This is a genomic window from Citrobacter sp. Awk 4, from assembly GCF_028069725.1.
Classification (GTDB): Bacteria; Pseudomonadota; Gammaproteobacteria; order Enterobacterales; family Enterobacteriaceae; genus Citrobacter_D.
Map to the genome: position 1 here is coordinate 1 of NZ_JANEWG010000035.1, position 46680 is coordinate 46680.

The window sequence follows — 46680 nt, forward strand, 5'->3', positions numbered from 1 at the left end:
CAATAATATGCTGATTAAAATCACCAGAAAAACCGCTCAACTTATTTATCACCTTTGTGATAACATCTTCTAGATACCCCAGACCTAACACGCTATCATCTATAGCATTTTTAATTTGTTGGCGCAAAAAAATCCGGGATGGATCTTTTGCCAAAACATCAGCACACTGAGCAGCATTCTCAAAGAGAAAATTTAAATTATTACATCTAACGATAATTTGCTCAGGCACAATCTTTAAATCAACAGATATATCAGAAATCCAGTTTTTTATTGATTTACTTGCATTACCAAAAACTCTCAAAAAATCATCCCACTTAACATTTGAGATATTAAGTTCAGTGGGCCTATAGCTCAAAAAATTAATCGCATATTTATTAACAGCAAGATAAGAATCAACATATGACAGAGACTGACTATCGCTATTACTTAGACAAAACCTATCTGCTATAATTTCATCTCGTTGGCACGAGCGCACAAAGTCATCCATAAAAACAACATTTTTATGTGACATAAACACCTCCATTTGATTACAGTCCTGTTTAACTATAGTTAAATATAAACATGAAAGCGTGATTAACATCGCAAATAAAAATATCTAAATAAGTAATAGAACAACATGAATCATTCATTAAAATTATCTTGTAATTTCTTATTTTGATACTTGATCAGATTTTATTAATACAAAATCCCTACCATTGCTTAAGTTCTTTTTTCGCTCCATTATTAACCAATTGGATAATCAGTTGCTGCAACTGCTGTATCTGCGCCCCCTGCTGCGTAATCGTCTGCTGGGTCAGTTCCATCTGCTGCATGATCTGCCCGGTCTGTGCCATGGTTAACCCGTCAGAATACTTCTGCCCATCGGCTGAAGCCTGAGACTTGTTCGCGCTGACCTGCTTGTTCGCGGTGTCCGCGTCTTTATTCTGGATCTCGGCTATCTGCTGCTTGAACTGAAGCGCCTGAACAAACTCATTCAGTTTCGCCTGCTGCTGAGCGGCCCTTTTCTCATCATCCGTCATGTACTGCGGATCCTGCGTGCCCAGTGCACGGCTGACGCGGTCGATAAATTCATCCTTGTTCGGGATTTCCACCAGTTCCAGCACCAGATCGATAACGGCTGATTCAACGGGGAGCAGGTCACAATTACCCGCGAATAAATCAGTATATCCAGGAGGCGTGATGCTGGCATTACCGACGGGTGTCGAAATCCACAGACAAAGTGTACGAATATGGTTTCTCTATAAGGGAAAACGATGTAGGGAAGTGCTCAAAAGCTGGAATATCACCCCTTCGAATATAAAAAAAGCGGGTAACATGCGCGCTCGAATCGTTAGCGATATCCAGCTAGGGACTTTCGATTACCTGACTTACTTCCCAGAGTCGAAAACAGCCAAATCGTTTCAGAACGACAAAGAGCATAGGCACATTCAGTGAGTTAGCAAACCTTTGGCTCAACGGCCATAAGATCACCCTTTCACCAAATGCTATTCGTAGTTACGAGATATCAATCCGGACGCTGGAAAAACTTATCGGTACCTCTACCCCATTAAGTGAAATTAACAATAGTGATATTCTGATCTGGAGAAAAGAATTGCTGTGCGGGGAGACTCATTACCAGCCAGGCCGACGCAGAAATAAGCAGGGTCGCTCCGTAAGGACAGTAGAGTACTACCTGGCAATTCTTCGGCAGATTCTTGATTTCGGGTATCTGAATAAGTTCATGTCAAACCGACCTTATGAGGGCATAAAACGACTCCAGAAAAACCGGGTTAAGCCGGATCCTTTTCTTCAGAGGGAATTCGAAATCTTTCTCAATACAGCACCTTCAAAGCAAAAGCATATGTGGCAGATAGCGTTTTATACTGGCGTTCGACCCGGGGAACTCTGCGCACTTGCATGGGAAGATATCGATCTGGAAAAAGGTGAAATCCGGATCAACCGTAACCTGACCCAGCAAGGGATATTTGGTCCGCCAAAAACCAAAGCAGGCAACAGGACAATCAAGCTACTGGCTCCTGCCATCGATTCATTGAAAGCACAAAAAACACTGACCGGCCATTTCGAAAAGGTAGCCATCGAGATCCAGATGCGCGAGTATGGAAAAACAGAAAGCCAGGAACTGCACTTCGTATTCATGCCACGGCAGGAGAAAGGTGAACAGGCCAGACACTACTCTGTAAACTCAATAAGTTCACTCTGGAACGTAACCATACGACGTTCGGGTATTCGCCGCCGTCGTCCATACCAGACCCGGCATACCTATGCATGCTGGATGCTCTCTGCTGGCGCCAATCCTGCGTTTATCGCGAGTCAAATGGGCCATGAGAATGCAGAAATGGTTTATACAGTGTACTCTGCCTGGATAAGCGCGCTTGACGGTGATCAGATTGCATTTCTGAACCAGCGTATCAGTGGATACCGTACTGCCCCCCACATGCCCCCAGAGGTGAAAGCGCATTAGCTAACATATTGAACTTCCGGTAAATTATCATGAAAAAGCTGTTTGTTCAGTTTTATCTTCTGCTGTTTGTCTGCTTTCTGGTCATGACCTTGCTGGTTGGTTTGGTTTATAAATTCACTGCCGAGCGTGCGGGCAAACAGTCGCTCGACGATTTGATGAAAAGTTCGCTATACCTTATGCGCAGCGAATTGCGCGAGATCCCCCCCAGCGAATGGGGAAAAACCCTGAAAGAGATGGATCTCAATCTCTCGTTCGACCTACGCGTCGAACCGCTGAATAAATACACACTGGATAGCGTCACGACGCAGCGACTGCGGGAAGGCGACATCGTTGCGCTTGATGATCAATACACGTTTATTCAGCGTATTCCTCGCAGCCACTACGTACTGGCCGTGGGACCGGTGCCGTATCTCTATTTTCTGCATCAAATGCGTTTGCTGGATGTGGCATTGATGGCCTTTATCGCTATCTCCCTCGCCTTTCCTGTCTTTATCTGGATGCGTCCGCACTGGCAGGAAATGTTGAGACTTGAATCCGCAGCGCAACGCTTCGGCGAGGGACATCTCACCGAGCGCCTCCATTTTGACAATGGCTCCAGTTTTGAGCGCCTGGGGATCGCCTTTAACCAAATGGCGGACAACATCAACGCCCTTATTGCCAGCAAGAAACAGCTTATCGATGGCATTGCCCACGAGCTACGCACCCCGCTCGTTCGTTTACGCTATCGCCTGGCAATGAGCGACAACCTGAGCGAACAAGAGTCGCTGGCGCTGAATCGGGATATTGGGCAACTGGAAGCGTTGATTGAGGAATTGCTGACCTACGCTCGCCTCGACCGGCCGCAAAATGAATTAAAACTCACGGTCCCCGACCTCCCCGTCTGGCTGACTACCCATCTTGCCGATGTGCAAAGCGTCAATCCCGGACGTGAAGTGCACCTGAGCAACCTGGTGTCAGGAGATTACGGCGCGCTGGATATGCGATTGATGGAGCGCGTCCTGGATAACCTGCTCAACAATGCCTTGCGCTATTGCCATGCCTCCATACATGTCAGCCTGCTGTTAGCGGGCAACCACGCCACACTACTCGTTGAGGATGATGGTCCAGGTATCGCCCCAGATGCGCGTGAACGCATTTTTGAACCGTTTGTACGCCTGGATCCCAGCAGGGATCGCGCTACCGGCGGCTGCGGCCTCGGATTAGCGATTGTTCACTCAATCGCATTGGCGATGGGGGGAACGGTAAGCTGTCGCGAAAGCACGTTGGGCGGCGCACAGTTCAGTTTCAGTTGGCCAGTCTGGCATAACATCGCTGATCTTCCCCCTGCCAGACCCTAACCGCACGGTGGTCAGGCGGGGAATGATATGGTATACAATAAGTATGTTGTAACTAAAATGGTGAGCATATGGCCCGTTATGATCTCGTTGACCGCCTGAATGGTACCTTTCGCCAGATAGAGCAAGAACTGGCTGCCCTGACGGAAAATCTTGAGCAACATACCTTGCTGATTGCGCGGGTTTTTTCTCTGCCTGAAGTGACAAAAGAGGCCGAACATTCGCCACTGGAAACCATCGATGTTAAACAGCATCTGGGCAAGGAAGCCGAAGCGCTTGCGCTGCGCCATTACCGTCACCTGTTTATTCAGCAACAGTCTGAAAATCGCAGCAGTAAAGCCGCGGTACGTCTGCCGGGGGTGCTCTGTTATCAGGTTAATCATGCCACGCAGGCAATGTTCGAAAACCGGATACAACGTATCAACCAGCTAAAAACCACGTTTGAGCATCTTGTGACGGTCGAGTCCGCCCTTGCGCCAAACGCGCGTTTTGAGTGGGTACACCGGCATTTGCCTGGACTTATTACGCTGAATGCTTACCGCACACTGACGGTTATTCGGGATCCAGCTACCTTGCGATTTGGCTGGGCAAACAAACATATTATCAAGAACTTGCGCCGTGATGATGTGCTGGCGCAGCTGGAGAAGAGTCTGAATTCGCCGCGTAGCGTTTACCCGTGGACCCGCGAAGAGTGGCAGACCAAACTGGAGCGCGAATATCAGGACATCGCCGCCCTCGGGCAACACGCCAGACTGAAGATTAAGCGACCGGTGAAAGTACAGCCTATCGCCAGAGTCTGGTACAAAGGGCAACAGAAACAGGTTCAGCATGCCTGTCCGACACCGCTAATCGCGTTGATTAATACTGATAACGGCGCTGGCGTACCGGATATTGGTGAATTGTTAAACTACGATGCTGAAAATATTCAGCACCGTTTTAAACCTCAGGCACAGCCGTTACGATTGGTAATCCCACGGCTGCACCTGTATGTGGCGGATTAACGGCCCGGTTTCATACTGCCGACCATCAATTCCGGGCGAACCCAGCTGTCGAACTCGGCTTCCGTGAGATAGCCTAATGCCAGGGCTGACGCTTTCAAGGTCAGCCCTTCTTTATGCGCTTTTTTGGCGATTTCTGCGGCTTTGTCATACCCGATATGCGTGTTGAGCGCCGTCACCAGCATCAGCGACTCATTGAGCAACTGGTTAATGCGCTCGCGATTCGGCTCAATCCCCACAGCACAATGCGCGTTAAAACTCTCCATACCGTCCGCCAGCAACCGAACAGATTGCAGGAAGTTATGAATAACCATGGGACGATAGACGTTAAGCTCAAAATTCCCTGCTGCCCCGCCCATATTCACCGCCACATCATTGCCCATCACCTGGCAACATAGCATGGTCAGCGCCTCGCACTGGGTCGGGTTCACTTTACCGGGCATTATCGAACTTCCCGGTTCATTTTCCGGGATCGCTATTTCGCCAATCCCACAGCGTGGACCTGACGCCAGCCAGCGTACATCGTTGGCAATTTTCATCAACGACGCCGCCAGCCCCTTTAACGCACCGTGCGCATGGACCAGCGCATCACAGGTCGCCAGCGCTTCAAATTTGTTTGGCGCTGTGACAAACGGCGCGCCGGTACTTACCGCCAGTTCATCCGCCACGCGGCGGGCATACTCAGGATGGGTATTCAGCCCGGTGCCAACGGCTGTACCGCCCAGCGCCAGTTCCGCGACGTGCGGCAGGCTGTTCTCGATATGTTTGAGATTGTGTTCCAGCATCGCCACCCAACCCGAAATCTCCTGACCGAGCGTTAGCGGCGTCGCATCCTGCAGATGTGTACGACCGATTTTGACGATATCCGCAAAGGCGTGGGATTTTTCAGTCAGCGTTTTGGTCAACACCTTCAACTGCGGGATCAGCTGATTGCGCAACGCCAGCAGCGCAGCGACATGCATCGCCGTTGGGAAGACGTCATTCGAACTCTGACTCTTATTGACGTCATCATTCGGATGCACTTTGCGTTCCATGCCGCGAACGCCGCCCAACAGTTCGCTGGCGCGGTTTGCCAGCACCTCGTTCATGTTCATATTGCTCTGGGTTCCCGACCCGGTCTGCCAGATAGCCAGCGGGAACTCATCAGCATGTTTGTCAGACAGCACTTCATCTGCTGCCTGCCGGATAGCAGAGGCTTTCTCCGCCGATAGCAAACCTAAATCTTCGTTGACCTTTGCCGCTGCGCGCTTGGTCAGCGCCAGCGCGTGGATCAGCGAGACGGGCATTTTCTCCGTAGAAATACGAAAATGCTCCAGCGAACGCTGGGTTTGCGCGCCCCATAGCTTATTTGCCGGGACATCAATCGCCCCCATCGAATCTTTCTCGCGGCGTACCGTTACCATGACCTGCTCCTTATACAATTATTTGATTAGGTTATGTTTCGACATGGCCCACTTGCTTGCGGTCTTAATAAGTATCAACGAAATCAGCACCGCCATTTGGTGGTTTGTGCGGTAAAAAAAACCGCCCCGAAGGGCGGCTGACGTTACTTAACGCAGCGTGCGCACTGCGACGTCTGAATCTGTTGGAAGAAATCGTTGCCTTTATCATCGACAAGGATAAAGGCCGGGAAATCTTCTACTTCAATTTTCCAGATAGCTTCCATCCCCAGTTCAGGATATTCCACGCACTCCAGACTCTTGATACTGCCCTGAGCCAGTACTGCCGCCGGACCACCAATACTGCCAAGATAGAAGCCACCGTGCTTATGACACGCGTCGGTGACCTGTTGGCTGCGGTTGCCTTTCGCCAGCATGATCATACTGCCACCAGCCGACTGGAGCTGATCCACATACGAATCCATACGTCCTGCCGTGGTTGGGCCAAGCGAACCCGAGGCATATCCTTCTGGCGTTTTCGCCGGACCGGCGTAATAGATCGGATGGTCTTTCACGTACTGCGGCAAACCTTCACCGTTATCCAGACGCTCTTTCAACTTCGCGTGAGCAATATCGCGCCCTACAATAATGGTGCCGTTCAACGACAAACGCGTCGACACCGGATACTGAGACAGTTGCTCAAGGATCGCTTTCATCGGGCGGTTAAGGTCGATCCGAACCGCTTCCCCTTCGCCTGCCTGACGTAACGCTTCCGGGATATATTTCCCCGGATTGTGCTCGAGTTTCTCTATCCAAATACCTTTGCGGTTGATCTTCGCTTTGATGTTGCGATCCGCAGAACAGGAGACACCCATCCCCACCGGACATGACGCGCCGTGGCGTGGCAGACGAATCACACGGATATCGTGGGCGAAATATTTCCCGCCAAACTGCGCGCCCAGTCCAAGATTTTGCGCTTCAATCAACAGCTCTTTTTCCAGTTCGACATCACGAAACGCCTGGCCGTGCTCGTTACCTTCGGTTGGCAGTTCGTCATAATATTTTGCCGAAGCCAGTTTGACGGTCTTCAGCGTCGCTTCCGCCGAAGTGCCGCCGATCACAAAAGCAATATGGTACGGTGGGCAAGCCGCCGTCCCCAGCGTACGCATCTTATCGACCAGATAATTTTTCAATTTCCCGGGTGATAACAGCGCTTTGGTTTCCTGATACAGATAGGTTTTGTTCGCTGACCCGCCGCCTTTTGCGATACACAGGAATTTATATTCGTCGCCATCGACGCTGTAGAGATCAATCTGCGCAGGCAGGTTGGTGCCGGTATTGACCTCTTTGTACATATCCAGCGCGGCGTTTTGCGAATAGCGCAGGTTATCTTCGATGTAGGTGTTATAAACACCGCGAGCAAGCGCGGCTTCATCGCCGCCGCCCGTCCAGACACGCTGGCCTTTTTTACCGACGATAATCGCTGTGCCGGTATCCTGGCAGGTTGGCAAAATACCTTTCGCAGCGATGTCGGAGTTACGCAAGAATTGCAGTGCGACATACTTATCGTTTTCGCTGGCATCCGGGTCACGGAGAATATCAGCCACCTGTTGCTGGTGCGCGGGACGCAACATAAACGAAGCATCATGGATGGCCTGTCTGGCGACGAGGGTTAAGGCTTGTGGATCAACCTTGAGCACTTCCTGCCCGGCAAACTCAGCAACGGAAACATGCTCACTGGTCAGTAGATAATATTCGGTGTCATCCTTTTGGAGGGGAAAAGGATCCTGATAATGGAAGGGTTTGTTTGACATTGTACTCTCACTTACAGCTCGGTCTGTTTATACTCTGGGCAGATTTTCCAAAGCCCTGCTAAAAAACAATTCACCTATCCTACACATTTTTTTAACAAAAACTGAGACAAGGACGACTTTTTACGCGCGGAGGTTACTTCCACTGGGTTTCTTGCTTTAATACACGCAGTAATTTCCACATTGAAACAAGGCTTGATAATGCAAAAACTCATCAACTCAGTGCAAAACTATGCCTGGGGAAGTAAAACTGCGTTAACAGAACTCTATGGGCTCGCCAATCCGGCGCAGCAGCCGATGGCTGAGCTCTGGATGGGCGCGCACCCGAAAAGCAGCTCTAAAGTTCAGGATGCTAACGGCCAGACCGTCTCATTGCGCGACGTAATCGACCACAACAAATCTGCGCTGCTTGGCGATGCGGTCGCCGAACGCTTTGGTGAGTTGCCGTTCCTGTTTAAAGTGCTGTGCGCCGCGCAACCGCTCTCCATTCAGGTACATCCAAACAAACACAATTCTGAAGTCGGTTTTGCAAAAGAGAATGCAGCGGGTATCCCGATGGATGCCGCAGAGCGCAACTATAAAGATCCGAACCACAAACCCGAGCTGGTTTTCGCCCTGACGCCATTCCTGGCGATGAATGCGTTTCGTGAGTTTTCCGAGATTGTTTCTTTGCTACAGCCGGTTTCCGGCGCGCACCCCGCCATTGCGCACTTCCTGCAAGATCCTAACGCGGAACGTCTGAGTCAGCTCTTTGCCAGCCTGCTCAATATGCAGGGTGAAGAGAAATCCCGCGCGCTGGCGGTGTTAAAAGCCGCACTGAACAGCCAACAAGGCGAACCGTGGCAAACGATCCGCGTGATCTCTGAGTTTTACCCGGATGACAGCGGCCTCTTCTCACCGCTGCTGCTGAATGTGGTCAAACTGAACCCAGGCGATGCCATGTTCCTGTTTGCCGAAACCCCGCATGCGTACCTGCAGGGCGTGGCGTTAGAAGTCATGGCGAACTCCGACAACGTGCTGCGTGCCGGATTAACGCCCAAATACATTGATATCCCGGAGCTTGTCGCCAACGTGCAGTTTGTGGCAAAGCCCGCGTCTCAACTGCTGACCACCCCGGTTAAAAACGGTGCGGAACTGGACTTCCCTATTCCGGTGGATGATTTTGCGTTTTCCCTGCATGACCTGTCGGCGCAGGAAACAGCAATCGCCCAACCAAGCGCGGCCATTCTGTTCTGCGTTGAAGGTGAAGCGGTTCTGAGCAAAGGCGAAGAGCGACTGGTCCTTAAGCCGGGAGAATCGGCATTTATTGGCGCCCAGGAGTCTCCGGTTTCTGCCAGCGGCGTGGGCCGTTTAGCCCGGGTTTATAACAAGCTTTAGCAACATACTGAATTTTTTAACAACTCTTGCTAAGCTAGTAAGTGGCTTATAACTTATCCAGGCGGATTCTCCCGCCTGGTTTCATTTTATGGATAATCAATATGAAAAAATCGCTGGTAGCTGCGGGAGTCATCGTTGCACTTGGCATCGTCTGGACGGGTGGCGCCTGGTACACAGGGAAGAAACTGGAAACGCATCTTTCTGAGATGATTTCTGAGGCCAATACCCAACTTAAACTGAATTCACCGGAAGCGAACATAGAACTCAGTTATCAGAACTACCAGCGTGGCGTATTCAGCAGCCAGTTGCAGTTGGTGGTAAAACCCATCGCGGGCAAAGAGAGTCCATGGATGAAACCAGACCAAAGTCTGGTGGTGAATGAAGCGGTGGATCATGGCCCCTTCCCGTTCGCCCAGGTAAAGTCTCTGAATCTTGTCCCTTCAATGGCCTCCGTAAAAACCACCCTGGTGAACAATGCGTTTAGTAAGCCGTTGTTTGATTTCGCCAAAGGTGAGTCGCCGTTCGAAATTAACTCCCGTATCGCCTACAGCGGCGACACGCGCTCCAATATCGCTATCAAGCCGTTGAACTACGAAAATGAAGGCGAGAAAGTCGCATTCAGCGGGGGTGAATTCCAGCTTGATGCGGACAAAGAAGGGAGCATCATTTCTCTGACGGGTGAAGCGCAAAGCGGGCTGGTTGATGCCGTCAATGAATATAACCAGAAAGTACAAATCACCTTTAATAACCTGAAAACAGACGGTGCCAGCAGCGTCGCCAGTTTTGGCGGACGCATTGGCAACCAACAGCTGTCATTAGAAAAACTGGCAATCTCAATAGAAGGCAAAGAGATGTCGGTGCTGGAAGGGATGAACATCAGCGGAAAATCCGAACTGACACCCGATGGTAAAACCATCAACAGCCAGCTGGACTACGCCCTTAAGAGTCTTAAAGTTCAGGGGCAGGATTTGGGCAGCGGTCAGTTGACCTTGAAAGCGGGCCAGATTAATGCAGAAGCCTGGCGCCAGTTTAGTCAGCAGTATAACGCGCAAACACAAGAGCTGTTGGCGCAGCCAGACGTGGCGCAAGATCCTGACCTTTATCAGGAAAAAGTGACTGAAGCGTTTTTCACCGCCCTGCCGTTGCTGTTGAAAGGCGAACCGGTGATCACCGTCGCGCCATTGAGCTGGAAAAACGCCAAAGGTGAAACCGCGCTTAATCTGTCTCTTTTCCTGAGAGATCCGACAACCTCAACCGTTGCGCCGCAAAACCTGGCGCAGGAACTGGACCGCTCTGTCAAATCCCTCGAGGGTAAGCTGACAATCCCGGTGGATATGGCCGTTGAATTCATGACGCAGGTCGCGAAGCTGGAAGGCTATCAGCAGGAAGATGCGGCCAGTATGGCGAATCAACAGGTAAAAGGTCTCGCCGCGATGGGGCAAATGTTCCGTATCACGACGATGAAGGATAATACCATTGCCACCAGCCTGCAGTACGCGAGTGGTCAGGTCACACTTAACGGGCAAAAAATGCCGTTAGATGAGTTTATAGGGATGTTCGGTGTACCGGCGCTCTCTGTTCCGGACGCGCCTGCAGTACCTCAGCCGTAATGTTCTAAATGCGGTGTGCCCGATGAGATAATGCTCATCGGGCGATTCCCTTAGCGACGAATTCAGCCGTTGCGCCAGAACGCTTACTTCTGCGTGATAAGTCGGGCCGAAATGGTTTGACTACGTGAATAGCTCTCCTCGTGACCGATCTTCTGCAGGATACGTTCTGCCAGGGTATATCCTATCTCGCGGGCGGGTGTGCAGGCCCAGACAATGGGCAAATCATCCAGGGCATGTTCTGCTACATCGGCAAACGCCGCCAGTGATATTTGCTGATCAAAATAGCGATCCACTCCGCTTTCGCCACTTTGACGACCTGCCCGCATCAAGCCAAACCACGCGCCCATCGCGATAGTTTCGTTGTAGCAGACCACCGCGCTGATGGTCGGGTTGTGTCGCAGTAATGCGGTGATCGCTTCGGCTGCCTGCTTCTGGCTGGAAGCACATTCCAGCACCCAGTCGCTATGGAACGGCAAACCGAATTTTAAGAGGGTTGCGCAATAGCCGCCAACGCGCTCTGCCCGGGTCAGCGATGAACTTTGCCCCCCGAGCCATGCAATGCGTTGATGTCCGTGGCGAATGAGATGCTCGGTCAGCAACTGCGCCGCCTGCATGTTATCCGGGCGGACCGTATCCACTTCATCAAGGTAACTGGCGCGTGAAGCGAACACCACCGGGATCCCTTTTTCCTCTGCGCGTTGTCGCAAGGTATCGCTGCTACCCGCCGCACCGGCAATCACCACGCCATCGACGCCCTGATTGAGTAACATAGAAAAACGTTGCGTTAGCTGTTCGCCGTCCTGGCCGCCGTGGAGGAGAAAAACCATCCGCCCCTGCGACTCCAGCGCTTCCGTCAGCCCGGCGGTCAGTTCGGCATAAAAAGAGGCCGACAGATCACGCACAATCAGCCCAATGACCCCGCTCTGCCCGCCGCGCAGCGCCGAAGCCTGACGGTTGCGAACAAACCCGAGCTGCTCAATCGCCGCATTCACACGTTCGCCAGTGGCTGACGAAATACGGCCTTTGCCGCTCAGAACCAATGACACGGTACTGACAGAAACGCCTGCAGCCAACGCAACATCATGGATAGTAATTTTTTTGGCTATGGCCATGAAAACAAAAAACTCCCTCGAAAACCTGACCTGCCTAAGTCTTCACCAGACAGAGATAAAACGTTTTATCAATTACTTATATTTATACGCTTTATCATCGTTCGATAATGTGATTTATGCCGCACTAAAATTAGGTAAAACGTTTTATCTTCTCGTCCCATTAACCTAAAACAGAGCTTTCTTTTCACAAGGAATCGTTAGATGACGACGAGAACAACGCCAAAAATAACCTTATGGGAGTTTTTTCAGCAACTGGGGAAAACGTTTATGTTGCCCGTGGCCCTGCTCTCTTTCTGCGGGATCATGCTGGGCATCGGCAGCTCTCTGAGCAGCCATGATGTTGTCACCCTGATCCCGGCGTTGGGGAATCCTGTGCTACAAGCCCTGTTTACCTGGATGAGTAAAGTCGGTTCGTTTGCATTCAGTTTCCTGCCGGTGATGTTCTGTATCGCCATCCCGCTCGGACTGGCGCGTGAAAACAAAGGCGTTGCCGCCTTTGCGGGTTTCGTGGGCTATGCCGTGATGAACCTTGCGGTGAACTTCTGGTTAACCGCAAAAGGGATCCTTCCGACCACCGACGCCGCAATACTGAAAGCCAACAACGTGCAGAATATTCTGGGGATCCAGTCGATCGACACCGGGATCCTCGGTGCGGTTATCGCCGGTATTATCGTCTGGATGCTGCATGAACGTTTTCATAACATCCGTCTGCCGGATGCGCTGGCCTTCTTTGGCGGCACCCGTTTTGTCCCGATTATCTCCTCCGTGGTGATGGGACTTGTCGGTCTGGTTATCCCGCTGGTGTGGCCGGTTTTCGCGATGGGTATCAGCGGACTGGGACACATCATTAACAGTGCCGGAGATTTCGGGCCGATGATTTTTGGTACCGGTGAACGTCTGCTGTTACCGTTTGGTCTGCACCATATTCTGGTGGCGTTGATTCGCTTCACCGAAGCGGGAGGCACGCAGGACGTTTGCGGTCATAGCGTCAGTGGCGCATTGACCATTTTCCAGGCACAGCTAAGCTGTCCGACCACTCACGGTTTTTCTGAAAGCGCCACCCGCTTCCTGTCTCAGGGTAAAATGCCGGCTTTCCTCGGCGGTCTGCCAGGTGCGGCATTGGCCATGTATCACTGCGCCCGCCCGGAAAATCGCCACAAAATTAAAGGGCTGTTGATTTCAGGTCTGATCGCCTGCGTCGTTGGCGGCACGACAGAACCGCTGGAATTCCTGTTCCTGTTTGTCGCGCCTGTTTTGTATGTTATTCACGCTCTGCTGACTGGTCTGGGCTTCACCGTCATGGCGATTCTGGGCGTCACTATCGGTAACACTGACGGCAACATCATTGACTTTGTGGTGTTCGGTATTCTGCATGGTCTCTCAACAAAGTGGTATCTGGTGCCAGTGGTAGCCGCTATCTGGTTTGCGGTTTACTACGTGATTTTCCGCTTCGCCATTACCCGCTTTAATCTGAAAACACCGGGTCGCGATACTGAAATTGCCAGCAGTATTGAGAAAGTCGTCGCAGGCTCGCCTGGAAAATCCGGCTATAACGTCCCGGCGATCCTCGCCGCACTGGGGGGTAGCGACAATATCGTCAGTCTGGATAACTGTATTACACGCTTACGTTTGTCGGTTAAGGACATGTCGCTGGTGAATGTACAAGCGCTGAAAGACAATCGTGCCATCGGTGTGGTCCAACTGAACCAGCACAATTTGCAGGTGGTCATTGGCCCGCAGGTACAGTCTGTTAAAGACGAAATGGCCAGTCTGATGAATACCGTTCAGGCATAAGGATAGCGATATGTTCGATTTTTCAAAGGTCGTCGACAGACACGGAACCTGGTGTACGCAGTGGGATTATGTCGCTGACCGTTTTGGTTGCGCCGATCTGCTGCCGTTTACCATCTCTGATATGGATTTCGCCACTGCCCCCTGTATTCTCGAGGCGCTGAATCAGCGCCTGACCCACGGTGTTCTCGGGTACAGTCGTTGGAAAAATGAGGAGTTTCTGGGCGCCATCAGTCACTGGTTTTTGACCCGCCATGATACCCCGATAGCCCCCCAATCGGTGGTGTACGGTCCCTCCGTTATCTATATGGTGTCTGAATTGATCCGTCAGTGGTCCAATGTGGGCGAAGGCGTGGTCATGCATACCCCTGCTTATGATGCCTTTTATAAAGCCATTGAGGGAAACCAGCGCACCGTTCTGCCTGTAGCACTGGAAAAACGGAGTAACGACTGGTACTGCGATATGGCGAAGCTCGAGGCAGCTCTCGCTCGTCCTGAAAGCAAGATCCTGCTGTTGTGCAGTCCCCATAATCCCACCGGCAAAGTCTGGACCCGTGATGAACTGGAGACGATGGCAGCGCTGTGTCATCGTCACGGTGTGCGGGTTATTTCTGATGAGATTCATATGGATATGGTTTGGGGAGAGCAACCTCATATCCCCTGGAGCAACGTGGCGCGCGGTCACTGGGCGCTGCTGACCTCCGGGTCCAAGAGTTTCAATATCCCGGCATTAACTGGGGCGTATGGGCTTATCGAAGATGAAAACAGTCGGGAACGCTATCTGAGCGCTCTGAAAGGCCGTGATGGTTTGTCTTCACCGGCAGTACTGGCACTCACCGCGCACATTGCCGCCTACCAGGACGGCGCGGAGTGGCTGGATGCGCTACGCGACTATCTCAGAGAAAATCTGAGCTATATCGCGCAGTCGCTGAATACGGCATTTCCAGAACTGAACTGGCAGGCGCCGCAATCCACCTATCTGGCCTGGATCGATCTTCGTCCGTTAAACATTGATGATAAGGCATTACAAGATGCACTGATTCATCAGGAAAAAGTCGCCATCATGCCCGGCTACACCTATGGTCAGGAAGGCAACGGCTTCGTGCGACTGAATGCCGGTTGCCCGCGCGCCAAACTTGAAAAAGGCGTTGCCGGTTTAATCAACGCTATTCGGGCTGTGCGCTAACTCTGGTTGCGCAATGAAATTAATCATTGCGCAACATAGATTTTACCCCCCGTTTGTTTTTATAATAGCGCGCACTTTTATATTCAAAAAATGAGTGCGACCATGATTGATACTTCCCTTCCGTTAACTGATGTTCATCGCCACCTTGATGGCAACATTCGTGCCCAAACTATTCTTGATCTTGGCCGCCAGTTTAATGTGTCCCTCCCCGCTCAAACACTTGAAACCCTGATCCCGCATGTGCAGGTAACCTCGACAGAACCTGATCTAGTCAGCTTTCTGTCGAAACTGGACTGGGGCGTGAAAGTGTTAGCCTCGCTGGACGCCTGTCGTCGCGTGGCTTACGAGAACGTGGAAGATGCCGCACGTAACGGTTTGCATTATGTTGAGCTGCGTTTTTCGCCTGGCTACATGGCAATGAACCATCAACTCCCGGTAGCGGGCGTGGTCGAAGCGATCATCGCTGGGGTGCAAGAAGGCAGCCGGGCGTTCGGCGTTGAAGTGCGTCTGATCGGCATTATGAGCCGCACATTCGGTGAAGCGGCATGTTTACAAGAGCTTGAGGCATTGCTGGCCCATCGCGATCGGATCACTGCCCTCGATCTGGCAGGAGACGAACTCGGATTCCCGGGGAGCTTGTTCCTGACGCACTTTAATCGCGCACGTGACGCTGGCTGGCATATTACCGTCCACGCAGGCGAAGCCGCTGGCCCGGAGAGTATCTGGCAGGCTATCCGTGAACTGGGCGCTGAGCGTATTGGGCATGGCGTAAAAGCCGTTGAAGATCGCGCGTTAATGGATTTTCTGGCTGAGCAGCGTATCGGTATTGAATCTTGTCTGACCTCCAATATTCAGACCAGCACCGTCGCATCGCTCGCCGTACACCCACTGAAAACGTTCCTTGAGCATGGCGTGATGGCAAGCCTGAATACCGATGATCCCGCCGTGCAAGGGGTGGATATTATTCACGAATACACCGTCGCAGCGCCTGCGGCAGGTCTGACGCGCGAACAGATCCGCCAGGCACAAATCAACGGTCTGGAAATGGCCTTCCTGAGTGAAGCGGAAAAACGCGCCCTGCGCGAAAAAGTAGCTGCGGCGTAAGCGTATCGTTGCCGGATAAGCCGCACTTATCCGGCATTGCCGAAAAGAGAGAGAATCAGATCAGAGACAGCGTTGCGCGGTGTTTTGCTGACTCAATGCCCAGTTCAATCAGCTCCATAATTTGAATAGCCTGACTTGCCGGAACCGGATTTTCTCCATGACCGTTCAGCGCATCGCGAATACCGGCATAATAAGCCGGATAGTTACCCGGAACAGTCAGCCAGGTCTCTTCCACACGTTCTTCACCCTCAACACGCGTTAATACACCGTCACGCATATCGTAGCCCCAGTCCTCCTGTGGCAGACGTTCGCCATTTTTCAGGCGCTCTTCTTGCGGATCAAGCCCATATTTCACGTAGCTTCCACGCGAACCGTGCACGATGTAGCGTGCTGATTCCGCCGCCGCCAGCATCGTGCCATGCAGAACGACGCGACGCTGCGGATAGGCCAGAACGGCGTGGAAGTAATCAGTAGACTGAGCTCCCGGACGCAGTTGCGCGAGATCAACCGTCATACTGACAGGTAAACCGAACAGATTAATGGCCTGATCGAGCAAATGCGGTGCCAGATCATACCAAATACCGCTACCCGGGCCGCCCTGTTCCCGCCAGCGATCGCGCACCTGCGGCCGAAAGCGGTCAAAGTGAGATTCAAAATAAGCCACCTCGCCCAGCACGCCATCGGCCAGCAGGGCCTTCAGCGTCAGGAAGTCACTGTCCCAGCGTCGATTGTGGAAAACGGAAAGCACCCGCCCCAGGCTGCGGGCTAACGACTCCAGCTCACGCGCTTGTGACAGTGTCACAGTAAATGGCTTATCCACCACAACATGTTTTCCCGCTTCCAGCGCCGCTTTTGCCAGCGGGAAATGCGTGTCGTTCGGCGTAGGGATCACAATAAGGTCGATATTCGGATCGTTGAAAAGATGCTTAGGCTCAGAGACAACCACCGCCGAAGGCCAGTCAGCCTTCACTTTTGTTTCATCACTACTGGAAACCGCCACCAGCTCCAGCCCAGGCGTCCCCACGATCAAGGGGGCATGGAAAGTTTTGCTGGCATAACCGTAACCAATTAACCCAACACGGATGTTGTCACTCATGTCATTGCCTCTCATTACAGAACATTCACATTTCACACTATCCCATAACCGCTCACAAGAGTTTAATGGCCTTACAGCGACAAAGGCCATAAGTTAACTTAAGTCAAACAAACGCCACTTTACCTAAACTTGTTTCGAAAAAGTCAGTGAAACCGTTCCCGATGAACTTGCTGTCTTAATTGTTGATGGGTAACATTTGCATCCTGTGTTTATGGATAAATCAAAGCAAATGTCGTCAGTGATGAATCGTCTTATTGAATTAACAGGCTGGATTGTTCTTGTGGTCTCCGTCATTCTTTTGGGTGTGGCCAGTCATATCGACAATTACCAACCTCCAGAACCTACCGCCACCGTTGGGAAAAAATAAACGTCGCAGGGTTCAGACGTCGTACATAGTATGAAGCGAGGATGTTTACCGTTTGGTCATCCTGTTAATCTGCTGCAAATCTATCAAAAATGGATAAATGTACCGCGTCCAGACCCGCCGCTTATTGCCTGTTTTAATGAAGCGCGTTACCCTTCCGGCAGGTGCTTAATTGCGCCTGCCTGTTTATACGTAAGAATTATCTTATTTTGAAAATCACGTGTCGCTTAACCTTCCCTGCGCCTGGTTGTGTATTTTCATATTTACTACTCCGTTGGTGTTATTTTTTTAATATGGATCCCTATTTATGACTGTCCAGGATTATCTATTAAAATTCCGCAAAATCAGTTCACTCGAAAGTCTGGAAAAATTGTTCGATCATCTTAACTACACGCTTACCGACGATCGGGAGATTATCAATATGTACCGTGCCGCTGACCATCGCCGTGCAGAATTGATCTCCGGTGGACGCCTGTTTGATGTCGGTCAGGTACCTAAATCCGTCTGGCATTACGTGCAATAACGAAGAGAGTAGCGATCGCCGTTAAAAGATTTATAATAATCGCCCCAAAATATTTGGCATGCCTGTACGCACCAGCAAATCTGGAGAAGATATGACCACAATACCGGCACAACGAATCGGAGGCTGGTTGCTTGGCCCGTTAGCCTGGCTGTTAGTGGCGCTATTGAGCGCATCGCTGGCGCTATTGCTATACGTCACCGCGCTAGCGACTCCGCAAACGTTAAAAGCGCTGAGTGAACAAGAAACAGGCAACTTAGTGCTCTGGGGCATTTCATTTTTGACTGCGATTGCGATGTGGTATTACACGCTTTGGCTGACAATTGCGTTCTTCAAGCGCAGGCAATGTGTGCCTAAGCACTATATTCTTTGGCTGCTGGTATCGGTATTACTGGCCATCAAAGCGTTTGCATTTTCGCCAGTGCCTGATGCTTTTGCCGTTCGCCAGTTGTTGTTTCCATTACTGGCGGCTGCCCTGATGGCGCCTTATTTCAAGCGTTCAGCACGCGTAAAAGCCACGTTTGTGAACCCGTAATAACCTTACAGTTAACCTGTTGTCGCCTGCTGTAGATTGACAGATAATAGGCGGCTTTTTTATTTCAGGCCGAAAAATGACTGATTACCTGCTGCTCTTTGTCGGAACTGTACTGGTCAACAACTTTGTACTGGTTAAGTTTCTGGGCCTTTGTCCATTTATGGGTGTTTCCAAAAAACTGGAAACCGCGATGGGTATGGGGCTTGCCACCACTTTTGTGATGACACTTGCGTCTATTTGCGCCTGGTTGATCGACACCTGGATTCTTATCCCGCTCGATCTCATCTATCTGCGCACGCTGGCTTTTATTCTGGTCATTGCCGTGGTCGTGCAATTTACCGAGATGGTAGTACGTAAAACCAGTCCGGCACTGTATCGTTTGTTGGGGATCTTCCTGCCGCTTATCACCACCAACTGCGCGGTGTTAGGCGTGGCGTTGCTCAACATTAACCTCGGTCATAATTTTCTACAGTCGGCGCTGTACGGTTTTTCCGCTGCCGTCGGCTTCTCTCTGGTGATGGTGCTATTCGCCGCGATTCGTGAACGTCTCGCCGTGGCAGACGTTCCCGCCCCCTTCCGTGGCAACGCGATAGCGCTGATTACCGCAGGTTTAATGTCATTAGCCTTTATGGGCTTTAGTGGTTTGGTGAAGTTGTAATGAACGCTATCTGGATTGCCGTTGCCGCCGTGAGCCTTCTGGGTTTGGCGTTTGGCGCCATTCTGGGTTATGCCTCCCGCCGTTTCGCGGTTGAAGATGATCCGGTTGTTGAGAAAATTGACGAAATTCTGCCGCAAAGCCAGTGTGGGCAATGTGGTTATCCTGGCTGCCGCCCCTATGCAGAGGCGATTGGCGCTGAGGGTGAGAAAATAAACCGTTGCGCGCCTGGCGGCGAAGCCGTCATGCTCAAAATTGCGGAATTACTGAATGTGGATCCGCAACCCATTGACGGTGATGAACAGGACCTCACCCCGGTCCGCATGCTGGCGGTCATTGATGAAAATAACTGCATCGGCTGCACAAAATGCATTCAGGCCTGCCCGGTAGACGCGATTGTGGGTGCCACCCGAGCTATGCACACGGTCATGAGCGATCTGTGTACCGGCTGCAATCTCTGTGTCGACCCTTGCCCGACCCAGTGCATCGAATTACGTCCGGTAGCGGAAACGCCTGACAGTTGGAAGTGGGATTTGAACACCATTCCCGTTCGTATTATTCCCGTGGAACAACATGCTTAAGTTATTCTCTGCCTTCAGAAAAAATAAAATCTGGGATTTTGACGGCGGCATTCATCCGCCGGAAATGAAAACCCAGTCAAACGGTACGCCCTTGCGCCAGGTTCCGCTGGCGCCGCGTTTCGTTATGCCTTTAAAACAGCACATTGGCGCCGAAGGTGAACTGTGCGTCAGCGTGGGCGATCGCGTGTTGCGCGGACAACCATTGACCCGCGGACGCGGAAGAATGCTTCCGGTTCATGCGCCAACCTCCGGCACCGTTGTGGCCATTGCCCCCCATTCCACCGCGCATCCTTCCGCCCTGGCAGAACTCAGCGTCATTATCGATGCGGATGGCGAAGATCGCTGGATTGAACGCGAGGGCTGGGCGGATTACCGTTCTCATAGCCGTGAAGAGCTGATCACACGTATTCACCAGTACGGCGTGGCGGGACTCGGCGGCGCGGGATTTCCTACCGGCGTTAAGTTACAAGGCGGCGGCGACAAGATCGAAACGCTGATCATCAATGCGGCGGAATGCGAACCCTATATTACGGCTGATGATCGTCTGATGCAGGATTGCGCCGCCCAGGTGGTGGAAGGTATCCGCATCCTCGCGCATATTCTGCAACCGCGAGAGATTTTGATCGGCATTGAAGATAATAAACCGCAGGCCATTTCTATGTTGCGGGCGGTGCTGGCCGACGCGCACGACATTTCGCTGCGTGTCATCCCGACGAAATACCCTTCCGGCGGCGCGAAACAGCTCACACAGATTTTGACCGGGAAGCAGGTTCCACACGGTGGCCGCTCCTCCGATATCGGCGTGTTGATGCAAAACGTCGGCACCGCATATGCCATCAAACGTGCGGTGATTGATGGTGAACCGATCACCGAGCGCGTCGTGACGTTGACTGGCGAGGCGGTGAGTCGCCCTGGCAACGTCTGGGCGCGACTGGGTACCCCGGTTCGCCACCTCCTCGACGATGCTGGTTTTTGCCCTTCCGCCGATCAGATGGTGATTATGGGGGGGCCGCTCATGGGCTTCACCCTGCCGTGGCTGGATGTTCCGGTCGTGAAGATCACCAACTGTCTCCTCGCGCCTACGGCGACTGAACTGGGAGAACCGCAGGAAGAAAAAGGTTGTATTCGCTGTAGCGCCTGTGCCGATGCGTGTCCGGCCGATTTACTGCCTCAGCAGTTGTATTGGTTTAGCAAAGGCCAGCAGCACGACAAAGCAACGGCGCACAATCTGGCGGACTGCATTGAATGCGGCGCCTGCGCTTGGGTATGTCCAAGCAATATCCCATTGGTCCAGTACTTCCGACAGGAAAAAGCAGAAATATACGCCATCAGTCAGGAAGAAAAACGTGCCGCTGAAGCGAAAGCGCGTTTCGAAGCCCGACAGGCTCGACTTGAGCGTGAGAAAGCCGCACGTCTTGAGCGACATAAAAGCGCCGCTGTACAGCCTGCCGCAAAAGATCATGATGCGATTGCTGCTGCGCTGGCTCGCGTCAAAGAAAAGCAAGCCCAGGCAATGCAACCGGTGGTGATTCAGGCAGGGGCAAAACCTGACAATAGTGCCGTGATCGCGGCGCGCGAAGCGCGTAAAGCGCAGGCCAGGGCAAAACAGGCTGAAAACGGCAACATTGAAGAGAGCCGTACTGATGCCGATCCGCGCAAAGCGGCCATCGAAGCGGCCATTGCCCGCGCCAAAGCACGTAAGCAGGAACAGCAGCCAGCCAGTGAGACAGCCGAGCCCGTAGATCCGCGCAAAGCGGCCATCGACGCGGCGATTGCCCGCGCCAAAGCGCGTAAACAGGAACAACAGACCACCAGTGAGCCAGCCGAGCCCGTAGATCCGCGCAAAGCGGCCATCGAAGCGGCGATTGCCCGCGCCAAAGCGCGTAAACAGGAACAGCAGCCAGCCGGTGAGCCTGCCGAGCCCGTAGATCCGCGCAAAGCCGCCGTCGAAGCGGCGATTGCCCGCGCCAAAGCGCGTAAACAGGAACAGCAGACCATCAGTGAGCCTGCCGAGCCCGTAGATCCGCGCAAAGCGGCCATCGCCGCAGCGATTGCCCGCGCTCAGGCAAAAAAAGCCGCACAGCAGCAGGTTGTTAACGAGGAATAAATGGTATTCAGAATCGCAAGCTCCCCTTATACCCATAACCAACGCCAGACATCGCGAATCATGTTGCTGGTACTTATCGCCGCGTTGCCGGGGATTGCCGCCCAGCTGTGGTTTTTTGGTTGGGGTACGTTATTCCAGATAATCCTGGCCTCAGCCAGCGCGCTGATTGCCGAAGCCACCGTGCTCCGGTTACGCAAACAACCCGTCGTCTCGATATTAAAAGACAACTCCGCTCTGCTGACGGGCTTACTGTTGGCAGTGAGTATTCCACCGCTCGCGCCCTGGTGGATGATTGTGTTGGGGACCGTGTTTGCGGTTATTATCGCCAAACAGCTTTACGGCGGTCTTGGGCAAAACCCGTTTAACCCCGCCATGATTGGCTATGTGGTCCTGCTGATCTCGTTTCCGGTACAGATGACCAGTTGGTTGCCTCCGCACGAAATCGCTGCGTCTGCCCCAGGTGTATCTGATGCGCTACAGGTGATCTTTACCGGACATACCGCCACCGGCGGTGATATGAACACACTGCGTATGGGCATTGACGGCATCAGCCAGGCGACCCCGCTCGATACTTTTAAAACATCGATACATGCGGGTCACTCTGTTGAGCAGGTCATGCAATACCCCATTTACAGCGGGATGCTGGCAGGTGCGGGCTGGCAATGGGTGAACCTGGCCTGGCTGGCTGGCGGCATATGGCTGCTGTGGACCAGAGCTATCAAATGGCACATTCCCGTGAGCTTCTTGCTGACGCTTGCCCTTTGCGCTTCGTTAGGCTGGCTTTTTTCACCTCAGTCACTGGCATCGCCGCAGTTACATCTGCTTTCTGGCGCAACCATGCTGGGCGCGTTCTTTATATTGACCGATCCGGTGACAGCCTCAACGACGAATCGTGGTCGGTTGATATTTGGCGCGCTGGCGGGCTTGTTAGTTTGGCTTATCCGCAGCTTTGGCGGTTATCCCGACGGTGTGGCCTTTGCCGTTTTGCTGGCGAATATCACCGTTCCCCTGATCGACTATTACACCCGGCCTCGCGTGTACGGTCATCGAAAAGGATAAACCATGCTGAAAACAATTCGTAAACACGGCATCACGCTGGCGCTGTTTGCGGCGGGGTCGACAGGACTGACCGCCGCCATCAATATGATGACAAAAACAACGATTGATGAGCAGGCCGCGTTGCAGCAAAAAGTGTTGTTTGATCAGGTTATTCCGGCGGATCGCTACAATAATAACCTGCTGAATAGCTGTTTTGTCGTTAACAGCCCGGCATTAGGGAAAGGTGCACATCGTGTTTATATAGCCCGTATGGACGATACGCCAGTTGCGGCGATCCTGGAGGCTACGGCACCTGATGGCTACTCTGGCGCAATTCAGCTGTTAGTGGGTGCCGATTTCAACGGTACGGTCCTCGGCACGCGGGTGACAGAGCACCATGAAACGCCAGGCCTGGGCGACAAAATAGAATTGCGCCTCTCCGACTGGATAACCCACTTTGCGGGCAAGAGCATCGGCGGAGAACATGACGCGCACTGGGCGGTAAAAAAAGATGGCGGCGACTTTGACCAGTTCACTGGCGCGACCATTACGCCGCGAGCGGTTGTTAATGCAGTGAAACGCGCAGGTCTGTATGCGCAAACACTTCCTGCGCAACTCCCCCAACTCACCGCCTGTGGAGAATAAACCATGAGCGAAATTAAAGACGTCATTGTTCAGGGGCTCTGGAAAAATAACTCCGCCCTCGTGCAGTTACTCGGTATGTGCCCCCTGCTGGCAGTTACCTCAACCGCCACCAACGCGCTGGGTTTAGGTCTTGCCACGACGCTTGTACTGACACTCACCAACCTGACGATTTCGGCACTACGTCGCTGGACGCCAGCGGAGATCCGCATCCCTATCTACGTGATGATCATTGCTTCCGTAGTTAGCGCAGTACAAATGCTCATCAATGCTTATGCGTTTGGCTTGTACCAGTCGCTGGGGATTTTTATCCCTCTGATTGTCACGAACTGCATTGTGGTAGGACGCGCGGAGGCGTTTGCCGCCAGAAAAGGCCCGGCGCTCTCGGCGCTTGACGGTTTTTCTATCGGAATGGGGGCGACCTGCGCGATGTTCGTGCTCGGCTCGCTACGCGAGATCCTCGGTAACGGGACGTTGTTTGACGGTGCGGATAGTCTGCTCGGCAGTTGGGCAAAAGTGTTGCGGGTAGAAATTTTCCATACCGATTCACCGTTCCTGTTGGCAATGTTGCCTCCGGGAGCCTTTATCGGCCTGGGACTCATGCTGGCTGTGAAATACCTTATCGATGAGAAGATGAAAAAACGTCGTGCTGAAGCCGTTGCGACAGATGCCCCGGCAGGCGAAACAGGGAATGTCTCATGAACAAAACAAAACGGCTGGAAATTCTGACGCGTCTTCGCGACAACAATCCGCACCCCACCACAGAGCTAAATTTTACGTCGCCGTTTGAGCTACTGATCGCCGTTTTGCTCTCCGCGCAGGCCACGGACGTTAGCGTGAACAAAGCGACCGCTAAGCTCTATCCCGTCGCTAATACCCCTGCGGCGATGCTGGCGCTCGGCGTAGAAGGCGTTAAGTCCTATATCAAGACAATTGGCCTGTTCAACAGCAAAGCCGAGAATGTCATCAAAACCTGTCGGATTTTGCTGGAGCAACATAACGGTGAAGTGCCTGAAGACCGCGCCGCGCTGGAAGCGTTGCCAGGGGTAGGACGTAAAACCGCCAATGTGGTACTCAATACCGCCTTTGGCTGGCCGACTATCGCCGTCGATACGCATATTTTTCGCGTCTGCAATCGGACCCAATTTGCACCGGGCAAGAATGTTGAGCAGGTTGAAGAAAAGCTGCTCAAAGTGGTTCCGGCGGAATTTAAAGTCGATTGCCACCACTGGTTGATCCTTCACGGACGCTATACCTGCATCGCCCGCAAACCCCGTTGCGGTTCCTGCATTATTGAAGATCTCTGTGAATTTAAAGAGAAAGTCGATATTTAAGCTCAGCGGAGGAAGCCCTTCCTCCGTACATTCATAACGTTTTGTTACACCCTTAAGACACTGCGATTCACCGACAATGATACCGGGTCAACGCGCCTTTCTAATGGAATATTCTGGTCATTAAACACCCCACCAGGTTAATCGTTTTTTTAATAGCGGAAATTTCTATTTATACGTGATCCAGATCACTTTGATAACTCAATGTGAATTTTTTTGACGCTTTCCGTTAAAACCACAATCAGATGACCTGATACCTTCTTTTCACTACAAAACATTACACTGGCTAATTTTCAGATAATGGCCTATTTCACTACAAAAAAGCTTATATAGCAGAACATATCGCCAGCATGGGGATTTCAGCCCCTTTCTGTAGAGTAAAAAACTGCCATTCATCAATAGAAAAAATTTAACGCTACATAACATTTCGTGCGACCGATGATTCCACCAGATAAGTTAAATGTAACAGATCATTACAAACCCCTTGTCTGACAGGGCAAGATAGTGAACATTACTTGCCGTTTCCCCTCCCACTATAACAATCGGACGGATGAACTTGACTCATCACGTACCTGAACTCCCCCGTTAATATGGGATGTAAAAAAAGAGGTAAAAGTGTCTACTGCAAACAATAAACCAACTGAAAGCGTGAGTTTGAACGCATTCAAACAACCTAAAGCGTTCTATCTCATTTTCTCTATCGAGTTATGGGAACGTTTCGGTTATTACGGCCTGCAAGGAATTATGGCCGTCTACCTGGTAAAACAACTGGGTATGTCAGAAGCGGATTCCATCACCCTTTTCTCCTCCTTTAGCGCCCTGGTTTATGGACTGGTCGCCATTGGTGGTTGGTTAGGTGATAAAGTCCTGGGCACCAAACGCGTCATTATGTTGGGTGCTGTCGTATTGGCGATTGGTTATGCTCTGGTAGCATGGTCCGGTCACGATGCGGGTATCGTTTATATGGGTATGGCGGCCATTGCGGTCGGTAACGGCCTGTTCAAAGCGAACCCATCTTCTCTGCTTTCTACCTGCTATGCAAAAGATGACCCGCGTCTGGACGGTGCATTCACCATGTACTATATGTCCGTCAACATCGGCTCATTCTTCTCCATGCTGGCAACGCCATGGCTGGCAGCCCGTTACGGCTGGAGCACAGCATTTGCACTGAGCGTTGTCGGGATGCTGATCACCGTCGTTAACTTCGCATTCTGCCAGCGTTGGGTTAAACAGTACGGTTCCAAACCTGACTTTGAGCCGATCAACTTCCGTAATCTGCTGCTGACTATTCTGGGCGTTATCGCGCTGATCGCTGTTGCAACCTGGCTGTTGCACAACCAGCAGATCGCACGTATGGCACTGGGCGTTATTGCACTGGGCATCGTCTTTATCTTCGGTAAAGAAGCCTTTGCCATGAAAGGCGCCGCGCGTCGTAAAATGATTGTGGCCTTCATTCTGATGCTTGAAGCCATCATCTTCTTCGTGCTGTACAGCCAGATGCCAACGTCTCTGAACTTCTTTGCTATTCGTAACGTTGAACACTCCATTTTGGGTATCGCGTTTGAACCAGAGCAGTATCAGGCGCTGAACCCGTTCTGGATCATTATCGGTAGCCCGATTCTGGCCGCTATCTACAACAAGATGGGCGATACCCTGCCAATGCCAACCAAGTTTGCTATCGGTATGGTGCTGTGCTCCGGTGCGTTCCTGATCCTGCCAGTCGGCGCGAAATTCGCTAACGAAGCCGGTATCGTATCCGTTAACTGGCTGATCATGTGCTACGGCTTACAGAGTATCGGTGAGCTGATGATTTCTGGTCTGGGCCTGGCAATGGTTGCACAGCTGGTTCCACAGCGTCTGATGGGCTTCATCATGGGTAGCTGGTTCCTGACGACCGCTGGCGCAAACATCATCGGTGGCTATGTCGCTAACATGATGGCGGTGCCGGAAAACGTGACCGACCCGCTGATGTCTCTGGAAGTCTATGGTCGTGTGTTCCTGCAGATTGGTATCGCTACTGCGGTTATCGCTGTTCTGATGCTGCTGACAGCACCAAAGCTGAATCGTATGACTCAGGACGACGATGCACGCGAAAAAGCCACTAAGGCCGCAACCGCGTAATTTTCAGGGAAACTGATGTTAAGGCCGCTAACGTTAAGTTAGCGGCTTTTTTTTTAGCCGACGTAGCACTACCATTGGTTATACCTCAGCAAAAAGGAGTTACCGATGAAATTGTTCTACAAACCGGGCGCCTGCTCTCTTGCTTCCCACATCACCCTTCGCGAGAGCGGTAAAGATTTCACGCTGGATAGTGTCGATCTGATTAAAAAACGTCTGGAAAACGGCGATGATTTTCTCGCGGTGAATCCGAAAGGACAGGTTCCTGCACTCCTGCTGGACGACGGCACGCTGCTGACAGAAGGGGTCGCCATTATGCAATACCTTGCCGACACCGTCCCCGATCGTCAGCTACTGGCACCCACCAGCAGTATTTCTCGTTACAGGACGCTGGAATGGCTTAACTACATTGCGACAGAGCTGCATAAAGGCTTTACTCCGCTGTTCCGTCCGGACACTCCGGAAGAGTACAAACCGACGGTCCGCGCCCTTCTGGAGAAAAAACTGCACTACGTGAATGATGTACTCAAAGATGGCCAATGCATTTGTGGGCCGCGTTTCACCATTGCAGATGCTTATCTGTTCACCGTGTTGCGGTGGGCGCGAGCCGTTAAGCTCAATATGGAAGGGTTGACACATATTGACGCCTATATGGCGCGGGTTGCAGAACGCCCAACCGTCAAGGCGGCGCTTAAAGCGGAAGGTCTGAATTAACCATTGTTACCGCCGGGTGGCGCTACGTTTACCCGGCTGACAAGGACTGATTGCCCGATAAGCGGTAGCATCATCGGGCATTGAATCAGAGCAGCGTTGCGCTGAAGTAGTGTTCCGGCTTCGCAATACGATCCTGTGCCGCAACGACCTGCAACTCATACTCCTGCATACTCTTCGTGGCGATCATGATTTCATAGACCGCCGCCGTAACGTGTTCAAGCGCTTCCTGTAGGGGCGCGCCCTGCATCAGTTTGACTAGCAGTAAACCACTGGTCACATCGCCGACACCGACTGGCTGACGAGCGCCGAAATCCACTAATGGGCGACTGATATGCCACGCTTCATCGCGGGTCACCAGCAGCATTTCAAAGCGATCTGCGCTGTAACCTGCGCGCGCCAGATGTTTCACCAGCACGATCTCCGGCCCCATCGCAATCAACTCACGGGCGGCCTGCACGGCTTCTTCAACATTATGTACGGCATGTTCACAGAGAATTTCCAGCTCAACCAGATTTGGCGCAATAATGTCACTCGCGGGCAGCGCATGACGGACATGGAATTCCGCCACGCCAGGGGCAACGATACACCCTTTTTCAGGATGCCCCATGACCGGATCACAGAAATACTTCGCCTGCGGATTCGCCGCCTTCACCTGGCGAACAATCCCCAGAATATGCTCACCCTGTTCTGCTGAACCAAGATAGCCACTGAGTACGGCATCACACTTCTGCAACTGATCAATTTCAGCGATTCCCTGCACAATTTCAGTCAAATGGCTGGGCGGCATGACACAGCCTGTCCATTTACCGTATTGGGTGTGATTCGAAAATTGAACGGTGTTGAGTGGCCAGACATTCGCGCCAAGACGGCGCATCGGAAATTCTGCTGCACTGTTACCCGCGTGGCCAAAAACGACGTGAGACTGGATGGCGAGGATATTCTTCATTTTTTTACCTGAACATTAAAAATAAGGGAGTGATTTCTCACTCCCTGTTACTTAATGCGTTACTTCCAGCAAATCAGACAGTAGTTCTTTTTGCCACGGCGCAATAAGGTATAGCGACCAAACAGACGATCCGCATCGTTGAAGAAATATTCAGGATCAGACTGTTTTTCGCCATTGATGGTGACAGCATTCGAAGCAATCGTTTTACGCGCCTGACCGCGAGACGGTTGCAGTTCAGAATCTACCAACGCCTGCATCAGATCGGCGCCCTTCTCCATCTCGACCATCGGTACGCCATCCTGCGCCAGCTGTTCGAAGTCGGCTTCGCTCAGCGCACTCAGCGTGCCGTTGAACAGGCTTTCGGTGATGCGTTTTGCGGCCACCAGACCTTCTTCACCATGCACCAGGCGCGTCACCTGCTCGGCCAGAACATACTGAGCACGTGGCGCCTTACCGCTGTTTTTGTCTTCTTCTTCAAGGGCATTGATCTCTTCAATGTCCATAAAGGTGAAGAACTTCAGGAAGCGATACACATCAGCATCTGCGGTGTTGATCCAGAACTGGTAGAACTTGTACGGGCTGGTTTTCTTCGGATCAAGCCACACCGCGCCGCCTTCGGTTTTACCAAATTTGGTGCCGTCGGCTTTGGTGATCAGTGGAACCGTCAGACCAAAGACCTGATTCTGGTGCAGGCGACGCGTCAGATCGATACCGGAGGTGATGTTACCCCACTGGTCAGAGCCGCCAATCTGCAGCGCAACGCCATGCAGTTTGTTCAGGCAGGCAAAGTCATAACCCTGCAGCAGGTTATAGGAAAACTCGGTAAAGGAGATGCCCTGATCGTCACGGTTCAGACGCTGCTTAACCGCTTCTTTGTTGATCATCTGATTCACGGAGAAGTGCTTGCCGATATCACGCAGGAAAGTCAGCACGTTCATGCCGCCAAACCAGTCGTAGTTGTTCGCAGCAACTGCTGAGTTCTCGCCACAGTCGAAGTCGAGGAACGGCGCAACCTGTTTACGGATCTTATCCACCCACTCCTGCACGGTGTCTTCGGTGTTCAGTTTACGCTCAGCGGCTTTGAAGCTTGGGTCGCCAATCAGACCGGTCGCGCCGCCCACCAGCGCAACAGGTTTGTGACCTGCCTGCTGGAAGCGTTTCAGGCATAACAATGGAACGAGATGCCCCAAATGCAAGCTGTCAGCGGTAGGATCGAAGCCGCAATAGAGCGCGATCGGGCCTTGCGCCAGTCGCTCTGCTAACGCTTCCTCGTCCGTCACCTGGGCTACCAGCCCCCGCTCTTGCAATTGTTTAATCAAGTTACTGCTTGCCATCAAAATCTCCATGTATAAAACGACTGCACCTTTGCCGGTACACGACTTTTCGCCTGATGCGAAAGAAACATAGAATAAAGCGCCGGAATCAGGAGTACCAGCGCTTAAAACAAGAAATTTGCATCTTTAGGGAGCAAGCCTGTCGATTTTCCACCCGTTATTTTCACGCTGGTACAAAAAGCGGTCATGCAAGCGGTGTTCGCCACCCTGCCAGAATTCCATTTGCTCAATGCTGACGCGAAATCCGCCCCAGAAGCTGGGCAGCGGAACTTCACCCTGCTGGAATTTCTGTTTCAGCTCCAGAAACTTGCTTTCGAGGATGCCACGCGCGGAGATACGGCTCGATTGTTTCGAAACCCAGGCACCAATCTGGCTGTCACGCGGGCGACTGTGGAAATACTTCACCACCTCAAGCGTGGAAAGGCGTTCCGCTTTACCGATCACCATCACCTGACGTTCCAGCATGTGCCACGGGAATAACAGGCTGATGCGCGGATTGTTTTCAAGCTGATGCGCCTTTCGGCTGCCGAGGTTGGTGTAAAACACCATCCCTTTTTCATCGTAATGCTTGAGGAGCACGATACGTTGATAAGGTTGACCGTTTTCATCAACGGTCGCGACGACCATCGCCGTCGGATCGGCAAGTCTGGCATCACATGCCTGACCCAGCCAGCGCTCAAAAAGGGGTAATGGTTCGGCGGGAAGATCGTGGCGACGCAGGCCACCTTTGGTGTATTCACGGCGCAAATGCGCGATTTGCTGCAATTCGTCGTTATCAGACATGATGTTCGCTACGGATTGTCAGTGGGTGGCGCTATTGTGCGCCGCCCTGCTGAAAATCTCAACGCTTCGGGTTTTGTAACTGGCAGTTATTTAGCACAATTCTGTCACGTTTGTAGATTGTGGCACTGTCACCTTTTGACCAGAAGACATAAATGCCATCCGTGTAGCGTGCACCTGATGCAGACACGCCCTGCGTGAGAGTTTGCTGTTGATTATCGTAGATAAATCTCACCTCTTGTCGGGTTTTGTTCAATTTGACGGTGAGTGGTTTTTCATCACACTGGTATTCCAGCGTATCTGTTTGCATACGCTCAACAAATTGATTGTAGGCACTACAACCGGTGAGCAACATTGGCAGACAAACAAGTAAGAGTTTTTTCATAGACGTATCCTGACGACTTTCCTGGTCCCGGAGGGTAAAAATACCCTCCCTAACATCCTAAGTGTAACGGCAGTCGGTCGAAGAAAAATTCAGTTAACTCTGAGTTCGCGGGTTCGCAGGGAAAATAGCGCCCAGCACACTCGGTTCTGAGGCCCCCGTCACTGAAGGCAGGTTTCCAGGCAGTCCGGCGAGCGTTCTCCAGGCAAGCCAGGCAAAAGCTAGCGCTTCCATATCATCACCGCTGATCCCGGCGTCATCGGTACTGGTCACTTCCGTCCCAGGCAACAACCCGGCCAGACGCGCCATCAGCAACGGGTTACGGCTGCCGCCGCCGCAGACCATTAACCGCTCACAGCCGCCACTCAGCATGACTTGTTCTGAGATCGTTACCGCGGTCAGTTCCGCCAGCGTTGCCTGCACATCGCGAGGATGAAGAGCCGGAAATAATGCGAGGTGCCGCTCTATCCAGCCGTAGTTAAAATACTCACGTCCGGTACTCTTCGGCGCCGGCAGCGAAAAATACGGGTCGCTTAGCATATTCTGCAGCAAGGGAAGGATAACATTGCCCTCGCTCGCCCACTGCGCGTCTTTATCATAGGGTTTGCCACACTGCCGCCATATCCACGCATCCATGAGCATATTCCCCGGCCCCGTGTCATAGCCGCGAACCGGTTGTTCGGGGATCAGCAGCGACAAATTGGCAATTCCCCCAATATTCAGCACCATGCGCCTTTCTGTGGGATGCGCCAGCAGCGCCTGATGAAATGCGGGAACCAACGGCGCGCCCTGACCGCCCAGCGCAATGTCACGACGGCGAAAATCGCCTACCACCGTTATCCCGGTACGCGCCACAATCTGGTTGTTATCACCAATTTGCAAGGTATGCGGCGCAATTCCGCCTGGCTCATGCCACACCGTCTGCCCGTGGCAGCCAATGGCAATAACGTCCTGAGGCTTAAGGTTTTGCTGTACCAACATCGCATTGACTGCCTCGGCAAAGAGTTGTCCGAGTTGTGTATCCAGCTGACCAAACTGGGAAAGCGTGAGTTGCTGTCCCTGGCAAATATCCAGTATGGCCTGTTTCAGATGAACAGGGATCGGCCAGGTCAGACTCGCCTGTTGCGCCACCATATTTTCGTCAATTGCCGCCAGCACAACATCGACACCGTCAAGACTGGTCCCGGACATAACACCAATAAAACGGCCCGATTTCATATGTTTTCCTTTTTGGCATGGATTTCACTTATCACACTCAACCATAATATACCGGTCAATGCCACGCTTCACTGCCGAATTTTGACCACGCTTTCAGCGCGATGAATCTGTATATTGATAAATCTCGCGAATGATTCGTTTATACTTGGTTAACCCAATTCTGATTATGATTTTCACAATGTTCCAGCAGAACATGTGACCTTAGACTCACAAATGCCATATAATTTGACCATGAGGGATGCTTAAGTAGCGTTTCGTGGTGAACAGGAGATTTATAAATGATTAAACGTGTGCTGATCGTTTCAATGATGGGGTTGTCTTTGGCAGGCTGTACGAACACCGATAGCCTTTCCGGGGATGTTTATACCGCATCTGAAGCAAAACAAGTTCAGAATGTCACGTACGGGACTATTGTGAATGCTCGTCCGGTTCAAATTCAGGGTGGTGATGATTCGAATGTCATCGGCGCTATCGGCGGCGCGGTATTGGGTGGTTTCATCGGTAACACCGTCGGCGGCGGTACCGGGCGTTCTCTGGCAACCGCAGCGGGCGCAGTAGCCGGTGGTGTTGCCGGTCAAAGTGTGCAGGGCGCGATTAACAAAACTCAGGGTGTGGAGCTGGAAATCCGTAAAGATGACGGCAACACCATCATGGTTGTTCAGAAACAGGGTAGCACCACGTTCTCTGCAGGTCAGCGCGTTGTACTGGCCAGCAACGGCAGCCAGGTTACCGTATCCCCGCGCTAACCGAAGCGCTGATGCCACCTGACGTAAGACGAGTATGTGTGACCTGCTCTGGTCACACATACGTCTTTCTGTATTAATCCTGCGATTGCAACTCGATAATGTTGTGCTCGAGTTTGGCAACCAGCTTAATTAAAAGGTCAATTTCCTGCGGAGAAATCCCTTCCAGTATCTCCCCTCGCGTCTTATTAATCACTGCTTCCATCTCGGTGATAAGAGGCGTGGCTTTTTCCGTGAGCTTTATCCGTTTCGCGCGACGATCGCTTGCGCACGTCTGTCGCGAAATTAATCCTTTCTCTTCGAGCTGATCTAACGTGCGAACCAGTGAAGGCTGCTCAATGCCGATCGCTTTCGCCAGTTGAATTTGCGACTGTTCCGGCGGCAATTGATGAATGTTGTGCAGCGTTACCCAGTGTGTCTGCGTCAACTCCAGAGGTTTCAAGCGATGGTCAATCAGAGCACGCCAAATGCGCACCAACCGTGCCAGATCAGAACCTAGTGGCGATTCCAATTTCATCTCCTTATAATTAGCTTGCTAAGTTATTATACTGATTTTAGAATAGTGTGCAGCATTTATATTCTCAAAACAAATGTATTGCTAAATTTGCTTACGGGTAGACATTTTTTCAGACATTATGCGTGAAAGACGAGCGTTGACCCACTCTATGCTAACCCTAAGCCACGCTTTCTAACGCAAAGGATAATGGTTGTGACATTCATGCTCAACGCAACAGGACTGCCCTTACAAGATCTGGTGTTCGGCGCATCAGTCTATTTTCCTCCCCTGTTCAAAGCGTTTGCGCTGGCATTTGTCATCTGGTTGATAATCCATCGCCTGTCACGCGACTGGATTTACTCAGGTGAAATCTGGCATCCCCTGTTGATGGACCTCTCTCTCTTTGTACTTTGCGTCTGCCTGAGCCTTATCCTACTGATTATGTGGTAATTATGTCGCTGAAAACCGTTAAATACTTTTCAACAATTGGGATTGCTGTTATCGCCGTCCTGGCCGGTTGGTGGCTGTGGAATTATTACATGCAGTCGCCGTGGACCCGTGACGGCAAAGTCCGGGCAGAACAAGTCAGCGTGACGCCTCAGGTCTCCGGAAGCATTATTCAGCTCAACGTGAAAGATAACCAGTTCGTCAATGCAGGCGATCTCCTCTTTACTATCGACAAGACCCCTTTCCATATCGCTGAGCTGAATGCACAAGCACAGTTAGCAAAAGCGCAGTCCGATCTGGCTAAAGCCAATAATGAAGCAAATCGCCGTCGACATTTATCACAAAACTATATCTCCGCCGAGGATATGGACACGGCGAATCTGAACGTTAAAGCCATGCAGGCCAGTGTTGAAGTCGCCAGAGCCACCCTGAAACAGGCGCAGTGGCAGCTAACCCAGACGGAAGTCAAAGCCCCTGTCGCGGGGTGGGTCACCAATCTTTCAACCCGCACGGGAGATTATGCCGCCACCGGAAAGCCCCTGTTTGCGCTTGTCGACAGTCACTCATTTTATGTGATGGGGTATTTTGAGGAAACCAAATTGCGCCATATCCGTGAAGGTGCTCCGGCACAAATCACGCTGTACAGCGGCAATATAAAGTTACAGGGTCACGTATCCAGCATTGGCCGGGCCATCTACGATCAAAGTGTGGAAAGCGACTCCGGGCTGGTGCCGGATATCAAACCCAATGTTCCGTGGGTTCGTCTGGCGCAACGCGTCCCGGTGCGAATTGAATTTAACGCATTGCCGCATGACATCACGCTGGTGTCGGGCACCACCTGCAGCGTGGCGATTACGGATCAGCGCTAATGAAACGCCTTCATCAGGTGTTGCAAAACGCCCCCTGGTTTAAAGCAACATCCGGGCAGTGGCGATATGCCTTACGCAATACCATTGCCATGTGTCTGGCGCTGACGTTTGCCTATTATCTGAACCTGGATGAACCTTACTGGGCGATGACGTCTGCTGCCGTCGTAAGTTTTCCAACGGTGGGCGGCGTTATCAGCAAAAGCCTGGGACGTATCGCCGGGAGTTTGCTTGGTGCAACAGCAGCCCTAATCCTGGCTGGACATACCCTCAACGAGCCCTGGCTCTTTCTGCTGAGTATGTCCGTCTGGATTGGCTTTTGTACCTGGGCCTGCGCTCACTTCACCAACAACGTAGCCTATGCGTTTCAGTTGGCGGGCTATACGGCTGCAATCATCGCCTTTCCGATGGTCAATATTAGCGATATCACCCAGTTATGGGATATTGCTCAGGCTCGCGTGTGTGAAGTGATTGTAGGTATTCTGTGTGGGGCGATGATGATGATGATCTTGCCCAGTACCTCTGACGGCACCGCATTACTCACCGCGTTAAAAAACATGCACGCGCGATTGCTGGAGCATGCTAGCCAACTCTGGCGGCCCGAAACAACTGACGCCATTCGTGCCGCCCACGAAGGGGTCATCGGTCAGATACTGACGATGAATTTGTTACGCATCCAGGCCTTCTGGAGCCATTATCGTTTTCGTCGACAGAATGCCTTGCTGAATTCACTGCTGCACCAACAACTGCGCCTGACCAGCGTCATCTCGAGCCTTCGCAGGATGCTACTGAACTGGCCCCACCCACCGGCGCATCTGCAGGGCGTGCTTGAAGAGCTTCTGGTCACTCTCGCTAAGCCACAAACGGACAGCTACACCGTGGCGCGGATTATTGCCCCATTGCGCCCCCTGGACAGCCAGGATTACCGGCACGTCGCATTCTGGCAGCGGCTACGTTATTTCTGCCGGGTCTACTTACAGAGCAGCCATCGATTACATTTGCTGGAAAATGGCGCGCCGGTTGAGCAGATAAACGTGAAGCGCAGCCCTGGGCTTGCGCGTCACACCGACAACGCAGAAGCCATCTGGAGTGGCCTGCGGACGTTTTGCACTTTGATGGTGATTGGCGCATGGGGCATTGGCGCGCAATGGGAGTCAGGCTCTGGCGCATTGACGCTGGCGGCCATCAGTTGCGTACTCTACTCTGCCGTTGCGACCCCGTTCAAATCGCTCTCCCTGCTGATGCGCACGCTTATTCTGTTGTCGCTGTTCAGTTTCGTTGTCAAATTTGGGTTGATGGTACAAATCACTGATCTCTGGCAGTTCCTGCTGTTCCTGTTCCCGCTGCTCGCGACGATGCAGTTACTGAAGTTACAGATGCCAAAACTGGCGGGGCTTTGGGGACAACTCATTGTGTTTATGGGGTCGTTTATCGCCGTCACCAATCCACCGGTTTATGATCTGGCTGATTTTTTAAACGACAACGTCGCCAAGATAGTCGGTGTTGCCCTCTCCTGGCTGGCATTCGCCATTCTTCGCCCCGGCTCAGACGCCAGGAAAAGCCGGCGTCACATTCGCGCATTACGCCGGGATTTTGTGGATCAGCTCAGCCGTACCCCCTCTCTGAGCGAGAATGAATTTGAATCCCTGACGTATCATCACGTTAGCCAACTCAGCAACAGCCAGGATGCGTTAGCGCGACGTTGGTTATTACGATGGGGAGTCGTTTTGCTGAACTGTTCGCACGTTGTGTGGCAATTACGCGCCTGGGAGGCGCGTTCAGATCCACTTTCGCGGGTGAAGGATATTTGCATCTCTTTATTGCATGACGTGATGAGCGAACGCGGCGTTCAACAACGCCCGCTCGCCGCCACGTTGCAGGAATTACAGCGCATCTGCGACACACTCGCGCACCATCATCAGCCTGCGGCACAAGAGCTGGCGGCGCTTATCTGGCGACTTCACTGTTCACTTTCGCAGTTAGAACAAGCACCACCGCAGGGTACGCTGACATCCTGATTATTTGATCACACCACAGGCGTAACGCTCCCCGCCACCACCCAGCGGTTTTGGCTGATCGGACATGTTATCGCCGCCAACATGGATCATCAGCGCTTTGTCTTTAACATCATTCAGGGAGGTGAGTCGCGGGGCAACGACGGGCGTGGTTGCTGTACCGTCGCTATTTACCACTAACAGGGGCAAATCACCCATATGGCCTGCGCCATTGGGTCCTTCATGCTTGCCGGTTTTTTGGGGATCGAGATGTCCTCCTGCGGCCTGTGCGGCGATGGCTTTCCCCTCTTTCATCGCGGGCTCGCAGCTACCGTTGGTATGGACGTGGAAGCCATGTTCTCCTGCGGGTAACGCTTTGAGGTCGGGTGAAAATTGCAGACCTTTATCGGTTTCTGTGATAGTGACCGTGCCAATCGCTTGCCCGACGCCTTGCGATGTCACCAGATTCATATCCACTTTTTCACTGTTGGCTTGCGCACCCGCACAAACCAACAGCGTCAACACTGCCAGACTCACACGTTTCATAAGACCTCCGTCAATTTATCTCCCCGTTAAGTGTAAACCAGTGAAATAAAATTGAGCGTAAAGTCCGTGAGTGAGTTACGGCACGTCGTAACCGAGGGCGGCTTTGCGGATACGGAACCATTGCTGGCGTGACATATGCAACGATTCTGCTTCAATCGCTGAACGCACACGTTCAATTTTCCCGGAACCGATAATCGGCAATGGCTGAGAAGGCAGTCGCAAAATCCACGCATACACCACCTGCTCAATGGATTGCGCATTGAGCTCTTCCGCAACCGTGGCCAGTTCATTACGCAGCGGCTGGAATTGCTCATCATTAAACAGGCGCCCGCCACCGAGGCAGGACCAGGCCATTGGGCGAATGCGCAGTTGCTGGAGCTGATCGAGCGTGCCGTCCAGTAATAAGGGCTGGTGAACCGGTGAGATTTCCACCTGGTTTGTCGCAAGGGTAAACGGCAAGCGAGACTGCAACAGAGTGAACTGCGCTGGCGTGAAGTTTGACACGCCAAAGTGTCTGACTTTTCCGCTTTTGTGCAACTGTTTAAACGCTTCTGCGACATCATCGGCATCCATCAACGGGTCGGGGCGATGAATTAACAGAAGATCAAGATGGTCGGTTGCCAGGTTTTTCAGCGACTGTTCTGCGCTCGCAATGATATGGTCGCTATCGGTAATGTAATGACCGAGCGTGTTTTCTGCCCGGGCGGTAGTGGCAATACCGCATTTAGTGACTATTTGCATGCGTTCGCGCAGATGCGGCGCCAGTTTCATAGCCTCGCCAAAAGCCGCTTCGCACTGGTAGCCGCCATAAATATCCGCATGGTCAATCGTGGTAACGCCTAATTCAAGATGCTCTTCAATGAAACTCACCAACTGACGCGCGGACATATTCCAGTCCATCAAACGCCAGTAGCCCATAACAAAGCGGGAAAACTCCGGACCTTGCGGCGCAATCGTGACACGCTGAACCATAACTGCTTCCTCATCAATAGACAGGTTTTGAGTATACGCAATTACGCTTTTAAAAGAGTGAAGGTTGTTGCGGTTCTTCCTGCGGGTCGGGTTTGTTTGCACGCAATCTGCGCATCAGACGCTGACGGCATAAGCGCAACACCTCTTGTTTTTCAGCGTCGCTCATATTTTGCCAGTTAAAGCGCTCATCACGACTGCGCAGGCATCCACGACAAAACCCACGGTCATCTGACTGACAAATTCCGCGGCACGGGCTCTGGACGGGAAAAAACTCCAACTGCTCAGCCACATCCCCTCCTTAATTAAGATGGTCATACATACCCTGCTTCATGTTGCGGCGCACCACAGGAAGAATGACCTGCATATGACAATTGAAGACGCTAACTGAATTTCTGGCAACTTCAGTTGCATTAGACCGACTGGTCTATTACACTCTTTTCCCATGAACAAACAAACTGAACATGACACACGCGAACATCTTCTGGCAACAGGCGAAAAGCTTTGCATGCAGAAAGGCTTCACCGGAATGGGATTGAGCGAACTGCTGAAAACTGCCGAAGTGCCCAAGGGTTCGTTTTATCACTATTTTCGCTCTAAAGAAGCGTTTGGCGTCGCGATGCTGGAGCGCCATTATGCCGCGTACCATCTGCGTCTGGCGACGCTGCTGGAATCCGGTGCGGGAAATTATCGCGACCGGGTTTTGACGTACTATCAGGAAACCCTGAACCAGTTTTGCCAGCAAGGCAGTATTAGCGGTTGTCTAACCGTTAAACTTTCCGCTGAGGTGTGCGATCTTTCGGAAGATATGCGCACCGCGATGGACAAAGGCGCTCGGCATATTACTGCGCTGCTGGCGCAAGCGCTGGAAAAAGGGCGTGATAGTCACTGTTTGTCGTTTGTCGGCGAACCTCTGCAACAGGCGCAGGTGCTGTATGCCCTGTGGTTAGGGGCGAACCTGCAGGCCAAAATTTCGCGTAGTGCAGCACCGCTGGAAAGCGCGCTGGCACATGTAAAAACCATTGTTGCAACGCCTGCGGTTTAACAGGCGTTTTTATTTACTTCACCACTAGACGACCGGTCTATTCAGGAGTCATCCACCATGTCATCCGAAAAATTATTTACCCCATTGAAAGTCGGTGCCATCACAGCTGCAAACCGCGTATTTATGGCCCCTCTTACGCGTTTGCGCAGCATTGAACCCGGTGATATTCCGACACCGTTAATGGCGGAATATTACCGCCAACGCGCAAGCTCAGGGCTTATCATCAGTGAAGCCACCCAGATTTCTGCCCAGGCGAAAGGTTACGCTGGCGCACCTGGACTGCACAGCCCGGAACAGATTGCGGCATGGAAAAAAATCACCGCCGGCGTTCACGCTGAACAGGGGCATATTGCCGTGCAACTTTGGCACACCGGGCGTATTTCTCATTCCAGCCTGCAGCCAAATGGTCAGGCACCCGTTTCGGCTTCAGCGATCAGCGCAAATACCCGTACTTCTCTGCGCGATGAGAAGGGTCATGCGACCCGCGTAGATACCTCAATGCCGCGCGCACTGGAAACCGAAGAAATTCCGGGTATCGTGAACGATTTCCGCCAGGCGATTGCGAACGCGCGTGAAGCCGGATTTGATCTGGTAGAGCTGCATTCAGCTCACGGTTATCTGCTCCACCAATTTCTCTCCCCGACCTCAAACCACCGTACCGATCAATATGGCGGCAGCGTAGAAAACCGTGCGCGTCTGGTGCTGGAAGTGGTGGATGCCGGTATTCAGGAATGGGGAGCAGATCGCATTGGTATCCGCGTGTCGCCAATAGGCTCTTTCCAGAATGTGGATAACGGTCCAAACGAAGAAGCTGACGCGCTGTATCTGATTGAACAGTTGGGTAAACGCGGTATTGCATATCTGCATATGTCCGAACCGGACTGGGCGGGCGGTCAACCTTATACCGAAGAATTCCGCCGTAAAGTGCGTGAACGTTTCCACGGCCCGATCATCGGCGCAGGCGCTTACACCCCCGAAAAAGCCGAGGATCTGATTGCGAAAGGTTTGATCGATGCCGTGGCATTTGGTCGTGCGTATATCGCCAATCCGGACCTGGTTGCGCGTTTGCAACGTAAAGCCGAACTCAACCCACAGCGCAGTGAGAGTTTTTATGGCGGTGGCGCGGAAGGCTATACCGATTACCCTACTCTCTGATCCCACCTTCTGTATTCCTTCATTGATAGCGGCGTAAAATCGCCGCTATACTAAAACAACATTTTGAATGTATTGACCATTTTAAGGGGAATCACAATGCGTTTACTGCATACCATGTTGCGCGTCGGCGATCTGCAACGCTCCATTGATTTTTACACCAAAGTGCTGGGCATGAAGCTACTGCGCACCAGCGAAAACACCGAATACAAATACTCTCTGGCGTTCGTCGGTTACGGTGAAGAACGTGATGAAGCGGTGATTGAGCTGACCTATAACTGGGGCGTCGATAAGTATGAGCTGGGTACCGCTTACGGTCATATCGCCCTGAGTGTCGATAACGCCGCCGAAGCCTGCGAGCGTATTCGCCAGAACGGCGGCAACGTCACCCGTGAAGCTGGCCCGGTTAAAGGCGGCACCACGGTGATTGCGTTTGTTGAAGATCCGGACGGTTACAAAATCGAACTGATCGAAGAAAAAGATGCCGGTCGCGGTCTGGGTAACTAATGCCAGCAGGGCGCATAGTCTCTGCGCCTTCTTATCTTATTATGACGTCATTATTGGTAGGACAACTCGTAAATAACGGAAGCGGAGACTTTGCCTCCTACGATAGTGCTGTCTGACGTCCTGTAATACCGGGCAGACATCGGAATGTTATATTGCCCTTCGTCCGCCTGACCCACTGTAAATGATTCATTCAGATGAATGGTTTGCGGCGTCGTCCCTCCGTCTCTGCCTGACAGTACCTGTACACCGACGTTTTGTGCCACCCCCTCACCGGTATCGTTATACAGCACACCATTTTCCGGGTCGCCGCCATTGGGGTCAGTCAGCGTCATATTGATGGTGGTGGCAGCGTTGCATTTGAGGCTGATCGTGAAATCCACGTTATTACCGACATCGCCTTTGTTGGGTAATTCACTGGCATTGATACGATCCAGATTTACGGTGCTGGGAGTATCGGCATTAATATCGCAGCCACCTGAAGTAACATTAATAATAAATCCGTCATTATATATATGCGAGCATGTATCATTTGTATTAATTGTCTCAGAAGAAGATAGACATACGACAGCTAAATTCGAACCGGTAATAATATGGTATCCAGGATTCAGCTGTTGTGTTGTTACAAAATAAACTTTAAATTTTACCCCTAAAGCTCCTTGATATAAGATGCCGTCAATAGAGAACAGTTGAGAATAATTGTTCAAATCTCCCAACGCCTTGTAAGACCCGTTAGGATCGGCGATAGCCATTGCATAGCCAATCCCAAGCGCTCCTGAAAAATATACAGGTAAATCACCTTCTGGTGAAGAGTAGGTTCCTATAGGAGCTAGAAAACCAGGGTTATATGCCCATGTTGATGTTCCACTACCAGAACATTGCTGCCCGGTGAATGAAAATACAACATCATAATCATCCACATAAGCCTCACCAATCAGCGTACCGGGTGGATATGCTGAGGAATCATTAGCGTTTATAGTTACATTAGCAGGTTTAACTGTCAGGTCATGAAATACAACACATGAAGACGTATAACTGGCGTGTGCGTCCATAGATATTCCGCATAACGATAATGTAATAATAGACAGCATTACCAATCGTAGTGAGTCACTCAATACCCTGTTTAGAATTAATATAATCGCTGTCATACTTTCACTTATCCATTAAGTAACTGGCGTTTATCTGCAATTTTCCACAAACGGTTTCAGCACCCTTTTCTTTCTCTTTTCAGTTTCTGGCGTAAGCGCATAATTGACACGACACTGCTCATTTTCCTCATCCCCCCATTTAATATTCAGGCTGCCTTTATCATTGGGTACGCGCGCATAAATCAGGCTTCCTTGCGAGACCACCCCGACGCTGATACCGTTGTCATCAAAAACATCCGCGCCAAACGGCAGCGTTTTACCGTCAAAATTCGCCTGAATTAAAATGGGTCTCCCCTGGCGCGCATCAAACTTCGCCTTTACCACCGCACCATAGCGCGGGACTATTTTTTGCGAGGTGTTTTCCAGCTCAGCGTTTTCAGATATCCCCTTTGGATCGATGACCACATCATTTAATTGATAAGGGGTGGTTGAAGGAAACAGAGCATAGCCAAAACGGTCTATGGTTACGCCTGGATAAGAGGGGATTGCCGCCCCTTCTGCGCCTTTTGCCTCAACCAAAGTGAACGTATCACCCGTGTAAGGTGTAAGCGTGATCCCTCCAGAGTGCACGACCAGAGAGCCAGACATACCAACTGAAGTACTGTGATAATCGCGACCTTTGCTGTAGGTTGCGGAAAGTGATGCGAGGCTAGATTTATATGTCCCGGCAACGTTGCCGCTTGTTCCAACAGCGTTGTCATGAGTGCCGCTGACCGAGTAAGTATACTGGTTCTGTTCACCCAGACTGCCCGAAATAATCGCTTGTTCTGAGGCTGAGCCAGATGAGTTCTGGTTATAGCTCATACTGAGTTGCGGCGCATAGGTCCCCATATCGTGACTTTCCCACAAGGGAAGCGAGAAATTCAGAAAATAGCTGGTCTGTGATTTACCCCATTCGTCCTGGCTACGGCTGATATTCAGACTATAACTCAACCATTTATAACTATTGGAATAACCAACCTGATATTGCCGCTCAGCAGAGCCTTTATTCCAATAGTTTTCCACACTGGCGCTGATATATAACTGTCCCCATCCTTCTTTCAGTCCCTGACTCAAATTAAGTGTAAAACGGTTTTTCTGGCGCTGAATCTGATGATCATCATCACCATGATGAAGATCATCGAGGGTTTCCATCGCCGTGAGGTAATCCATATATCCACTACTGGAGAAACGGTACGCTGCCAGCGTGATATTACTGTTCGTTTCCTTAATCAGTTTGCTGTAACTTATCTGATAGCTTTGCCCTGACATGTTGTCACGATCGGGAAGAAGATGCGCTTTGGATTCGGTGACATCAAAGGCAACAGCACCGATGGGAAAACCTAAGGCTGCGCCAATTTTTACCGCCTGATAATCCTTGTTTACCTGAACGCCCCCATACCCTGTCAGAATGTTGGTGAGTCCCCGTTGCCAGGTCGCTTCCGTAAAGACAGGATCGTCCGATACGCTATCGCTGCGTAGTTTCCCTACACTGAGGCTGTAACGCGAACTTCCGGGACGCAGTAATTGCGACACTGACGAATAAGGAATGGAAAAGTTCTGCTGCGAGCCATCAGCCTCTTCAATGCTCACATCCAGGTTGCCGCCATAACCGGTCGGATACAGATCGCTAATAACAAACGCGCCGGGCGAAACGGTGGTTTCATAAATCGTCTGACCGCTCTGTTTAACCGTGACCTTCGCATTCGTTTTCGCCACACCGCGTATTTCAGGTGCATAACCGCGCTGCGATTGTGGCAACATACGTTCATCACTGGCCACCTGCGCCCCACTGATGGGTAATGTATCAAACAATTGTCCACTGGTATTGAGTTGCCCGGCAGCCAGACGCCCCAGGATTGCGGGAATATCCCGCTGTACATAGGTATTCAGGACATTGTAATGACCACCCTGATCCTGCATCCAGTTCCAGGAACCATTGTGACGAAAATACCATGCGCCAATATTCAGACCACTGTTGAGCGAGGCGTACACTGATTTCGATTCATAATTGCTGTTCTTAGATTCGTAGCCATTCATATTGTATCCCAGCATCAGGGCGGGTATCCCGCTATCCCACATTGATGGGGGAACAGAACCACGGGGTAGTTTATTGATATAGACTTGCGGAATAGAGAGACTTAATTGCTGAGATTCACTGTCAAACTCCTGCGTTGCCTCCGGAACGATATCCTGTATATGCGTACAGATCTTACTGTCAGTCAGAACTTCCCATTGTGTGAATTTAATCTGTTCTTTTTTAAAACTAATCAATTCAATAACATTTTCTGGGATACACGCATCAACCGCATTATTCACCCCTGTCCTGAATTCAATGTTAGAAATCGTTAATTTTTCAGTATTCACCAAAACAATAACTTTATAGATACCGGGCAATACATTAGTGCCATTTGAAAATCGTTTCAGGTCGATTATTTTCGCGCCAGAACGATTAACAAAAGCATCATTAAATTCATAATTCCCTGCAAGTTCCATTGAGGATGAAACGTCTGTATTTAGCCCGGCAACAGCATATTGTAACGGGAGCGCGATACTAACGAAACATAGCACATGGAATAAGCGCATAATAGAATCACCAGCGAATACATTATTTTTTAACTTTATATTTATTCAATCCACCGAAATCATTGATTGATGCATATTCGATTGAATCTACACTACTGACCTGACTCACCCCATTGAAATGAAAATCACTTGTACCACCCGGTGAAATCATCTGTCCTGCGGCAACAACTTTCTTTCCATTTGAAGCATAAGTCACTTCAGTCAGCGTGACATAATAAGGTGTTGGATTTGTCACAGTGACACCGTTACCGCTAATGTTCCAGCGTAGTAAATTGGGGGCATCATTGGCACTGCCTTTGAGTGAATCCGGACGATAGAAAATTTTGATACGGGTTTTGAAGGCAATATTGATCTGGCTTGTATTAATAGAGTCCTTCGACTTTGCAGGGATAGCCAGTACATTAAGATAAAAAACAGATTCTTTATCCTGCGGAAGGGTATTTTCTGCAAGCAAACTGATCCTCAACGTCTGTCCTTTTCCCGCATTCACCCGATTAATGGGCGGTGTTAAGACAAAGACCGATGATATTTTATCAGGTGTCTCGTTCTTGACGCCATTATCGATCCAACTTTGCGCCAGAACAGGTAGGCTTCCTGTATTTTTCATTCGTACAGTGACTTCGTTTTCACCAGCAGGATAAATAACACGGGTCCCATCTAACACCAAACCTGCAAATGAGAGAGTGCTGAAACCAAACTGTGCCATCAGTAATGACATCAGACAAAAGAATTTAAAATGTTTCATCAAATTAATCCAGAAGTGACCATTTGTTAACAACACTCTGTTTGCTTATTTATTGATATGATAACTCATAGGTGGCATTAGCAGTCACTAAACCCACAGCAGGAGCGGCATCATTACTGTAATATTGCACGTTATATTCAAGCGAACCTTTCCCACCGGCATCGATGGGAAATTTCGACCCACCGCTCTGGTCCGCATTTAAATCAATTGCCGTATTTGATTTAGCAACATCAACCAACTGCAGGCTGACTTTAGTCGGATTCACTTCTTCGTTTGCCAGATTGCCATTGGCATCCGGAGTTCCATTTGCCACGCCGAAAGCAACACCGACACCTGTCGCGCTAGCCGCACACCCTGTAACGGAAATAGTGAAAGGTTTCGGTTTTGCTGTCGTGCCGATGCCGGCGATCGTTTCTGTTGACACTTTATCAAGAGTCACCGTGCCATTTGGACCAGCCGCATCAACGGATACATCGCAGGTTGACGCAATCACTTCTCCGGAGAAGTGAATTGTTCCTTTATCTGTTGCCGCTGCATTCGCTGTATTTATGCCAGACAAACTCACTATCGCACAGGCAGACATTGCCATGTATAACTTACGCAATTTCATTTCTCTCTCCAACCTATAACAAGAGTATTTATTGAATATCAATTATCCCTGATAATTTAACACTCACTCAGCCAGTGCTATCTGTAAGGGTTCTTCATGTTATTTATAGCAACTACATTTTATGTTTTGTAACAATTAATATTCCGAGGCAAATTCAGTAACCCATGTAAAGGAATAACTTCAGCGTCAGTATAATAGCTATAAAAACACAACAATATTGTATTTTAATAAAACACCGTCAATAATCAATGCTGGGTCCATTTTTAGACTATTCACAATATGAATGGTCTACCAAATCAGTAAACATAAGTTTAACAATACATAAT

Annotated in this window: 44 protein-coding genes and 2 pseudogenes; 27 read left to right on the top strand and 19 right to left on the bottom strand. The window is 51.2% G+C overall.

Translation table 11 applies throughout. The features are described 5' to 3' along the window. Both NNO04_RS15165 and NNO04_RS15170 read right to left on the bottom strand, forming a co-directional pair. The coding region (locus NNO04_RS15165; protein WP_271445386.1) for a hypothetical protein at positions 1–511 on the bottom strand (511 nt) is incomplete at its 3' end. A gap of 178 nt (positions 512–689) precedes the next feature. After that, entirely contained in the window at positions 690–1103 is a 414-nt protein-coding gene (locus tag NNO04_RS15170; protein ID WP_271445387.1) for a hypothetical protein, read from the bottom strand. A 76-nt stretch (positions 1104–1179) separates the two neighbouring features. Here NNO04_RS15170 and NNO04_RS22780 point away from each other — a divergent pair. The 3 genes and pseudogenes from NNO04_RS22780 to tus all read left to right on the top strand — a co-directional run bounded on the left by NNO04_RS22780 (position 1180) and on the right by tus (position 4796). Continuing rightward, positions 1180–2461, top strand: a pseudogene (locus NNO04_RS22780) (Arm DNA-binding domain-containing protein). Between the two features lie 29 nt (positions 2462–2490). After that, entirely contained in the window at positions 2491–3798 is a 1308-nt protein-coding gene (gene rstB / locus NNO04_RS15185; RefSeq protein ID WP_271445390.1) for a two-component system sensor histidine kinase RstB, read from the top strand. A 68-nt stretch (positions 3799–3866) separates the two neighbouring features. Beyond that, positions 3867–4796: a DNA replication terminus site-binding protein gene (tus, locus tag NNO04_RS15190; RefSeq protein WP_271445391.1), complete on the top strand. Its 930-nt coding sequence runs from the start codon at positions 3867–3869 to the stop codon at positions 4794–4796. Here tus and fumC read toward each other — a convergent pair. Both fumC and fumB read right to left on the bottom strand, forming a co-directional pair. Continuing rightward, positions 4793–6196, bottom strand: a complete 1404-nt coding sequence (gene fumC, locus NNO04_RS15195) for a class II fumarate hydratase (RefSeq protein WP_271445392.1) — start codon at positions 6194–6196, stop codon at positions 4793–4795. The two genes, tus and fumC, sit on opposite strands and share 4 nt — an antisense overlap. Positions 6197–6339: 143 nt before the next feature. Then, positions 6340–7986 carry a class I fumarate hydratase gene (gene fumB / locus NNO04_RS15200; RefSeq protein WP_271445393.1) on the bottom strand — a complete coding sequence of 549 codons (1647 nt, stop codon included), beginning with the start codon at positions 7984–7986 and terminating at the stop codon, positions 6340–6342. A 198-nt stretch (positions 7987–8184) separates the two neighbouring features. On the opposite strand from fumB, the gene manA reads away from it, so the two are divergent. Continuing rightward, the gene (gene manA, locus NNO04_RS15205) at positions 8185–9360 is read left to right on the top strand and encodes a mannose-6-phosphate isomerase (RefSeq protein ID WP_271445394.1); all 1176 of its coding nucleotides are present in this window, start codon (positions 8185–8187) and stop codon (positions 9358–9360) included. Between the two features lie 101 nt (positions 9361–9461). Next, positions 9462–10970, top strand: coding sequence for a YdgA family protein (locus NNO04_RS15210; RefSeq protein WP_271445395.1), 1509 nt, complete (start codon positions 9462–9464; stop codon positions 10968–10970). A gap of 83 nt (positions 10971–11053) precedes the next feature. Here NNO04_RS15210 and NNO04_RS15215 read toward each other — a convergent pair whose 3' ends face one another. Then, positions 11054–12082: a Mal regulon transcriptional regulator MalI gene (locus tag NNO04_RS15215; RefSeq protein ID WP_271445396.1), complete on the bottom strand. Its 1029-nt coding sequence runs from the start codon at positions 12080–12082 to the stop codon at positions 11054–11056. Between the two features lie 201 nt (positions 12083–12283). On the opposite strand from NNO04_RS15215, the gene malX reads away from it, so the two are divergent. From malX to add, 3 genes are all read left to right on the top strand, one after another. Continuing rightward, entirely contained in the window at positions 12284–13876 is a 1593-nt protein-coding gene (gene malX, locus NNO04_RS15220; protein WP_271445397.1) for a maltose/glucose-specific PTS transporter subunit IIBC, read from the top strand. A 10-nt stretch (positions 13877–13886) separates the two neighbouring features. Further along, positions 13887–15059, top strand: coding sequence for a MalY/PatB family protein (locus tag NNO04_RS15225; protein WP_271445398.1), 1173 nt, complete (start codon positions 13887–13889; stop codon positions 15057–15059). Between the two features lie 102 nt (positions 15060–15161). Next, the gene (add, locus tag NNO04_RS15230) at positions 15162–16163 is read left to right on the top strand and encodes an adenosine deaminase (protein ID WP_271445399.1); all 1002 of its coding nucleotides are present in this window, start codon (positions 15162–15164) and stop codon (positions 16161–16163) included. 55 nt (positions 16164–16218) lie between these two features. Here the strand turns inward: add and NNO04_RS15235 are convergent, their stop codons facing one another. After that, positions 16219–17259 carry an oxidoreductase gene (locus NNO04_RS15235; RefSeq protein WP_271445400.1) on the bottom strand — a complete coding sequence of 347 codons (1041 nt, stop codon included), beginning with the start codon at positions 17257–17259 and terminating at the stop codon, positions 16219–16221. A 241-nt stretch (positions 17260–17500) separates the two neighbouring features. Here NNO04_RS15235 and blr point away from each other — a divergent pair, with 241 nt between their 5' ends. From blr to gstA, 12 genes are all read left to right on the top strand, one after another. After that, positions 17501–17626: a division septum protein Blr gene (gene blr, locus NNO04_RS15240; protein ID WP_271445426.1), complete on the top strand. Its 126-nt coding sequence runs from the start codon at positions 17501–17503 to the stop codon at positions 17624–17626. Positions 17627–17930: 304 nt separating this feature from the next. Continuing rightward, positions 17931–18146: a transcription modulator YdgT gene (gene ydgT / locus NNO04_RS15245; RefSeq protein WP_162380406.1), complete on the top strand. Its 216-nt coding sequence runs from the start codon at positions 17931–17933 to the stop codon at positions 18144–18146. Positions 18147–18237: 91 nt separating this feature from the next. Beyond that, entirely contained in the window at positions 18238–18678 is a 441-nt protein-coding gene (locus NNO04_RS15250; protein ID WP_271445401.1) for a DUF2569 domain-containing protein, read from the top strand. A 76-nt stretch (positions 18679–18754) separates the two neighbouring features. Further along, positions 18755–19336: an electron transport complex subunit RsxA gene (gene rsxA, locus NNO04_RS15255; protein ID WP_005121199.1), complete on the top strand. Its 582-nt coding sequence runs from the start codon at positions 18755–18757 to the stop codon at positions 19334–19336. Beyond that, a complete protein-coding gene (gene rsxB / locus NNO04_RS15260) occupies positions 19336–19914 on the top strand; it encodes an electron transport complex subunit RsxB (protein ID WP_271445402.1) in 579 nt (192 codons plus the stop codon). Before rsxA ends, rsxB begins: the two co-directional genes overlap by 1 nt. Then, the gene (rsxC, locus tag NNO04_RS15265; RefSeq protein ID WP_271445403.1) at positions 19907–22021 is read left to right on the top strand and encodes an electron transport complex subunit RsxC; all 2115 of its coding nucleotides are present in this window, start codon (positions 19907–19909) and stop codon (positions 22019–22021) included. The genes rsxB and rsxC overlap by 8 nt, the downstream gene beginning before the upstream one ends. Then, entirely contained in the window at positions 22022–23080 is a 1059-nt protein-coding gene (gene rsxD / locus NNO04_RS15270; protein WP_271445404.1) for an electron transport complex subunit RsxD, read from the top strand. 3 nt (positions 23081–23083) lie between these two features. Next, positions 23084–23704 (top strand): electron transport complex subunit RsxG, encoded by a 621-nt coding sequence (gene rsxG / locus NNO04_RS15275; protein WP_271445405.1) that lies wholly within the window; start codon positions 23084–23086, stop codon positions 23702–23704. Between the two features lie 3 nt (positions 23705–23707). Next, on the top strand, positions 23708–24403 hold the full coding sequence (gene rsxE, locus NNO04_RS15280) for an electron transport complex subunit RsxE (protein ID WP_271445406.1): 696 nt from the start codon (positions 23708–23710) through the stop codon (positions 24401–24403). After that, positions 24400–25035 (top strand): endonuclease III, encoded by a 636-nt coding sequence (gene nth / locus NNO04_RS15285; RefSeq protein ID WP_271445407.1) that lies wholly within the window; start codon positions 24400–24402, stop codon positions 25033–25035. The genes rsxE and nth overlap by 4 nt, the downstream gene beginning before the upstream one ends. Positions 25036–25647: 612 nt before the next feature. Next, positions 25648–27153, top strand: coding sequence for a dipeptide/tripeptide permease DtpA (gene dtpA / locus NNO04_RS15290; RefSeq protein WP_271445408.1), 1506 nt, complete (start codon positions 25648–25650; stop codon positions 27151–27153). 105 nt (positions 27154–27258) lie between these two features. Beyond that, positions 27259–27864, top strand: coding sequence for a glutathione transferase GstA (gene gstA / locus NNO04_RS15295; RefSeq protein WP_271445409.1), 606 nt, complete (start codon positions 27259–27261; stop codon positions 27862–27864). 85 nt (positions 27865–27949) lie between these two features. Here gstA and pdxY read toward each other — a convergent pair whose 3' ends face one another. The 5 genes from pdxY to anmK all read right to left on the bottom strand — a co-directional run bounded on the left by pdxY (position 27950) and on the right by anmK (position 32524). Then, a complete protein-coding gene (gene pdxY, locus NNO04_RS15300; RefSeq protein WP_271445410.1) occupies positions 27950–28810 on the bottom strand; it encodes a pyridoxal kinase PdxY in 861 nt (286 codons plus the stop codon). A gap of 59 nt (positions 28811–28869) precedes the next feature. After that, the gene (tyrS, locus tag NNO04_RS15305; RefSeq protein ID WP_271445411.1) at positions 28870–30144 is read right to left on the bottom strand and encodes a tyrosine--tRNA ligase; all 1275 of its coding nucleotides are present in this window, start codon (positions 30142–30144) and stop codon (positions 28870–28872) included. Between the two features lie 126 nt (positions 30145–30270). Then, on the bottom strand, positions 30271–30927 hold the full coding sequence (gene pdxH / locus NNO04_RS15310; protein WP_271445412.1) for a pyridoxamine 5'-phosphate oxidase: 657 nt from the start codon (positions 30925–30927) through the stop codon (positions 30271–30273). 58 nt (positions 30928–30985) lie between these two features. Next, complete coding sequence (gene mliC, locus NNO04_RS15315) at positions 30986–31309, bottom strand: C-type lysozyme inhibitor (protein WP_271445413.1); 324 nt, start codon at positions 31307–31309, stop codon at positions 30986–30988. Between the two features lie 93 nt (positions 31310–31402). Continuing rightward, a complete protein-coding gene (gene anmK, locus NNO04_RS15320) occupies positions 31403–32524 on the bottom strand; it encodes an anhydro-N-acetylmuramic acid kinase (RefSeq protein ID WP_271445414.1) in 1122 nt (373 codons plus the stop codon). A gap of 278 nt (positions 32525–32802) precedes the next feature. Between anmK and slyB the strand changes: the two genes are divergently transcribed. Further along, positions 32803–33270 (top strand): outer membrane lipoprotein SlyB, encoded by a 468-nt coding sequence (gene slyB, locus NNO04_RS15325; protein ID WP_162380421.1) that lies wholly within the window; start codon positions 32803–32805, stop codon positions 33268–33270. 73 nt (positions 33271–33343) lie between these two features. Here slyB and slyA read toward each other — a convergent pair whose 3' ends face one another. Beyond that, positions 33344–33784: a transcriptional regulator SlyA gene (gene slyA, locus NNO04_RS15330; RefSeq protein ID WP_271445415.1), complete on the bottom strand. Its 441-nt coding sequence runs from the start codon at positions 33782–33784 to the stop codon at positions 33344–33346. A 192-nt stretch (positions 33785–33976) separates the two neighbouring features. Between slyA and NNO04_RS15335 the strand changes: the two genes are divergently transcribed. The 3 genes and pseudogenes from NNO04_RS15335 (at position 33977) to NNO04_RS15345 (ending at position 37119) form a co-directional block, all read left to right on the top strand. After that, entirely contained in the window at positions 33977–34213 is a 237-nt protein-coding gene (locus NNO04_RS15335; RefSeq protein ID WP_271445416.1) for a DUF1656 domain-containing protein, read from the top strand. Positions 34214–34215: 2 nt separating this feature from the next. Next, on the top strand, positions 34216–35079 hold the full coding sequence (locus NNO04_RS15340) for an efflux RND transporter periplasmic adaptor subunit (protein WP_271445417.1): 864 nt from the start codon (positions 34216–34218) through the stop codon (positions 35077–35079). Next, a pseudogene (locus tag NNO04_RS15345) lies at positions 35079–37119 on the top strand (FUSC family protein). The gene NNO04_RS15340 and the pseudogene NNO04_RS15345 overlap by 1 nt, the downstream one beginning before the upstream one ends. Here NNO04_RS15345 and sodC read toward each other — a convergent pair. The 3 genes from sodC to NNO04_RS15360 form a co-directional block, all read right to left on the bottom strand. Then, positions 37095–37616, bottom strand: a complete 522-nt coding sequence (sodC, locus tag NNO04_RS15350; RefSeq protein ID WP_271445418.1) for a superoxide dismutase [Cu-Zn] SodC — start codon at positions 37614–37616, stop codon at positions 37095–37097. The pseudogene NNO04_RS15345 and the gene sodC sit on opposite strands and share 25 nt — an antisense overlap. Positions 37617–37691: 75 nt before the next feature. Next, on the bottom strand, positions 37692–38588 hold the full coding sequence (locus NNO04_RS15355; RefSeq protein WP_271445419.1) for an aldo/keto reductase: 897 nt from the start codon (positions 38586–38588) through the stop codon (positions 37692–37694). A gap of 49 nt (positions 38589–38637) precedes the next feature. Next, a complete protein-coding gene (locus tag NNO04_RS15360) occupies positions 38638–38877 on the bottom strand; it encodes a DUF1289 domain-containing protein (protein WP_192612101.1) in 240 nt (79 codons plus the stop codon). A gap of 153 nt (positions 38878–39030) precedes the next feature. On the opposite strand from NNO04_RS15360, the gene NNO04_RS15365 reads away from it, so the two are divergent. From NNO04_RS15365 to gloA, 3 genes are all read left to right on the top strand, one after another. Further along, positions 39031–39630, top strand: coding sequence for a TetR/AcrR family transcriptional regulator (locus NNO04_RS15365; RefSeq protein WP_271445420.1), 600 nt, complete (start codon positions 39031–39033; stop codon positions 39628–39630). 57 nt (positions 39631–39687) lie between these two features. Then, complete coding sequence (locus tag NNO04_RS15370) at positions 39688–40785, top strand: alkene reductase (protein WP_271445421.1); 1098 nt, start codon at positions 39688–39690, stop codon at positions 40783–40785. Between the two features lie 96 nt (positions 40786–40881). Further along, positions 40882–41289, top strand: a complete 408-nt coding sequence (gene gloA / locus NNO04_RS15375) for a lactoylglutathione lyase (RefSeq protein WP_162380431.1) — start codon at positions 40882–40884, stop codon at positions 41287–41289. 50 nt (positions 41290–41339) lie between these two features. Here gloA and NNO04_RS15380 read toward each other — a convergent pair whose 3' ends face one another. The 4 genes from NNO04_RS15380 to NNO04_RS15395 all read right to left on the bottom strand — a co-directional run bounded on the left by NNO04_RS15380 (position 41340) and on the right by NNO04_RS15395 (position 46354). Next, positions 41340–42338, bottom strand: coding sequence for a fimbrial protein (locus tag NNO04_RS15380; protein ID WP_271445422.1), 999 nt, complete (start codon positions 42336–42338; stop codon positions 41340–41342). 126 nt (positions 42339–42464) lie between these two features. Next, positions 42465–44999 (bottom strand): fimbria/pilus outer membrane usher protein, encoded by a 2535-nt coding sequence (locus NNO04_RS15385; RefSeq protein WP_333908998.1) that lies wholly within the window; start codon positions 44997–44999, stop codon positions 42465–42467. 22 nt (positions 45000–45021) lie between these two features. Beyond that, positions 45022–45744: a fimbrial biogenesis chaperone gene (locus NNO04_RS15390; protein ID WP_271445424.1), complete on the bottom strand. Its 723-nt coding sequence runs from the start codon at positions 45742–45744 to the stop codon at positions 45022–45024. A gap of 49 nt (positions 45745–45793) precedes the next feature. Next, positions 45794–46354, bottom strand: a complete 561-nt coding sequence (locus NNO04_RS15395; RefSeq protein WP_271445425.1) for a fimbrial protein — start codon at positions 46352–46354, stop codon at positions 45794–45796. Between the last annotated feature and the right edge of the window lie 326 nt (positions 46355–46680).

Excerpts from the sequence above, each read along its gene's own strand:
- rstB (WP_271445390.1), top strand. The coding sequence starts at position 2,491 with ATGAAAAAGCTGTTTGTTCAGTTTTATCTTCTGCTGTTTGTCTGCTTT.
- tus (WP_271445391.1), top strand. The coding sequence starts at position 3,867 with ATGGCCCGTTATGATCTCGTTGACCGCCTGAATGGTACCTTTCGCCAG.
- fumC (WP_271445392.1), bottom strand. The coding sequence starts at position 6,196 with ATGGTAACGGTACGCCGCGAGAAAGATTCGATGGGGGCGATTGATGTC.
- fumB (WP_271445393.1), bottom strand. The coding sequence starts at position 7,986 with ATGTCAAACAAACCCTTCCATTATCAGGATCCTTTTCCCCTCCAAAAG.
- manA (WP_271445394.1), top strand. The coding sequence starts at position 8,185 with ATGCAAAAACTCATCAACTCAGTGCAAAACTATGCCTGGGGAAGTAAA.
- NNO04_RS15210 (WP_271445395.1), top strand. The coding sequence starts at position 9,462 with ATGAAAAAATCGCTGGTAGCTGCGGGAGTCATCGTTGCACTTGGCATC.
- NNO04_RS15215 (WP_271445396.1), bottom strand. The coding sequence starts at position 12,082 with ATGGCCATAGCCAAAAAAATTACTATCCATGATGTTGCGTTGGCTGCA.
- malX (WP_271445397.1), top strand. The coding sequence starts at position 12,284 with ATGACGACGAGAACAACGCCAAAAATAACCTTATGGGAGTTTTTTCAG.
- NNO04_RS15225 (WP_271445398.1), top strand. The coding sequence starts at position 13,887 with ATGTTCGATTTTTCAAAGGTCGTCGACAGACACGGAACCTGGTGTACG.
- add (WP_271445399.1), top strand. The coding sequence starts at position 15,162 with ATGATTGATACTTCCCTTCCGTTAACTGATGTTCATCGCCACCTTGAT.
- NNO04_RS15235 (WP_271445400.1), bottom strand. The coding sequence starts at position 17,259 with ATGAGTGACAACATCCGTGTTGGGTTAATTGGTTACGGTTATGCCAGC.
- blr (WP_271445426.1), top strand. The coding sequence starts at position 17,501 with ATGAATCGTCTTATTGAATTAACAGGCTGGATTGTTCTTGTGGTCTCC.
- ydgT (WP_162380406.1), top strand. The coding sequence starts at position 17,931 with ATGACTGTCCAGGATTATCTATTAAAATTCCGCAAAATCAGTTCACTC.
- NNO04_RS15250 (WP_271445401.1), top strand. The coding sequence starts at position 18,238 with ATGACCACAATACCGGCACAACGAATCGGAGGCTGGTTGCTTGGCCCG.
- rsxA (WP_005121199.1), top strand. The coding sequence starts at position 18,755 with ATGACTGATTACCTGCTGCTCTTTGTCGGAACTGTACTGGTCAACAAC.
- rsxB (WP_271445402.1), top strand. The coding sequence starts at position 19,336 with ATGAACGCTATCTGGATTGCCGTTGCCGCCGTGAGCCTTCTGGGTTTG.
- rsxC (WP_271445403.1), top strand. The coding sequence starts at position 19,907 with ATGCTTAAGTTATTCTCTGCCTTCAGAAAAAATAAAATCTGGGATTTT.
- rsxD (WP_271445404.1), top strand. The coding sequence starts at position 22,022 with ATGGTATTCAGAATCGCAAGCTCCCCTTATACCCATAACCAACGCCAG.
- rsxG (WP_271445405.1), top strand. The coding sequence starts at position 23,084 with ATGCTGAAAACAATTCGTAAACACGGCATCACGCTGGCGCTGTTTGCG.
- rsxE (WP_271445406.1), top strand. The coding sequence starts at position 23,708 with ATGAGCGAAATTAAAGACGTCATTGTTCAGGGGCTCTGGAAAAATAAC.
- nth (WP_271445407.1), top strand. The coding sequence starts at position 24,400 with ATGAACAAAACAAAACGGCTGGAAATTCTGACGCGTCTTCGCGACAAC.
- gstA (WP_271445409.1), top strand. The coding sequence starts at position 27,259 with ATGAAATTGTTCTACAAACCGGGCGCCTGCTCTCTTGCTTCCCACATC.
- pdxY (WP_271445410.1), bottom strand. The coding sequence starts at position 28,810 with ATGAAGAATATCCTCGCCATCCAGTCTCACGTCGTTTTTGGCCACGCG.
- tyrS (WP_271445411.1), bottom strand. The coding sequence starts at position 30,144 with ATGGCAAGCAGTAACTTGATTAAACAATTGCAAGAGCGGGGGCTGGTA.
- pdxH (WP_271445412.1), bottom strand. The coding sequence starts at position 30,927 with ATGTCTGATAACGACGAATTGCAGCAAATCGCGCATTTGCGCCGTGAA.
- mliC (WP_271445413.1), bottom strand. The coding sequence starts at position 31,309 with ATGAAAAAACTCTTACTTGTTTGTCTGCCAATGTTGCTCACCGGTTGT.
- anmK (WP_271445414.1), bottom strand. The coding sequence starts at position 32,524 with ATGAAATCGGGCCGTTTTATTGGTGTTATGTCCGGGACCAGTCTTGAC.
- slyB (WP_162380421.1), top strand. The coding sequence starts at position 32,803 with ATGATTAAACGTGTGCTGATCGTTTCAATGATGGGGTTGTCTTTGGCA.
- slyA (WP_271445415.1), bottom strand. The coding sequence starts at position 33,784 with ATGAAATTGGAATCGCCACTAGGTTCTGATCTGGCACGGTTGGTGCGC.
- NNO04_RS15340 (WP_271445417.1), top strand. The coding sequence starts at position 34,216 with ATGTCGCTGAAAACCGTTAAATACTTTTCAACAATTGGGATTGCTGTT.
- sodC (WP_271445418.1), bottom strand. The coding sequence starts at position 37,616 with ATGAAACGTGTGAGTCTGGCAGTGTTGACGCTGTTGGTTTGTGCGGGT.
- NNO04_RS15355 (WP_271445419.1), bottom strand. The coding sequence starts at position 38,588 with ATGGTTCAGCGTGTCACGATTGCGCCGCAAGGTCCGGAGTTTTCCCGC.
- NNO04_RS15365 (WP_271445420.1), top strand. The coding sequence starts at position 39,031 with ATGAACAAACAAACTGAACATGACACACGCGAACATCTTCTGGCAACA.
- NNO04_RS15370 (WP_271445421.1), top strand. The coding sequence starts at position 39,688 with ATGTCATCCGAAAAATTATTTACCCCATTGAAAGTCGGTGCCATCACA.
- gloA (WP_162380431.1), top strand. The coding sequence starts at position 40,882 with ATGCGTTTACTGCATACCATGTTGCGCGTCGGCGATCTGCAACGCTCC.
- NNO04_RS15380 (WP_271445422.1), bottom strand. The coding sequence starts at position 42,338 with ATGGACGCACACGCCAGTTATACGTCTTCATGTGTTGTATTTCATGAC.
- NNO04_RS15385 (WP_333908998.1), bottom strand. The coding sequence starts at position 44,999 with ATGCGCTTATTCCATGTGCTATGTTTCGTTAGTATCGCGCTCCCGTTA.
- NNO04_RS15390 (WP_271445424.1), bottom strand. The coding sequence starts at position 45,744 with ATGAAACATTTTAAATTCTTTTGTCTGATGTCATTACTGATGGCACAG.
- NNO04_RS15395 (WP_271445425.1), bottom strand. The coding sequence starts at position 46,354 with ATGAAATTGCGTAAGTTATACATGGCAATGTCTGCCTGTGCGATAGTG.